Source organism: Methylobacterium carpenticola (assembly GCF_042748905.1).
Classification (GTDB): domain Bacteria; phylum Pseudomonadota; class Alphaproteobacteria; order Rhizobiales; family Beijerinckiaceae; genus Methylobacterium; species Methylobacterium carpenticola.
Genome location: NZ_JBHZEO010000001.1, coordinates 6,509,137 through 6,564,887 on the forward strand (window position 1 = coordinate 6,509,137; position 55,751 = coordinate 6,564,887).

The window sequence follows — 55,751 nt, forward strand, 5'->3', positions numbered from 1 at the left end:
CGCGGCTCAGCACGAGGTGGCCCGCCACCCCGAGCGTGCCGACGAGCACGAAGGGCAGCCAGTCCGGCCCGGTGACCGGCACCCAGGTATAGGCGGCGGGCGCCGCCAGCATCGCGGCGGGCCCGAGATTCTGGATCGCCACGATGGTGACGACGGGATCGTGCCGGGCGCGGGCCCGCAGCAGCACCATCGACAGCGCGTAGGTCAGGGCCGAGACCAGCACCGCGGCGATGCCCCACAGCCGCTCCGCCTCGCCGGAGATCTCCTCTCCCGAGATGCCTGTGCCGATCTGGCCGCCGACCACGACCAGCACCCCGGCGAGGCCGAGCAGCAGCGCCGCCCAGACCTGCGGCCTCACACTCTCGCGCAGCAGCAGGGCGGCGAAGAGGGCGATGAAGATCGGGCTGAGGAAGGAGAGCGCCAGCGCCTCGGCGAGCGGCAGCCGCCCGAGCCCGGTGAAGAAGGTGAGCGCCGTCGCGACCACCAGGAGCGCGCGCAGGCCGTTCGTCCGCCACGTCTCCCAGGACGGCCAGCCCGGCCGCTGCACGGCGATGAGCGCGACCATCAGCACCGAACCCACGAGGTAGCGGACGAAGGCGATCTCCGGCACGGAATAGCGGGCGGCGAGCCCCTTGATCGTCGCATCCATCAGCGACAGGAGGCCGATGCCGAGGGCGGCCTGGAGCATCGCGCGGCCGGGCGACGCGGCGGCACTTAAGGACATCTTCGCGGCTGGCACCTACTATCCCTCCCGTCCCGGTCCGCATTCCGAAAGCCCGACATGGCGGTCATCGCAGCCTTCGTGATCAACGCCGCGCTCAACTTCGCGCTCGGCCTGCTGATCGCGCAGTTCCTCGGGCCGGCGGATTTCGGCCGCTTCGCCCTCGGCACGGCGGGCGCCGTGCTGCTCAACACGCTCCTGTTCGAGTGGCTGCGTCTCTCGGCGACGCGCTTCTACTCCGACCGGGTGCGTCAGCACGAGCCCTGGATCCGCGCGATGCTCAACCGCGCCTACGCGGCGGTGGCCGTGGGGCTCGCGGGCGCCGCCCTGCTCTGCCTCGGCGGGGCCGAGGCGGCGGCCGGCTGGCATGAGGAAGGCCGCCTCGCCGCCGCCGCGGCGGGGACGGCGGTGGGCATCGGCCTGTTCGACGGCTACGCGGCGCTCGCCCGGGCCCGGTTCGCGGGCGGCCTCTACTTCCGGTTGGTGCTCGCCAAGAACCTGATCGCGGCGGTTCTGATGACCGCCACCGCCTGGCTCCTGCCCTCGCCGGCCGTGGTGATGGCGGCGGGGGGCCTCAGCCAGCTCCTCGCGGTGCTGGCGGTGCGCCGCGCCCTGGCCGATCCGATCCCGGCCGGCGCGCGGGCGCGCGGGCCCGAGACGCTGCGGCTCTTCCTCGGCTACGGCCTGCCGCTCATCGCCGCCAACGCGATCTATCACCTGATGCCCTTCGCGAACCGGGCGGCGGTCGCCGCGGCGGCGGGCTTCGCGGAATCGGGCTACTTCTCCCTCGCGGCCGATATCGGCGGGCGCATCTTCAGCACGCTCGGGGCCGCCCTCGATCTCCTGCTGTTCCAGCTCGCCGTGCAGGCGGAGGAGCATCACGGCGCCGCCGCGGGCGAGGCGCAGGTGGCGCGCAACGCCGCGACGGTGGTGGCGCTGATCCTGCCCTGCGCGGCGGGGTTCTGGCTCGTGGCGCCGTCCGTCGAGGCGATCGTGGTGCCGGAGGCGTTCCGCGGCCACTTCACCCGCTACACGCTGATCCTGCTGCCCGGCCTGTTCGCCGGGGCGCTGATGAATTTCGCCCTCAATCCCATCTTCCAGATCCGCCGCCGCACGCGGCCGGTGATCACCGCCGCGCTCATCGGCGCCTGCACGAACGCGCTCGGCGTCCTCGCCCTCGCCGGGCCCCTCGGCGCCCATGGCATCGCGGCCGCGCAATCCCTCGGCCTCGTCGCCGCCTGCGGCTTCCTGGCTCTGCGCGGCCTGACCGGGCCGCAGCGCCTGCGCCTGCCCCTGCGCGACATCGCGGGCGCGCTCGCGGCAACGGGCGTGATGGTCGCCGCGGTGCTGCCGCTGCGGGGGCTCGGGCCCTGGGCGTCGCTCGGCGCGAGCGTCGCCGTCGGCGCGGGCGTTTACGGCGCCCTCGTCTGGAGCTTCGACATCGCCGGCCTGCGGGCCGCGGTGGCGCCGCGCCTGCGGCGGGCGGTCCCGGCGGAGTAGCGGCTCCGCCGCTTGCGCCGCCAGCACCTTCGCCGCATTGCTGCGGGCAACGGTCGATGTCAGGCCGGCAGGGAGTGGCGGCCATGAGCGTGTACGAGCCCCGGACCGAGGCGGAGGCGGCGGAGCTGGTAGCGGCCGCGGCGGCGCGGCGGGAGCGGCTGCGGGTCGTGGGCGGCGGCACCAAGGCCGCGATCGGCCGGCCGGCCCAGGACGAGGCGACCCTCTCCGCCCGCGGGCTCAGCGGCATTACCCTGCACGAGCCGGCGGAGCTGGTGATCGGAGCGCTCGCCGGCACGCCGCTCGCCGAGGTGGAAGCGCGCCTCGCCGAGGGGCGCCAGATGCTGCCCTTCGAGCCGATGGATCACCGTGCGCTGCTCGGCTCCTCCGGCGAGCCGACGATCGGCGCGGTCGCGGCCGGCAACATCTCGGGACCGCGGCGGATCTCCGCGGGCGCGGCCCGCGACAGCCTGATCGGCGTGCGCTTCGTCAACGGCCGCGGCGAGGTGGTGAAGTCGGGCGGGCGGGTGATGAAGAACGTCACCGGCCTCGATCTGGTGAAGCTGATGGCGGGCTCCTGGGGCACCCTCGGCCTCCTCACCGAGGTCACCTTCAAGGTGCTGCCGATTCCGGAGCGCACCGCGACCCTGGTGCTGCTGGAGCTCGACGATGCCCGCGCGGTCGAGGCGCTGAGCCTCGGCCTCGGCTCCCCCTTCGAGATCACCGGGGCGGCGCATTGGCCCGCCGGGATCGGCGGGGACCGGGCGCGGACCATGCTGCGCATCGAGGGCTTCTCCGCCTCGATCGACTATCGCCTGGGCGAATTGCGCCGGCTGCTGCGGCGCTTCGGCACGCCGGAGATCCTGGAGGGCGAGCCCGCGGCGGATCTCTGGACCGCCGTGCGGGATGTCGGTCCCTTCGCGGCGGCGCAGGGCGCGGGCGCCGTCTGGCGGATCTCCACGGCCCCGACGCGCGGTCCCCGGATCACCGCGGCGATCGCGGAGGAGCGGGCCGCGGCGTGGTTCTACGATTGGGGGGGCGGGCTGATCTGGCTGCGCACCGACGCGGCGGGCGATGCGGGCGCGGCCGTGGTGCGGGCCTCCGTCGCCCAGGCCGGCGGCCATGCGACGCTGATGCGCGCGCCGGAAGCGGTGCGCGCGGCCGTGCCGGTATTCGAGCCCCTGTCGGAGCCGCTGATGCGGCTCACCGCCGGCATCAAGGCGGCGCACGATCCGGCCGGGTTGTTCAACCCGGGGCGGATGTATGCGGGGGTGTGATACGGTTTGCGGAAGATCACTTTCGGAAACCGTATCACGAGCCCGCGCGGCGCCTGAGCGAGGCCGGTTTCCGCATCGCGAAGCGATCATCCGGAAACCGTATGAGGCGATCGCAGCCCGGCGGCGACACATGCCGCATCCACGCGCTTTGAAATTGGTCTAGAACACGCTCGGCCCACGAGAAGCCGACCCGACAAAGCGTGACCGAGGATCCGCCGTGCAGACCAATTTCGCCCCCGCGCAGCTCGCCGATCCGGCCATGGCGGCCTCGGAGAAGATCCTGCGCACCTGCGTGCATTGCGGCTTCTGCACCGCCACCTGCCCGACCTACCTGCTGCTCGGCGACGAACTCGATTCCCCGCGCGGACGCATCTACCTGATCAAGGACATGCTGGAGGGCGGCAAGCCCGCCACCCCGGAGGTGGTCAAGCACGTCGACCGCTGCCTCTCCTGCCTCTCCTGCATGACCACCTGCCCGTCCGGCGTGCATTACATGCACCTCGTCGACCACGCCCGCTCCTACATCGAGGAGACCTACGCGCGACCGGCCGCCGACCGCTGGCTGCGCGCGCTCCTCGCCCGGGTTCTGCCCTATCCGAACCGCTTCCGCCTCGCGCTCCTCGCCGCGACGGTGGGCCGGCCGTTCCGGGGCCTCGTCGCCGGCCTGCCGCGGGTCGGCAGCCGGCTCGCCGCCATGCTCGACCTCGCGCCCGGCACCCTGCCGAACCGCTCCGCCATCGACCGGCCGGGTCGCTTCCCGCCCGCGGGCGCCGCGCGGGGCCGGGTCGCCCTGCTGCGCGGCTGCGCCCAATCGGTCCTTCGGCCCGATTTCAACGAGGCCGCGATCCGGCTCCTCAACCGCCACGGTATCGAGGTGGTGCAGGCGAAGGGCGAGGGCTGCTGCGGCGCGCTCACCCACCACATGGGCCGCGAGGAATCCTCGCACGCGCTCGCCAAGCGCACGATCGATGCCTGGATCGCCGAGATGGACGGGACGGGCCTCGACGCCATCCTGGTCACGGCCTCGGGCTGCGGCACCACAATCAAGGATTACGGCTTCATGTTCCGGGACGACCCGGCCTATGCGGAGAAGGCGCGCCGCGTCTCCGCCATCGCCAAGGACGTCACCGAATACGTCACGCAGATCGGGCTCATGGAGCCGGTGGTCGAGACCGACCTCGTGGTGGCCTACCACTCGGCCTGCTCGATGCAGCACGGGCAGGGCATCCGCACCGAGCCCAAGGCGCTCCTCAAGCGGGCGGGCTTCACGGTGAAGGACGTGCCGGAGGGCCACATCTGCTGCGGCTCGGCGGGCACCTACAACATCCTGCAACCCGAACTGGCGGCGGCGTTGCGCGCCCGCAAGGTCGCCAATATCGAGCGGGTGCGCCCGGATCTCATCGCCACCGGCAACATCGGCTGCGCGACGCAGATCGGGAAGGGCACCGAGATCCCGATCGTGCACACGGTCGAACTGCTCGACTGGGCGACCGGGGGTCCGCGCCCGGCCGCCCTCGACGGCCTGCCCGACCGGGCGCCGCTGCCCGTCGCGGCGGAGTAGCGCTCAGCCGCGCGGCTGGCCGATCGCGTCGAGCAACTCCGTGAACCAGGGGGTGGCCGGATCGAAGGCCTTGCCGCCCCGGATGCGCGGGAACGCGATGGCGCTGAGGCGCCCCTCCCGCTCCTCGTCGTGGCCGATCACCCCGGACACCCCCTTGAGCGCGCACTCGACCGCGAGGTCGACCATGCCCTGGATCAGGTGGAGGTCGTCGGCGTTCGGGGCGGCGGAGCGCGCGAAGTGGCCGGATTTCTGGACGAGCGTCTTCTCGACGCCGAGGCGGGGCCCGAAGCGGTCGGCGAACCATTGGCCGACGTTGACGGTATCGATCTTCACGTGGCCGAAGGGATCGCGCCCGAGCACCTCTCCGCGTCCCTCGATCTCGGCGACGATGGTGTCGAGCCCCGCGCCCTCGCTGAGGAAGATCGTCACGCAATCCTTCTCGGCGAGCCGCGCGCGCAGGCGCTCGGCCTCGCGGTCGAAATCGATCTCGACTTCCGGCACGTAGACCGCGTCGATGTCCTTGTGGGCGAGGTCGAGGTTGAGGGCCGGCAGGAAGGTCTGGCGGGCGAGGCGCTGGCGATAGGCGCGCGCCGTCGCCGCGGTGAGCCAGCCGCAATTGCGGCCCATCACCTCGTGGACGAGGAGCATGCGCGGGTTGGCACTCTGCTCGTTGACGATGTTCTCGAAGAACACGGCGCCCTGCTCCGCCGCACTCCAGGCGCCGAGCGACTGGCGGATCGGCACCACGTCGTTGTCGATGGTCTTGGGCAGGCCGACCACGGTCAGCCGGTAGCCGTTCCGCTCGAGATAGGCCGCGAGCTCGGCCGCCGTGGTGTTGGTGTCGTCGCCGCCGATCGTGTGCAGGATGGTGACGCCGTCCTGGGCGAGCCGCTCGGCCGCGACCTTCAGCGGATCCTCGCCCTCGCGCACGAGGCCGCGCTTCACGCAATCCTTCACGTTGGTGAGCTTCACGCGGCTGTTGCCGAGCGGCGAGCCGCCGTGCCGCAGCAGCGTGCCGGCCTGCGCCCGCACCTCCGGGGTGACGGCGAGCGCCTCGCCCTTGAGGAGCCCCCAATAGCCGCTGCGGTAGCCGATGATCTCGATCTCGGGGGCGAGATCGGTGTAGCGGCCGATCAGCCCGCCGACCGCCGCCGAGAGGCAGGGCGCGAGGCCCCCGGCGGTCAGCATGGCGACTTTGGGCGTGGTCATGGTGCGACTCCGCGACAGCTCTGGGCCGGGAGCCGGATACTGGCCTCACGGGAGGGCGGATGCCACCCCTCGCGCGCGAACGGAATGGAGCGGATGCGCCCCGCTCACTCCTTGCTCATGTCCGGCGCTTCCGGATTCTTCATGCCGACCACGTGATAGCCCGCATCGACGTGCAGGATCTCGCCGGTCATGCCCCGGGACATGTCGGAGACGAGGTAGGTGGCGGTCTCGCCGACCTCCTCGATGGTCACGGTCCGCCGCAGCGGCGCGTTGTACTCGTTCCACTTCAGGATGTAGCGGAAATCGCCGATGCCGGAGGCGGCCAGCGTCTTGATCGGGCCGGCCGAGATGGCGTTGACGCGAATCTTCGAGGGGCCGAGATCGGCGGCGAGGTAGCGCACGGAGGCTTCCAACGCGGCCTTGGCGACGCCCATCACGTTGTAGTGGGGCATCCACTTCTCGGCACCGTAATAGGTCAGCGTGAGCAGCGAGCCGCCGTCCTTCATCAGCTTCTCGGCCCGCTGCGCGACCGCCGTGAACGAGTAGCAGGAGATGAGGAGCGACTTGGCGAAGTTCGCCTCGCTCGTATCGATGTAGCGGCCGGTGAGCTCGTCCTTGTCCGAGAAGGCGATGCAGTGGACGACGAAGTCGAGCCCGCCGCCGAAATGGCGGCCCGCCTCCTCGAAGGCCGCGTCGATCGAGGCCGGATCGGTGACGTCGCAATGCCCGACGACCGCCGCGTCGAGTTCCTTGGCGAGCGGCTCGACCCGCTTCTTCAGGGCCTCGCCCTGATAGGTGAAGGCGAGTTCGGCCCCGTGCTGCCGGGCGCTCTTGGCGATCCCCCAGGCGATCGACCGGTTGTTGGCGACCCCAAGGACGAGGCCGCGCTTGCCGGCCAGCAGGCCGGTCCGCGGGCCAGCGGCCTGCTCGAAATCCTCGACCTGAGCCCGGTTCGTATCCGCCATGGTTCACCAACGCATGCTGCCGCGGGACGGCCTGCCGGGCCGTGGAGCGCGGAGGAACTGTTCTCCGCCCGGCATCCTTAGCCGACGGTCGCGGGCGACGGAAGTCCACGCGGCACTCTCGCGTTCGGCGAAGACGGGCGAGATCCGCCCGCCGCCCCGGGCCATGCCCCCTCCGGAGGGCTGATTGCCCTCCCGGGACCGGCGCGATATGTCATCGTTAACAAGACGATACGATCCGCGGAGCCGAGCCGGCCCCCGCGAGAACGGCGGACGACGAGGAGGATGGCGCCCCATGAGCGGATACTGGTTCTGCGAGACCGCGCAGGGCGAATTCCGGATCGCGATGACCCGGTGGGCCGGTCGGGACCGGGTGGTCCTGTTCTTCGAGCGCGAGCCGCTCGGCTGCTACGACACCGCCGAGGTTGCCCTCGACCGGCTGATCCACGGGGAAACCTACACGCCCTCCTGCGGGCTGGACCTGCGCCACCTCGCCCTGCCGACGACGCTGTCCGACTGGGTGTTCGCGGCCGACGCGCACGCCTGAAGCCTCCAGGCCCGAAGTCTGCGCGCCCGGAAGCCTCGGCGCATCGCGGACGGCCGCGGGCGCAGCCGTCCGGCGGGAGCCGGGCGATCAGGTGGCGGAACGTACCACCTTGGTGATGGCGAGCGGCGGGCGGCCGGATTTCTCCGCGATCTCGCGATCCTGCTCCTCGATGATGTCCCGGGCCGGCGCATCGCCGTCGAGCCCGGTGAGGGCGGAGCGGGGCACGCGGCGGTTCGAGCGCCGGGAGCCGTCCTCGTAATAGACATCGAACAGGATGAAGCCGGTCTCCTGCGGTTTCGGCTTCTGCTTCGAACGCAACATCGGGGTCGTCTCTCATTCGGGGCCGGGCGCAGCGGGACGGGCCGCGCGCAGGGCGAGCTTGGGGTCGGGAACGGAACGAAGGATCGCTCGACGGGCATGCCGGTCGAGGCCCGGCGATCGGTCGGGCCTGTGAGAGGCGCCGCCGCGCGGATCGCCTCCTCCTACATGGCGCGCCGGGGCAACGATTTCCAGCGCTCGTCCGCAGGGACCGGACCGCACGGCCGCCGGGGCTGTCACGCCGCTGCAACACCTGTGACGCACCTGCCGCGATGCGCGGCTTTGCGCCGCGCGCGTTAACCTCTTCGCAATTCCTCGCTGGCCCGGACCGCGGCCCGATCCTATGAATCGGGTGTTCACCCGCACCGGACGCCCGAATCACCTCAGCCGATGTCGGATTTTGACTCCTTCCCTCCCCCGGACCTCTCGGATCAGGACGCCAAGCGCGCGGCCCTGACCTATGTGTCGGAAGCCTTCGCCGAGGGCTGCCTTGACGGCCTCGACGGGGACTGCATGGCCCAGGCTGCGCTCTTCGCCGCGTTCCAGGAGCTGGTGCAGACCTACGGCGAGGAAGCGACCGCGCGCTATGCGGAAGGCTTCCCCGACCGCATCCGCAACGGCGCCTACACGACCCATCCGGAGCCCCGGCACTGAGCCTTGCCCCGATGAGTCCCGCTTCAATGAGCCTTGCCCGATGAGCCTCGCTTCCGTGCGCGCGTTCCTGGCCGAGCGCGCGCCCGACCTGCCCGTGATCGAGACCGCGGCGAGTTCCGCCACGGTCGCGCTCGCGGCCGCGGCCCACGGCGTCGAGCCGGGCCGCATCGCCAAGACGCTCGCCCTGCGGGTCGGGGAGCGCGTGCTCCTCGTCGTGACGCGCGGGGATGCGCGGCTCGACAATCGCAAGCTGAAGACGGTCTTCGGCGGGCGGGCGCGGATGCTCGATGCCGCGGAGACCGAGCAGGTGACCAGCCACCCGGTGGGCGGCGTCTGCCCCTTCGGGCTGCCGGCGCCTCTGCCGGTCTATTGCGACCTGTCCCTGCGCGCCTTCGCGGAGGTCGTCCCCGCGGCCGGATCGACGCACAGCGCCGTGCGGCTCCCGCCCGAGCGGATGGCGAATCTGGTCGGGGCGGAATGGGTGGATGTCTGCCAGCCGGTGGAGAACCGGGCCGAGAGCGGCGGCACCGGCCTGGATCAGGCCGCCGAGTAATCGGTGGACACGCGCGATTCGGCGGGCCTTCCACAGCGCGAACCGATGGTTGCAGGATCGCTGAACGGCTGAACCGGAAGTCCACCGGATCAGAGGCCAGAGCATTTTCCGACCAAGCGGATCCCGGTTCGTCGCAGGAAATGCGGCAAAATCAGAGACCGAGAGCGGCGTCCGATTGCACCGTGATCGAGCGCTGGTCCGACCGTGCCCTCCCGCCCCTCATGCTGAGTGCCGGGCGATCGACAATCGCGCGGCCCTCAGCATGAGGAAGGGATGGGCTCCAGGAATGCTCGGCAGAACGGCGCTCTCCCGTCCTGCCGAGGCTCTTGCTCGTCACCGCCGCCGCACCGATGGTCCTGCGGCGAGGCTGCCTATACGCGCGCCTCCTCGAAGGCCCTCACCCACTCGGCGCAGATCCCCGAGCGGACGATGTCCTCCAGGCCGAATTCCACGATCGGGATCGGCATCATCCGGCTCTTCACGAGATGGATCACGGTCCGGAGACCGGAAGTCTCGCGCAGGTCGGTCTGCGACACGTCGCCGTTGATGATGACCTGGCAATCGTCGCCGATGCGGGTCAAGAACATCTTGATCTCGGCCGGGGTGGTGTTCTGGGCCTCGTCGAGGATCACGAGGCAGTTCTTGAAGGTGCGGCCGCGCATCACCTCGAAGGGGACGATCTCGATGTCGCCGGCTTTCAGCGCGATGTCGAAGGCGCCGGCGCCCATGCGCTCCTTCATGGTCTCCGTGAGCGGAGCCACCCAGGGAGCGATCTTCTCTTCAAGGGAACCGGGGAAGTAGCCGAGGGAGCGTCCGGAGGGGACGTTGGGCCGGGTGATCACCACTTTGGCGATGCGGCGCTGCCTCAGAAGATCCGCAGCACGTGTGCCGGCAATGTAAGTCTTGCCGGTGCCGGCGGGGCCGAGAACGATGACTTGGGAATGGGAACCGAGGGCTTCGAGGTATTCGGCCTGACGGGCCGTCATGGGTTGGATCGGCGGCGGATTGCGCTCCTCCTCGAACCGGGTGCGGTGCATCCTGATCGGGCGATCTTCGACCAGTTCAAGTCGTGCGCGTCGTCTCTTCATAGATCAACACTCCCACTGGACTTGCGGTGCCGCTGTATCGTGTGCCCTCGTGTGTCCCAAACCTCCTTCTGTGCCGCTCAGCGACTTAATTCCCGCGGGTTCGAACGGGTTCCACATTCGATCGACGTTGGCGGTGGACAAGTCCGCTTCGGTCTCCCCAACGGTATGCCGACAATCCTTGCCCAGCAATTCCCGTACCGCGGCGCAAAAGGCGCTTTTCGCAGTTGCCAAGATTAGCTGAAGGGCTGTGTCTCAAACCACACAGGACAGGCGGCCGGGATGCGGTCCGGAGGCGAGCCGGAGAGGCCTGCACGGTCCCCGGCCCGGATGACGGCATCCGCAAGATCGCGACCTCCGCTCTCCTGACGCAGCGGCAGGCTGCTCAGACCGGTTGGACGAAACTGTCGAGAACCATCTTCTGGCCGGCCTTGTCGAAGTCAACGGTGAGCTTGTTGCCGTCGACCGCCGCCACCGAGCCAGGCCCGAATTTGGTGTGGAAGACGCGCGCTCCGGTTGCGTAATGCGACGCCGTCCCGGTGGATTTGGCCACCAGGGTGCCCTCGATCTGGGCCGGCCCGGAGCGGCCGCCGCGGGGCGATCCGCCGAATCGGTCGCGGCCGGCGGTGTTGGCCTGGGCCCGCTGCCAGCCCGGCGTCGCGTAGGAGGAGCCGAACGGCGTCGGCTGCCGGTCGAAGCGCGAGGGGCCCTGCGAGAAGTTCGCCGGCGCCTCGATCACCGCGACGCTGCCCTCCGGCAACTCGTCGATGAAGCGGCTCGGCAGGGTCGAGGACCACAGGCCGTGGATGCGCCGGTTCACCGCGAAGGAGATCTTGGCGCGTTTGCGGGCACGGGTGAGGCCCACATGGGCAAGGCGCCGCTCCTCCTCCAGCCCCGCCCGGCCGCTCTCGTCGAGGGCGCGCTGATTCGGAAACAGCCCGTCCTCCCAGCCCGGCAGGAAGACCGTATCGAATTCGAGCCCCTTGGCGGCGTGCAGGGTCATCAGGCTGACGCGCTCGCCGCCCTCGGCCTCGTTGGCGTCCATCACCAGCGCGATGTGCTCGAGGAAGGAGGGCAGGTCCGGGAACTCCTCGAGGGAGCGCACCAGTTCCTTCAGGTTCTCCAGGCGGCCCGCCGCATCGGCGGTCCGCTCCTTCTGCCACATCTCCGTGTAGCCGGATTCCTCCAGGATCGTCTGCGCCACCTCCGCGTGCGGCTGGGTCTCCAAGAGCTTCGCCCAGCGGGCGAAGCTCTGCACCAGGGCGCGCAGGGTCGAGCGGGGCTTGGGCTTCAGCTCCTCCGTCTCGACGATCAGGCGGGCGGCGTGGAAGAGCGGCACCGCCTGCCGCCGGGCCAGCGCGTGGAGCGATTGCAGGGTCGCGTCACCGAGGCCGCGCTTGGGCGTGTTGATGATCCGCTCGAAGGCGAGGTCGTCGACCGGATTGGCGGTGAGGCGCAGGTAGCCGAGCGCGTCGCGCACCTCCGCCCGCTCGTAGAAGCGCGGGCCGCCGATCACCCGGTAGGCGAGGCCGAGCTGGACGAAGCGGTCCTCGACCTCGCGCATCTGGGCGGAGGTCCGCACCAGCACGGCGATCTGCGACAGGGGATGGCCCTTGGTCTGAAGACCCTCGATGGTCTCGCCGATGAGGCGCGCCTCCTCCTCCGAATCCCAGGCGCCCGTGACGGTGACGGGCTCGCCCGCGCCGGCCTCCGTGCGCAGGGTTTTGCCGAGCCGGCCTTCGTTGCGGGCGATCAGGGTCGAGGCCGCCGCCAGGATGTGGCCCGTGGAGCGGTAGTTGCGCTCGAGCCGCACCACCACGGCGCCCGGGAAGTCGTGCTCGAAGCGCAGGATGTTGTCGACCTCGGCGCCGCGCCAGCCGTAGATCGACTGGTCGTCGTCGCCCACGCAGCAGACGTTGCGGCGCCCCTGGGCGAGCAGCCGCAGCCAGAGATACTGCGCGACGTTGGTGTCCTGGTACTCGTCGACGAGGATGTAGCGGAAGCGGTCCTGATAGCCGGTGAGGATGTCCGGGTTCTCGCGCCACAGCTTCAGGCAGAGCAGCAGCAGGTCGCCGAAATCCACCGCGTTGAGGGTGGCGAGCCGCGCCTGATAGGCGGCGTAGAGCTGGCCGCCCTTGCCGAAGCCGAAAGCCCCTGCTTCCCCGGCCGGCACCTGATCGGGGAGCAGGCCGCGGTTCTTCCAGCCGTCGATGGCCTGGGCGAGGCCGCGGGCGGGCCAGCGTTTCTCGTCGATATTGGCCGCCTCGATCACCTGCTTGAGCAGGCGGAGCTGGTCGTCCGTGCCGAGGATCGTGAAGTCGGACCTGAGGCCGACGAGTTCGGCGTGGCGGCGCAGGATCTTGGTGCCGATGGCGTGGAAGGTGCCGAGCCACGGCATGCCCTCGCCCGCCGCACCGATCAGCGTGCCGATGCGCTCCTTCATCTCCCGGGCGGCCTTGTTGGTGAAGGTCACGGCCAGGATGTCGAAGGGCCGGGCGCGGCCGATGGCGATGAGGTGGGCGATGCGGGTGGTGAGCACGCGCGTCTTGCCGGTGCCCGCGCCGGCGAGCACGAGAACCGGGCCCTCCGTTGCCTCGACGGCGCGGCGCTGCTCCGGGTTCAGACCCTCCAGATAACCGGCGCTCGGAGGCGCCACGGCGGCGCGGGCACGGGCGGCGATCGAGGTGGGAGCGGGGGCGTCGGCCCCGGCGGCTTCACGAGTCATGGCGCCATCACTGGACCAAAACGCGAACGGCGTCGAGGGCACGGGGCGCAAGCGAGGGTCGCGGCGACGCGAGCGTCGTGGAGGCGATTGGCGGCGCCCGAGGCCGGGCAGGAGGAGGCCGAGCAGGAAACCGGGCCACGCGCTTCGGAGCGCGTGCCCCGGGCCGGTGACCGAGCGCCGCAGGGTCGTGCGCGCGGGAACCTGGCGCTGGTGCGCCGCTTCCCCATTTCAAGAGCAGTCTCTGCCCCTTGGAGTTCCCATGCGCATCCATGCCCTTCTGATCCTCGCCGCCGCGGTCGCGGCGACGCCGGTTCTCGCTCAGAGCCAGCGCTCGATCAGCCGCTCGGAGCGGACGGTCGACGGCCTCAACGATTCGATGAACACGCGCAGCCAGCTGCGCGAGATCCAGCAGCAGAACCGGTTCGAGCAGAACCAGCTTCAGGGCCAGATCCGGCGCAGCGAGACGATGCCCGTGGCCCCGCCGCCGGTCATCGGCCGCCCGTACTGACGCCGGCGCGGAGCCGGTGGCGGCTCACGCCGTCCCGGGCACCGCGAAGGTCGCGAAAGCGGGCCTGCCCACCGCGACGGGGATCCCGCCGGCCTCGATGGTCTCCCCGGCCGCGACCGCGTCGCCCAGCCGGTCGAGGCGCAGGAGCCCGAGGCCGCGGTCTCCCGCGGCGCTGCCGGTCTGGCCGAGCGCCTTCGCCCCGGCCGTGACCGGGGTTCCGGCGGCCGGGGCCGTGCCGCCCGGATAATGCAGCGGAACCACGCGGGTGCGCGCCGTGCCGCGGTGCTGCATCCGCGACACAACCTCCTGGCCCACGTAGCAGCCCTTGCGGAAGTCGAGGCCGCCGAGTTGGTCCATCAGGGCCTCGTGCGGGAAGGCGTCGCCGAGGGCGAAATCCGCTCCGCTCTCCGGCACGCCGAGGGCGATGCGGTGCACGGCGAAATCCTCCGCCGCCGCGTCCGGCGCCGGTCCCTCCCCTGCCGGCGCGTTGAGCCGCCAGCCGAGGCCCGGCGCCCGCCCGTCGCGCAGCCACGCGCCCGCGGGCTCCGGTCCCCGAGGATCCGTTCCCCAGGCGGCGAAGACCCGCAGCGGCGTCTCGGCGAGCGTGACCTTGGCGCGCAGGCGATAGAGCGTGAGCCGCCGGATCAGGTCCGGCAGGACCGCGCGCGGCGCGTCGAGGTGGAACCCTTCCGCCGTGCGGCTGAGAAGGAAGTCGAACAGGATCTTGCCCTGCGGCGTGAGCAGCGCGCCGAGCCGCGCCTCGCCCGCGGGCAGGCTCTCGACGTTGCAGGTGACGAGGCCCTGGAGGAAGCCGGCCGCGTCGTCTCCGGCGATGGCCAGCACGGCGCGGTCCGGCAGGGAAGCGATGGGCATGGACACGTCCTTCTCGGCCGGCGGCCCGGCTTGAACCTCCGGCGGGCCTGACATAAGCCGCCGGTCGGCCGCCCTCAATCGGCCCTGCGACGGGAGAATGCCGCGATGAGCCAGAGCTTCGACCTCCTCCTGCGCGGCGGCACCGTCGTCAACCACGACGGGATCGGCCCGGCCGATATCGGCGTGCGCGGCGGGCGCATCGCGGCGATCGGCGACCTCGCGCAGGCCTCCGCCGGCCGGGTGCAGGATTGCCGCGGGCTCCACCTGCTGCCGGGCGTGATCGACAGCCAGGTCCATTTCCGCGAGCCGGGGCTCGACCACAAGGAGGATCTGGAGACCGGCTCGCGCGCCGCCGTGATGGGCGGGGTGACCACGGTGTTCGAGATGCCGAACACCAATCCGCAGACCACCGGCCCCGAGGCGCTCGCCGACAAGATCCGCCGCGGCCATCACCGCATGCATTGCGACTTCGCCTTCTGGGTCGGGGGCACGCACGAGAACGCGGCCGAGGTCGCGGAGCTGGAGCGCCTGCCCGGGGCGGCGGGCATCAAGGTGTTCATCGGCTCCTCGACCGGCTCGCTCCTCGTGGAGGACGATGCGGGGATCACCGAGATCCTGAAGCGCATCCGCCGCCGGGCCGCCTTCCACGCGGAGGACGAGGCGATGCTGCGCGAGCGCAAGGGCCTGCGCGTGCCGGGCGATCCCTCCTCGCACCCGGTCTGGCGCCCCCCCGAGGCCGCGCTCAAGGCGACGCAGCGGCTGGTGCGGATCGCGCAGGAGACGGGCGCGCGCATCCACATCCTGCACATCTCCACCGCCGAGGAGATGCGCTTCCTCGCCGAGCACAAGGACGTGGCGACCGTCGAGGTGACCCCCCACCATCTGACCCTCGACGGGGCGGAGGCCTATCCGCGCCTCGGCACGCTGGTGCAGATGAACCCGCCGGTGCGCGACGCCGCGCACCGGGACGGGATCTGGTGGGGGCTGTCGCAGGGCGTCGCGGACGTGCTCGGCTCCGACCACGCGCCGCACACGCTGGAGGAGAAGGCGAAGCCCTATCCGGATTCGCCCTCCGGCATGACCGGCGTGCAGACGCTGGTGCCGATCATGCTCGACCACGTGGCGGCCGGCCGCCTGAGCCTCCAGCGTTTCGTCGACCTGACGAGCGCCGGCCCCAAGCGCGCCTTCGGGTTGTCCCGCAAGGGCCGCCTCGCGGTGGGCTACGATGCGGACGTGACGGTGGTGGACCTGAAGCGCCGCGAGACCATCACCAATGCCTGGATCGCGAGCCGCTGCGGCTGGACGCCCTACGACGGCACCCCGGTGACCGGCTGGCCGGTCGGCACCCTGGTGCGCGGCAACGTGGTGATGTGGGAGGGGAGCCTCGATGCGCCCTCCCTCGGCGAGGCGGCGCGATTCGAGGAGGCGTTCCCGGCGCGGGGCTGATTCCGCCTCATGCGGTTTCCGGATGATCGCTTCGCGATGCGGAAACCGGCCTCGCTCAGGCGCCGCGCGGGCTCGTGATACGGTTTCCGAAAGTGATCGTCCGGAAACCGTATCACCCTCCTTCCCGGACCGGGGAAGCGGCAGCGGTTCCGGGAAAGGGCGCGGGTGCCGTCAAGCGCCTTCTCGGGACGGGCCTTGCGGCGCCGCCCCGATTTCCCGGAGCACGTAGACGCGGATCGCGGACGAGAGATTCTGCCCCGACCGCCCCGCATCGATCCGGCCGATCAGGGCCTGCACCGAGAGCCCGCGCGCGCCGGCGAGCCGCTGGAGGGCCTCCCAGAAGGCATCCTCCAGCGACACGCTGGTGCGGTGCCCGGCGATCATCACCGAGCGCTTGCGCAGGCCGGCCGCGCCCTCGCTCATTCGGAGCGGTCGGGCCCGTCGAGGCGGTGGCCCTCGTGGCGGGCGACCTCGATCGCCCGCTTGGCCTCCGCCAGGGTCTTGGCCTTCTTCGGCCGGCCGAAGGCGACGCGGTTCTCGGCCGCCTTCGCCTCCTCGGCCTGCTTGGCCTTCGCCTTGCGGGCCTGGCGCAGGTTGACGACCTCGCCCATGGCCTAGTCCGCGCTCGGGGCGAGCATCGTCTCGGGCCGCACCACCGCGTCGAACTGCTCGGCGGTGACGTAGCCGAGCCGCAGCGCCTCGTCCTTCAGGGTGGTGCCGTTCTTGTGCGCGGTCTTGGCGATCTCGGCGGCCTTGTCGTAGCCGATGGTCGGGGCGAGCGCGGTGACCAGCATGAGCGAGCGGCTCATCAGGTCGGCGATGCGGTCGTGGTTCGGCTTGATGCCGACGACGCAATTGTCCGCGAAGCTCACCGCCGCGTCGGCCAAGAGCCGCACCGATTGCAGCACCGCGTTGGCGATGACCGGCTTGAACACGTTGAGTTCGAAATGGCCCTGGCTGCCCGCCACCGACACGGTGGTGCCGTTGCCGATCACCTGCGCGCAGACCATGGTCAGGGCCTCGGCCTGGGTCGGGTTGACCTTGCCGGGCATGATCGAGGAGCCGGGCTCGTTCTCGGGCAGGGAGATCTCGCCGAGGCCCGAGCGCGGGCCGGAGCCCATCAGGCGGATGTCGTTGGCGATCTTGAACAGGCCGCTCGCGAGGCTGGTGAGCGCCCCCTGCGTGAAGACCAGCGCGTCGTGGCTGGCGAGCGCCTCGAACTTGTTCTCCGCCGAGGTGAAGGGCAGGCCGGTGAGTTCGGCGACCTTGGCGGCGAAGCGCTCGGCGAATTCCGGATGGGCGTTGAGGCCGGTGCCGACCGCGGTGCCGCCCTGGGCCAGGGCCAGCACGCCCGGCAGCGACGCGGCGACGCGCGCTCCGCCGAGGGCGACCTGGGTCGCGTAGCCGGAGAATTCCTGGCCGAGCGTCACCGGGGTGGCGTCCTGCAGGTGGGTGCGGCCGATCTTGACGATCTCGGCGAACTCCTTCGCCTTGGCGTCGAGGGCGGCGTGCAGGTGCTGGAGGGCCGGCATCAGCCGGTCGTTGATCTCGCGGGCCACCGCGATGTGCATCGCGGTCGGGAAGGTGTCGTTGGAGGACTGGCCGCGGTTGACGTGGTCGTTCGGGTGCACCGGCGACTTGCCGCCGCGCTGGCCGCCCAGCCGCTCGTTGGCGAGGCTCCCGATCACCTCGTTGGCGTTCATGTTCGACTGGGTGCCCGAGCCGGTCTGCCAGACCACCAGCGGGAACTCGCCGTCGTGGCGGCCCTCGACCACCTCGGCGGCGGCGGCCGCGATGGCGTCGGCGAGGCGCGGCTCCAGCACGCCGAGGTCGCGGTTCACGAGGGCGGCCGCCTGCTTGACGAGGCCGAGCGCGTGCACGAGCGGGGCGGGCATCCGCTCCGTGCCGATGCGGAAGTTCTGGATCGAGCGCTGGGTCTGCGCGCCCCAGTAGCGGTCGGCCGGGACTTCGATCGGCCCGAACGTGTCGGATTCCGTGCGGGTGGCTTTCTCGGTCGGCGACATCATGGCCCTCTTTGGCGGGTCGAAACGGCGCCTACTTAAGCCAAAGCCGGGCGATGCGCGATGCCGGATCGGTGCCAGCGCGCCCGGTGCATGACAGGAGGCAGGATCTGTCAGACGCCGCGCTCGAGCTGCGCCCCCCGCGCGCTCCCTTCCGCCCGGCCGTGCCGCGCCCGCGCACGGAGCCGATGGATCTGTTCGCCTTCCTGCGCGCCGCGCGGGCCAATCCGCTGACGACGTGGTTCCGGGAGCATTTCGAGCACCCGATCGTGGCGGGCGACGGGGCGCTCGGGCGCGTCACGGTGGTGAGCGACCCCGCCGCCATCCGTCGCATCCTGGTCGACAACGCCGCGAACTACCGCAAGGACGACCTCCAGCGCCGGGTGCTCGCGCCGGGGCTCGGCAACGGGCTCCTCACCGCCGAGGGCGAGGAATGGCGCCTGCAGCGCCGCACCCTCGCGCCGATCTTCTCGCCGCGCCACGTGGCGGGCTTCCAGGCGCCGATGTCGCAGGCCGCCGCTCGCCTCGCGCACCGCGTCGCCCGGCGCGACGGGCAGAGCATCGACGTGGCGGTCGAGATGACGCGCGTCACCCTCGACGTGCTGGAGCGGACCATCTTCAGCCACGGCCTGCCGCGGGATCCCGACGCGCTCGGCCGCGCCATCACCCGCTACTTCGAGGCCCTCGGCCCCATCGACCCGCTCGACGTGTTCGGCCTGCCGGACTGGGTGCCGCGGATCGGCCGCATCCGGGCGCGGCCGGCCCTGCGCTTCTTCGCCGAGGTGGTGGACGAGCTGATCGCGCGGCGCCGCGCGCTGATGGCGGCGGGCGACGTCCCGCACGACCTGATGACGCTCCTCCTGCGCGCGCAGGACCCGGAGACGGGGCGCGGTCTCACCGACCTGGAGGTGAAGGCCAACATCGTCACCTTCATCGGGGCGGGCCACGAGACCACCGCCAACGCGCTCACCTGGACGCTCTACTGCCTGTCGCAGGATGCGGGCGCGCGCGACCGCGCGGAGGCCGAGATCGACGCGGCCTTCGCGGCCGATCCCGCGCCCCGGGCCGAGGCCCTGCCCTTCACGCGGGCCTGCCTGGAGGAGGCGATCCGGCTCTTCCCGCCCGTGCCGTTCATGAGCCGGCAGGCGATCGCCGAGGATCGGCTCGGGCGCATCAAGATCCCGCGGGGCTCGCTGGTGACGGTGGCGCCCTACGTGCTGCACCGGCACCGGCTGCTGTGGGAGGAGCCGGACGCCTATCTGCCCGAGCGCTTCCTGCCGGCGAATCGCGGCCGCATCGACCGCTACGCCTACCTGCCCTTCGGGGCCGGGCCGCGGGTCTGCATCGGGATGAGCTTCTCGCTGATGGAAGCGACGCTGGTGCTGGCCCACCTGCTGCGGGCCGTGCGTCTCGACCGCTCGCCGGAGGCCGGACCGGTGGTGCCGCTGCACCGTGTCACGCTGCGGCCGAAGGACGGCCTGCGGATGCGCGTCACGCGGCGCGCAGCCTCCCTTCCCCGAGAGGGCGAACGGATTCATGCAGGGGCGTGAGCAGCCCCTCTCCCGGCCAGCGGGCGAGGGGCTGCCCGCGCCTCGTGCGCGTCAGCTCTTCTTGCGGAAAGCGTCGAGGCTCACCACCGAGGCGCTGCTCTCGGGCGCCGTGGGCTCCTCGTCGTCGGGCCTGCCCGCATTCTTGGTCGCGTCCTTGGCCGCGTCCTTGGCGGCGGGCTTCGCCTCCGTCTTGTCGGCGCTCAGCCCGAGCTTCGGCACACCGGCCAGCGCCGGCACCTTCGGGGCCGCCTCGCTCGGCTCCGAGCCCGCGCCGCGGATCGCCCGCAGGCCCGTCCCGGCCGGAGGAGCGGCGGTCTCGTCGCTCGCCTGACCGTCGCCGAGTTCGAACTTCAGGCCGAACTGAACCGAGGGGTCGAAGAAGCCCGTCACCGCCTCGAAAGGCACCAGCAGCCGCTCGGGCACGCCGGAGAAGGACAGGCCGACCTCGAAGGAATGCTCGGTGACCCCGAGGTCCCAGAACTGGTGCTGCAGGACGATCGTCATGTCCTGCGGGTATTTCTCGCGCAGGCGCTGCGAGATCCGCACGCCCGGATAATCGGTGCGGAACGACACGTAGAAGTGATGCTCGCCCGCCAGCCCCTCGCGGGCCGCATCGCCGAGAACCTTGCGCACAACACTGCGCAGGGCGTCCTGCACCAGGAGATCGTAGCGAATCAGATCGTCTGCCATCGGCGGTCGCTTGCCTGGTGCCGCATCCATCGGCGTATCGAGAGAGGGAAGAAGTGGAGGCTTCTGTTGCCAGGTGCCTCCGAACCCCGCCTATGCGATGCTAACCGCTAGGACTTTATTTGGTTTTGGGCACCGCTTACGCGGCGACCGCCACCGGAGCAAAGTTGTCGTTGGCAACTATTGCATTGGCCCGATAACGGCGGAACCATGCCGAGCGAAAGTCCAACCTTTACGCCCTCGTCGATCCTATTTCGCCCCCGCCGAAGCCCAGCCGGTGCGGCTTGGCTGGGCTTGGGTGGAGGCGCCGGGTACCGCCCCCGGGTCCGATAGGTTTATTGCGAAGAACGTTTATCGCCATAGCCGACCTCGCGGCCGGCTCAGCGAATATAGAGGCACGCGCGCCGGTTTTGAAGCCCGTCGATCATCCTTCAGCGCTTCCTGTGGCCGATCCGCCGCCAACCGGCTCCTGGCCGCGCGGAATCCGCATCGCGGCGCTCGCCCTGCGGCCGCCGCTCTTCCTCGCCGCGGCGGGCCTTCTCGCCTTCGCGCTGGTGGTGGGCGCCGCGCATGCGCTGCGGGCCCGGGGCCTGTCGGTCTGGGGATTTCCGTATGCGGGCTTCGACGAGACGGAGCGCTACGCGCTCACCTTGGCGGTGGTGCCGCTGCCGATCCTCGCCGGTCTCGTGGTCTGGCGGGCGCGGGCCCGCTACGGCCGGGCCTGGGCGGGCGCCCTCGGCCTCGTGCGGCCCGCCGCGCCCGCGCGCCTGATCGCGGCCATGGCGGTCTGGCCCGTGCTCCAGATCGCCTGGGTCTCGGCGCTCACCGCCCTCTCGGGCCAAGCCCCCGCGGAGGCCTTCCGGCTGCCGCCGCTCGCGGGCGCCGGCTTCGCGGTCTGGGCGACGTGGCTCGTCCTCCTCGCGCCGGCCGCCGAGGAGCTGCTGTTCCGCGGCGACCTCTTCGCCCGCGCCCGGGGCCTCCTGGCGCCCGGCGCGGTGATCCTGCTGAGCGCCGGCCTCTTCGCCCTCAGCCACGGCTTCGGCGCAGTCACCCGGCCGCTCAGCGTGCTCCCGCTCGGCCTCGCCCTCGGGCTCGTCCGCCTGTGGACCGGCAGCCTGTGGGCCTGCATCGCCTTCCACGCCGGCAACAACGCCGCGGTGGTGCTGGTGATGCTCGCGCTCGCCCGGGCCTGAAATCCGGGCGGGGCGGAAATCCGGGCGGGGCTGAAATCCGGGGAGGACGGGCCCGGACGCGCTGACCGCGAGCCGCCGCATGCGTTATCGTCCGTACCCCTCGGAGAACGAACGCCATGCGCGCCTATCACGACCTGCTCCGGCGCATCCTCGACGAGGGTGTCGCCAAGCACGACCGCACCGGCACCGGAACGCTGTCGGTCTTCGGCCACCAGATGCGGTTCGACCTCGCCGAGGGGTTCCCGCTCGTCACGACCAAGCGGCTGCACCTGAAATCGATCATCCACGAGCTGCTGTGGTTCCTCGCGGGCGACACCAACGTGGCCTACCTGCAATCGAACGGGGTGACGATCTGGGACGAGTGGGCCGACGAGCACGGCGACCTCGGACCGGTCTACGGCAGGCAGTGGCGCTCCTGGGCCAAGCCCGACGGCGGCAGCGTCGACCAGATCGCCTGGGTGCTCGACGAGATCCGCCGCAACCCGGATTCGCGCCGCCTCGTCGTCTCGGCCTGGAACCCGGCCGATCTCGACCGCATGGCGCTCGCCCCCTGCCACTGCCTGTTCCAGTTCTACGTCGCCGAGGGACGCCTCTCCTGCCAGCTCTACCAGCGCTCGGCGGACGTCTTTCTCGGCGTGCCCTTCAACATCGCCTCCTACGCGCTGCTCACCGCGATGATGGCGCACGTGCTCGACCTGAAGCCGGGTGATTTCGTGCACACGCTCGGCGACGCGCATCTCTATTCCAACCACGTGACGCAGGCGCGCGAGCAGCTCGCCCGCGCGGCGCGCCCGCTGCCGCGCCTGCGGCTCAGCCCGGAGGTGCGCTCGCTGTTCGAGTTCCGCTACGACGACGTGGCGATCGAGGGCTACGATCCGCATCCGGCGATCCGCGCCCCCGTGGCGGTGTAGCCCGTCCGTTCCAGCCCCGAGATGGCCATGCCCACCATCACCCTGATCGCCGCCGTGGCGCGCAACCGCGTCATCGGCCGCGACAACGACCTCGCATGGCGCCTGCGCAGCGACCTGCGGCGCTTCCGCGCCCTCACCATGGGCAAGCCCGTGGTGATGGGCCGCAAGACCTGGGACTCGATCGGCCGCCCTCTGCCGGGCCGGCGGGTGATCGTGATGACCCGCGATGCCGGCTGGTCGGCGCCCGGCGTCGAGACGGCAGCGGACTGGCCGGCGGTGCTGCGGCTGACGGAGGGAGCCGACGAGGCGATGATCGCGGGCGGCGCCCAGATCTACGCCCTCGCGCTTCCCCATGCCGACCGCCTCCAGCTCACCGAGGTCGACGCGGCGCCCGCGGGCGACGCCTTCTTTCCCGAGATTCCGCCGGGCACCTTCAGGGAGGTCGCGAGCGAGGCGCATCCGGCCGGCCCCGACGACGAGCACGCCGTCCGGTTCGTCACGCTCGACCGGTACGTTTGAGGCTGCACGGCCATCCGCGCGTGCAGGTGCGGCGATGAACCCTCGGCGTTACACCGGAAAGCCTGAGGGTTGCCGGGTCGCGGGAGGTTGCTTTCAGGCCAAGCCCAGACGATATCGCAGCAGTGAAGGCTTCCGAAACCAACTCAGATGCCGCGCGGGTCGCGACAGCGAGAGGCGTGCCGGCCGGGAAAGGAATTGCGCAAGCATGCCTTGGAGTAATCAGAGCGGCGGCGGCGGAAGCGGCGGCGGGAGCGGCAACGGGGGAGGTCCCTGGGGCCGGCCCGGCGGCAACGGCGGCGGGCCGTGGGGTGGCGGGGGCGGCAGCAACCAGCCGCCGGATCTGGAGGATCTCCTGCGCCGCGGCCAGGACCGCCTGCGCACCCTGATGCCGAGCGGCGGCTCGGTCGGCGGCCGAGGCGCGATCCTCGCGGTGCTGATCGTCGCGGCGCTCTGGCTGCTCACCGGCTTCTACACCGTGGCGCCGAACCAAGTCGGCATCAACACCGTGTTCGGGCGCTATACCGGGCAGGTCGGCGAGGGGCTGCGCTACAACTTCCCCTACCCGGTCGGCGCGGTGGTCAAGCCGAATGTCGGCCAAGTGAACAGCATCCAGGTGGGCTACCGCTCCGGCGCCGGCCCGCAGCGCATGCGCGACGTGCCGGAGGAGAGCCTGATGCTCACCGGCGACGACAACATCGTCGACATCGACTTCGACGTGCAGTGGCGCGTGAACCCGGCCAAGGCCGACGAATTCGTGTTCAACCTCCAGAACCCGGAGGGCACCATCAAGTCCGTCTCCGAGAGCGCGATGCGCGAGGTGGTGGGCCGCCGCAAGATCCAGGCGATCCTGACCACCGAGCAGACCAGCGTCGCCCAGGAGGTGCAGGAGATCATTCAGCGCGCCCTCGATTCCTACGGGGCCGGCGTGCTGATCAACGTGGTGCAGCTCCAGGGCGTGAGCCCGCCGCAGGAGGTGCGCCAAGCCTTCATCGACGTGAACGCCGCCCAGCAGGATGCCGAGCGCGCCCGCAACGAGGCCCGCACCTACGCGAGCCGCGTGGTGCCCCAGGCCGAGGGCCGCGCCGCGCAGATGATCCAGCAGGCCGAGGGCTACAAGGCCCAGGCCACCGCCGAGGCGACCGGTCAGGCCGGGCGGTTCCGCGAGGTCTACGAATCCTACAAGCTCGCCCCCGCGGTCAGCCGGGAGCGGATGTTCCTCGACACGATGGAGAAGGTGCTGGGCAGCGTGAACAAGGTGATCGTGGACCAGCCTGCGACCGGCGGCGCGGCCGGGACCACGGCGTCGGGCGTGATCCCGGTGCTGCCGCTCAACGAGTTCGGCGCGGCCCGTCCCGCCCAGAGCCAGGGAGCGGCCCGGTGAACGGCAACGCGCTTCGCACGGCCGCCGTCGGCCTCGCGGCGGTCGCCGCGCTCCTCCTCTACGCCTCGGCCTTCACGGTCAGCCAGACGCAGCAGGCGCTCGTCCTGCAGTTCGGCCGGGTGCGGACCGTCCTCAACCAGGCCGGGACCGACCGTCCGGGCCTCTACTTCAAGATCCCGTTCTTCGAGACGGTGGTGCTGTTCGAGAAGCGGCTCCTCGACCTCGACCTGCCGGTGCAGACCGTGCTCTCGGCGGACCGGCAGAACCTCGAGGTGGACGCCTTCGCCCGCTACAAGATCAGCGACCCGCTGCGCTTCTATCAGGCGGTGAACAACATCCCGGTCGCCAACCAGCGTCTGTCGAGCTTCACCAACGCGGCGATGCGCAACGTGCTCGCCAGCGCCTCGCGGGACGCCATCGTGCGCACCCAGCGCGAGGGGCTGATGAACCGCATCCAGGAGGACGTGAACCGGCAGGCGAAGAACCTCGGCATCGAGATCATCGACCTGCGCCTGACCCGCGTCGACCTGCCCGCGGCCAACAGCCAAGCGGTCTACGGCCGGATGCAGACGGAGCGCCAGCGCGAGGCGGCCGACCTGCGGGCGAACGGCGAGCGCGACGCCGCCACCATCAAGGCGCGGGCCGACCGCGACGTGACAGTGCTGGTCGCCGAGGCGAACCAGAAGGCCGACCAGCTGCGCGGCGAGGGCGACGCCCAGCGCAACCGCATCCTCGCCGAGGCGTTCGGCCAGGATCCGGACTTCTTCGCCTTCTACCGGTCGATGCAGGCCTACGAGAAGGGGCTGACGGGGACCGAGACGCGGCTGGTGATCGGCCCCGGCTCGGACTTCTTCCGCTACTTCAACGACCCGCAGGGGCGGCCCCGCGCCGCCGCCGCGGCGCCCGGCGCCCCGGCGAGCGGACAATAGGACGCGGCGCCGTGCCCCGTCCGAAGACTGGGCGGGCCTGATCCCGTGCGCGACCTCGTCGCCGCGCTCGGGCTGGCGCTCGCCATCGAGGGGCTGCTCTGCGCGGCCTTTCCGCGCGCCATGCGGCGGGCGATGCTGGAGGCCGCCCACACGCCGACGGAGCGCATGCGCCTCGTCGGCGTCGTCTCGGCCTTCGCGGGCGTGATCGTGGTCGGGCTGATCCGCCTGTTCCTCCCTTGAGCGACGTCGCTCTTGATCCGGCGGCCGGGACCACGATCTAAGGGGCCGCCAGGCGGCTGCGTTCGCGCGTTCGCGGGATCGGCCGATCTGGCGGAGATGCTCCGATCCGAACGAGGTTCCTGATGCCTGCTGCCGAGTCCGCGCCCGCGCGCCGTTCCCCAGCGTTCGCGAAACGGCGGCTGCCGGCCCTCGCGGGCGCGCTCCTCGCGCTCTCGGTCGGGACCACCGCCCTGCCGGCCATCGCGCATGCCAAGGGTCCGGAATCCCTCGCCGACCTCGCCGAGAAGGTCACCGACGCGGTGGTGAACATCTCCGCCTCGACCACGGTGGAGACCCGCGGGCGCACCCTGCCCCAGCTGCCGCCGGGCACGCCCTTCGAGGATCTGTTCGAGGACTTCTTCAACCGGCGGGGCGACCAGCCGCGCACGCCGCGCCGCTCGAACTCCCTCGGTTCCGGCTTCATCATCGACGCGTCCGGGATCGTGGTCACGAACAACCACGTGATCGGCGACGCCAACGACATCCAGGTCATCCTGCATGACGGCCGCAAGCTGAAGGCGGAGATCGTCGGCAAGGATTCCAAGACCGACATCGCCGTGCTGAAGGTGAAGCCGGAGGCCGACCGGCCGCTCAAGGCGGTGCCGTTCGGCGATTCGGAGAAGATGCGGCCGGGCGATTGGGTGATCGCGATCGGCAACCCGTTCGGCCTCGGCGGCTCGGTCTCGGCCGGCATCGTCTCGGCGCGGGGCCGCAACATCGAATCCGGACCCTACGACAACTACATCCAGACCGACGCGGCCATCAACAAGGGCAATTCGGGCGGTCCGCTGTTCAACATGGACGGCGAGGTGATCGGCATCAACACGGCGATCCTGTCGCCCACCGGCGGCTCGGTCGGCATCGGCTTCGCGGTTCCGACCGCGACGGCGGCGCCCGTCGTGGAGCAGCTGCGCCAATTCGGCGAGACCCGGCGCGGCTGGCTCGGGGTGCGCATCCAGAACGTGGACGACACCACCGCGGAGGCCCTCGGCCTCAAGGGCGGCGCGCGCGGCGCGCTGATCGCGGGCGTGGACGACAAGGGCCCGGCCAAGGCCGCGGGCTTCGAGGTCGGCGACGTCATCACCAAGTTCAACGGGGTCGACGTGAAATCGTCGAGCGACCTGCCGCGCATCGTCGCCTCGACGCCGGTGGGCCGGACGGTGGACGTGATCACCGTCCGCAAGGGCCAGGAGCAGACCCGCCAGGTGACCCTCGGCCGCCTGGAGGACAACGACAAGGCCCAGCCGGCGGCCCTCAACCGGCCGCAGCAGCCGGAGGCCGACGTCACCCGTCAGGCGCTCGGCCTCAACCTGTCGGGGCTGACCGACGAGCTGCGCCGCCGCTTCAACATGAAGGACGGCCTGAAAGGGGTGGTGGTCACCCGGGTCGATCCGAACTCCAATGCCGCCGACAAGCGCATCCAGGCCGGCGACGTGATCGTCGAGGTGGGCCAGGAGCCGGTGAGCACGCCCACCGACGTCACCCGGCGCATCGACCAGATCAAGAAGGAGGGCCGCAAGTCGGCTTTGCTCCTGGTCTCGAACGCCCAGGGCGAGGTCCGCTTCGTGGCGCTGAGCCTGGAATAGGGCTGGGGGCGCCCTGAGGGATCGGGATCGAGGGCCGCATCCGGCGACGGGTGCGGCCCTCGGCGTTTCACAGGCCGTCCGCCCGATGGAAGCCGCAACGCCCCTCGTGCCGAGGTGCTTGCGACGGCAAGCCTCGAATCACCCCGGAACAATCCTCCAACGCTCCGGTGCCGGGGATCGCCGCTCAGGGGTGCTTCGAGGCCGCGCGATCATCGACCGCCCGGCGCCTCAGCCAGAGGAGCGGGCGGGGTTGCCCTGGAGGCGGAACTCATACGGTTTCCGGATGATCGCTTCGCGATGCGGAAACCGGCCTCGCTCAGGCGCCGCGCGGGCTCGTGATACGGTTTCCGGAAGGTCACTTCTGGAAACCGCATCAATCGGCCGGCTGGCTGGTCTGGGCCGGATGCGTCTCGCGCGCCCTGGCCGCATCCTCCTCCGCCTTGCGCAACGCCTCCTCGGCGCGGCGCCGGGCCGTCTCCTCCTCGGTGCGTCGGCGCGCCTCCTCCGCGGCCCGGGCGGCCTCGGCACGGGCGGCCGCCTCGGCCCTGACCTTCTCCTCGGCCTGACGCCGGGCCCATTCGGCCTCGGCCCCGGCCCGGAAGCGGTCCATCTCCAGGCGGCTGCGGCGCCGGGACAGCTCGTTGCGGTCGGCCTCGATCAGCTCGATCTTGTCGAGTTCGCGCTGGAGCACCACCGCGGCGAGCGCGGTCGTCAGCGGAGTCACGTCGGTCTCGCGGACGGGATTCGCGACGGGACCGACCAGGGCGAGGGCGAGCGTCGGCGCAGGGGCGGTCCAGCCGCGCGGGGTCCGCCCGGCGGTGAGGATGCCGCGGGCATCGAGGCGCAGCGCCCGCAGATCGACCTGGATCAGCCCGCTCCACGACGAGGGCCCGAGATCGAGCGCGAGGGTGCTCGTGCGCAGCACGCCGCCGACCACGGCCGCGGGGACCGCGAGCGGCCCGGGGATCCGCAGCATCCCGCGCCCGAATTCCTCCGACACGACCTGCTCGACCCGGCCCGTGCGCAGCGGATCCTCCTCGGCGAGGAGCCGGCCGAGAGCGCGCTCGACTCCCGCCGGGTCGATCTCGCGCAAGGCGAGATCGGCGAGGCGGATCTCGCCGCTGCCGGCGAGGTTGCCGACGAGCGCCGCCGTGCTGTCGCCGGCCGCGCCGACCCGCAGGCGGCCCGAGAGCCGGCCGCGCACCGCTTCGCCCCCGGTCAGCGCCGGAATCGCCAGATCGGTGAGCAGAACCTCGCCCGAGAGGGTGGCCTGCCCGCCCTGGCGCGCCAGGGTGGCGCTCCCGGCGAGCCGCCCGCCCGCCAGCGCCCCGTCGAACTGCCGCAGGGAGAGCCCCTCGGGACCGAGGCCGAGATCGAACCGCGCCCCCTCGGCCACGAGTCCGCGCCCGAGATCGAGGCGCCGGACCGTCGTGGCGAGGCTGCCGCGCAGGCCCGTCGCCGGGGCCGGGCCGAACCGGGAGGCCGGCCAGGTGGCCGCCGAGGCGGCCGGGGCGTCGAGCATCAGGGCCGCGGCGAGCCAGGGCAGCGAGAGCTGATCGAGCCGGGCGCTGCCGGACACGACGCCGTCCTCTCCCCGCACCAGCGTCGCCGCGACGGGGCTGCCGAGCACGCTGCCGTCGAGGGCGACGCGCGGCCGCTCGCCCTCGCGGCCGAGGGCCAGGGTCAGCCGGGCCGGGACCGCAGCGGGCGGGATCGCGCTGCGGCCGAGGAACCCCGCGAGCGGGCGCAGATCCGGGCTGTCGATCCCGATCTCGCCCTCCCGCGGCAGCGCGGCGGCATCGTCGAGCAGGAGCGGGCGCGCGGTGGTGATCCGGGCGCCCGCGAGGTCGCCCATCAGGGTCATGGCGAGAGGGGCGCCGGCATCCGCCCGGCGGCCGGCGAGGCTCAGGGCGGCGGGCATCGCCAGGGCCGGATCCTGCGGCCGCCCCAGCCAGAGCCCGGACGGGATGCGGTCGAGGCGGGCATCCAGGCTGTCGAGGCGGCCGCCCAGGGTCACCAGGGAGAGGCCGAGCCGCCCGCCCGCCGCCTCGCCGCGTGCATGGCTGCGCAGGCGCCCGGTCTCCACGGCGCCCGGGTCGCGCTCCAGGGTCACGTCGAGGACGAGGGAGCCGTCGCGCAGGAAGCGCGGCACGGCGCTCGCCTCCGCCACCAGGGTGCGCTCCAGGAGGTCGACCAGCGGCGCCGCCTTCGGGGCCGTGACCCGGCCGGCGATGCGGCCGGAGCCGTCCGCGGCGATGCGGCCCGACAGGCTCGCCTGCGCCCCCGCGAGCCCCTTCACCTCCAGGCTGTCGACCCGCAGGGCCGGGCCCTCGGATTGCAGGCTCGCGGCGATCTCGCCCGTGCGCGGGCCGCCCGCCCCGTAGCGCAGGTCGCGCGCCTGGAGGGTCAGGCCGAGATCGTGGTCGCGCAAGGTCTCGAACAGGCCGCGCAGCGGCGGCAGCTCGGCGAGGTCGAGCCCGTCCGCCACGAGCTGCGCGTCGAGGCGCGGGCGGCCCGCATCGCCGGTGGCCGGGCTGTAGCGGGCGCTGCCGGTGAGGCGCGCCTCGCCCAGGGTCACCCGGGCGTTGCGCAGGGAGAGGACCGGCAGGGCGGCGGTGACGTCGGCCGCCGCCTCGAAGGCGCGCCCGTCGAGGAGCCGCAGCAGCGGGCTGCCGAAGCCGAACCGGTCGAGGAGCCGGGCGAGGCGGTCGGAGGCCGCGGCCTTGACCGCGAGCCGCCCCGCGAAGCTGCCCGGCCCGGCGAGATCGCCGTCGAGGGCGAGCTGCACGCCCCCCGGGGCGGTCGCGGCGAGCCGGCGCAGCGCCAGGGCGCCGGAGGGCCGCAGGATCGCCGCCGCCGAGAGACCGGTCCATTCCCCGAGCCCGATCGTCGCGCTCTCCACCGCGAGATCGATGGCGACCGTTCCCGGCAGCGGCGGGCCGAAGGCCGAGAAGCCGCGGGCGAGGAGCGCCTGCCCCGAGGGTCCGGCCAGGAAGGCGTCGAGATCGAGCCGGCGCGCGTCGAGGCTGAGCGCCGCCTTCAGGCCCGGCAGGTCGAGGGTGCCGCGGCCGGTGAGGCGCAAGGGCGCCCCGCCGCCGTCGATCTCCAGGGCGAGGCCGTCGAAGGTCGCGACCCGCCCGCGGGCCTTGAAGGCGCCCTGGAGGGAGAAGGGCAGCATCGGCCCCGCCGCCTGGGCGGGCGGGCCGACCACCAGCCGGGCGGTGCCGGTCGCCTCCGGCACCAGGCCGCGCGAGGGATCGCCCGCGAGACCGAGGCGCGCGTCGATCTCGATGCGCGGCGCCGTGTCGCCGCCCGCCGTCACCTTCACCGGCACCACGCCGTCCGCCGAGGGGGCACCGGTGGCGAGGCGGAACGGCAGCGGGCCCGCCTGCCCCTCGATCCGCCACGGCCCCGCGAGGCGCGGCGCGGCGAGGCGCACGGATTCGGCGTAGAACTGGTCGGTGCGCCCGGTCGCCGGCACCAGGGTGGTGAAGAGGAGCTGCGCGACCTGCAGATCCTCGACCGCGAGGTCGCGCCCGCCGAGCGCGGTGCTGAGTTCCGGCGGCACGACCGGCGCGCCGCCCTCGGTCACCGGCACCGTCACCTCGGCGCGGCCGATCCTCGTCTCGGTGAACCGGATCTCCCCGGAGAGGAGCGGCGTCAGGGCGATCTCGGCCTTGACGAAGCGGGCATCGAGGGCCGGGCGCCCGCCGCCCCCGAGCACGAAATGATCGACGCGCAGGCGCGGCGAGGGCAGCAGCCGGATCTCCAGGCGGCCGTCGCTGCGCACCGGGACGCCGAGCGAGCGGGCGAGCGCCGCATCGACCGCCGCCCGCTGCCCCTCCCAGTTGACGAAGGGGGGCACGACGAGGGCGGCCGCCAGGACGAGGATGACGAGGCCCGCCAGGGCGGTCAGGATGTCGCGCACCGAAAGACCTTCCCCTCCCGCACCCGCCCGGGGCGCCGTCCACGGCCGGGACATCCGCCGGGCGGAACGGCCGCTCCCGGCCATACCCGCCTGATGGAGCTAACATATCGGCTCGGTTGCCGTGGCCCAATCCGCAACTGTCCGGGGTTCCGGCACACGGGTTGCGCGAGGGCGATGCAGCGATGCCACGGCCTGACAGCGGGCCGCGCGCCTGTTATCGCCCTCCCCTTCCTCCATGCGGCAGCCCCCGATGCGCTATTATCTCGGCCTCGCCACCACCTTCCACGACCCGGCGCTCGCGCTGATCGGTCCGGACGGCGAGATCCTGTTCGCCGAGGCCACCGAGCGTTTCCTGCAATACAAGCGGGCTCCGAACTGCGAGCCGGATTCGGCGCCGCGGATGGCGTCCCTGCTCGCCCACTACCTTCCGGCGGGCGCCGAGCTCGTGGTGGCGACGAGCTGGGGGCCGGACTTCAGCGGCTTCCTGGCGCAATCCGCGGCCGCGGGCGCCTTCGGCCTGGAGGCGCTGGCGGCCCATCCGCCCGGGCTCAACCGCTCCCTGGTGCCGGAGCGGGCCGAGCGCACCTTCATCGCGGAACTCGGGGTGGCGCAGGCGCGGGCGGGCTACGGCACGCTCTTGGGCCTCGACCGCGCGCATGGGGGCGCGAGCCGCATCGCGGGCCTGCGGCGCTTTCCCCACCACCTCACCCACGCCGCCTTCGGCCTGTGGGGCAGCCCGTTCCGGGACGCGACCTGCCTCGTCGTCGACGGCATGGGCGAGACCGGGGCCTCGGCGATCTACCGGATGGCGGAGGGGCGCATCGCCGAGGTGAAGCGCCACCGGGGCCGCGAATCGCTCGGCTTCTTCTTCGGCCTCGTCACCGACCTCGCCGGCTTCGACCAGACCAAGGGCGAGGAGTGGAAGATCATGGGGCTCGCCCCCTACGGGCGGCCCGATCCGGCGCTGATGGCGCTGCTGCGCCGGCTCTACCGGATCGAGGGCGACCGGCTGCGCTTCGCCGATGCGGCGACCGTGCAGGCGGTCGTGGCCGAGATCCTGGCGCGGCGCCCGGCCGACGCCCTCGATCTCGGCTGGGCGGATCTCGCCCGCTGCGGGCAGGACGCCTTCGCCGAGATGATGGACGCCCTGGTGGCGCAGGCGGAGGCCCTCGCGCCGGGCGAGAATCTGGTGGTGACCGGCGGCTGCGCCCTCAACTCCTCCTACAATGGCCGGCTCCTCGGCCGCAGCGGCTTTCGCGCGCTGCACGTGCCCTCGGCCCCGGCGGATGACGGCAACGCGGTCGGCGCGGCGTGGCTCGCCTTCGCGGAGGATCGTCCCGACTGGCGCGGCCCCGCGACGGGCACGGCGGTCACCCCCTATCTCGGCTCCACGGTCTCGACGGAGCCGCTGGAGCGCATGGTGGGCGCGGAGCCGCGCCTGCGGCGACTGGGCCATGACGGCGTGACGCAGGCCGCGGCGGAGATCCTGGCGGCCGGGGGCCTCGTCGGCTGGGTGCAGGGCCGGGCGGAGTTCGGCCCCCGCGCCCTCGGCAACCGCTCGATCCTGGCCGATCCGCGCCCGGCCGACGCCAAGGCGGTCCTCAACGCCAAGGTGAAGTACCGGGAGGCGTTCCGGCCCTTCGCGCCCTCGATCCTGGCGCAGGCGGGCCCCGGGTGGTTCGAGGATTACCAGGACAGCCCCTACATGGAGCGCACCCTCGTCTGGCGCGAGGCGGTGCGCGGGCGCGTCCCGGCAGTGGTGCACGAGGACGGGACCGGACGTCTCCAGAGCGTGACGCGGGAGCGCAACCCGGCCTATGCGGCGCTGATCGAGGCCTTCGCGGCACGCACGGGCGTGCCGATCCTGCTCAACACGAGCTTCAACGTGATGGGCAAGCCGATCCTCCACACGGCGGAGGATGCGATCCTGATGTTCTACACCACCGGCCTCGACGCCATCGTGGTGGAGGACTGGCTTCTCGTGAAGGATCCGGCGGCGCTGCTACGGGACTGACCGCGCACAGAAAAAGGGCACCGCTGTGCGGTGCCCCGATCATCCATCCCGGAGAGGTCGCGGTTACTCGCAGACCTCGACGCGGCGGTAGGTGAAGGATTCGTCGTCGAGCCAGACCTTGCGGCGCTCGAAATGGCAGACCGGGCCGCGGCGGCGGACGATCACGGTCTCGGTCGGCTCCTCGACATAGACCCGGCGCGGCGGCGGGGGAACGTAGGCCGGCGGGGGCGGAGCCGCCTGGGCACCGTTGAGGATCGCACCGGCCGCGACACCGCCGAGCACGCCGGCCGCCGCACCACCGATGATCGCGGCATTCACGCCGTCGCGCGCCGAAGCGGCTTGCGGCGCTGCCGCAGCCAGGGTTGCGGCGAGCGCCGCGCACGCGCCGAGACGCGAGAGGCCGAAAGAGGACAGAGCGCGCACGCTGGATCTCCCGAGGATGTCTGCGCAGGGTGGCGGCGATTGCTTAAGGAAACGCCAAGGGTCGAGGGGCCGCGCGGGCGCGCGGATCGCCGCGTCCTGCGGGATGCGGGGCCGTGACGATGGGCCGGACCGTGGCGGTGGTTTGCGGCAAATTCCGGGACACGCGGACGGGGTTCCGCACGGGACGGGAGGGTGTGGTGCCGCTGCATCAGGGCGGGGCGCGCTCCGGGTCCGGTTGGCGAACCGGCCCTGGCAGCCCGCAATCGCCGTCGCTCGAAATCGAGTGTTGAGGGCTTGGTTGCGCCTATTCACCCTTCTCCTTCCGCTGACGCGTCAATCGTGCGGGAAGGAGGGAGAGGACGAACGGACCATTGTCGTCCCGGCAGAGGCCGAAAAGAAGAAGCCCGGCGGCTTGCGCCACCGGGCTCCTCTCATCCGGAACCGGCCGGCTCACGCCTCGGCGGCGTAGCGCCCGTGGCAGTGCTTGTACTTCTTGCCCGAGCCGCAGGGGCAGGGCTCGTTGCGGCCGACGCGGCCCCAGGTGGAGGTGTCCGTGGGATCGCGCTCCAGCACCGCCCCGTCCGCCGCGAGTTCCTGCGCCGCGTAGTCGTAGGCGCCGCCCGCAGCCCCGAAGCTGCCGCTGCCCTGGGGCAGCGCGAACTCGTTCTCGCCCGTGGCCGGATCGAGGTGCTGAGCGAACATCGGCGGCAGGCTCGGCGCTTCCGGCTCCTGCATCATGATCTCGATGCGCATGAGCTGGCCCGTCACCTGCTCGCGCAGCGAGCCGATCAGGCCGTTGAAGAGCTCGAAGGCCTCCGACTTGTACTCGTTGAGCGGGTCGCGCTGGGCGATGCCGCGCCAGCCGATCACCTGCCGCAGGTGGTCGAGGGTGACCAAGTGCTCGCGCCAGAGATGATCGAGGCTCTGGAGAAGCACCTGCTTCTCCACATAGGCCATCAGCTCGGGCCCGTTGCGGGAGACGCGCTCGGCGTAGGCCTCGTCGGCCGCCTTGCGCAGGCGCTCGCGGATCTCCTCGTCGGCGATGCCCTCCTCCTTCGCCCAATCCTCCACCGGCAGGTCGAGGTTGAGCTGGGTCGCGATCACCTCGCGCAGGCCCGCGATGTCCCATTGCTCCGGATAGGCGTTCTCCGGGATGGCCTGCGCCACCACGTCGTCCACCACCCCGTGGCGCATCTCGTCGACGGTCTCGCGCACGCTCTCCTGGGCCATGAACTCCCGGCGCTGCTCGAACACGACCTTGCGCTGGTCGTTCATGACGTTGTCGTACTTGAGCACGTTCTTGCGCATGTCGAAGTTGCGGGCTTCGACCTTCTGCTGCGCCTTGGCGATGGCCTTGTTGATCCAGGGATGGATGATCGCCTCGCCCTGCTCCAGGCCGAGCTTCTGGAGCATGCCGTCCATGCGGTCGGAGCCGAAGATCCGCATCAGGTCGTCCTGAAGCGACAGGTAGAACTTCGAGCGGCCGGGATCGCCCTGGCGGCCGGAGCGGCCGCGCAGCTGGTTGTCGATGCGCCGGCTCTCGTTGCGCTCGGTGCCGATGATGTAGAGGCCGCCGGGCAGGTCGGACTTGCGGCCGGCCGCCGGATCCGCCGGCTCGCCGGAGGCCAGCACCTTGGCCCGGTTCTCCTCGATCTCGCGCTTGATCTCGGCGATGCGGGCCTCGCGCTCGGGGCCGTCCGGCACCTCGGCGAGTTCCTGCGCCACGCGCATCTCGACGTTGCCGCCGAGTTTGATGTCGGTGCCGCGGCCGGCCATGTTGGTGGCGATGGTGATCGCCCCCGGCACGCCGGCCTGCGCCACGATGTAGGCTTCCTGCTCGTGGAAGCGGGCGTTCAGCACCGCGAACTTCCTGGTCACCCGGCCCTCGCGGGCGGCGGCGTAGACCTCGTTCATCGCCGAGGCGTTGCTGTAATCGAGGGGCTTGTAGCCGTGCTGCACGAGGAGCGCGGCGATGTGCTCCGAGCGCTCGATCGAGCCGGTGCCGACCAGCACCGGCTGGTGGCGGCCGTGGGCCTTGTCGATCTCCGCGATGATCGCGGCGTATTTCTCCTCGACCGTCCGGTAGACCTCGTCGTCCTCGTCCACGCGCTCGACCGGCTTGTTGGTCGGGATCTCGACCACGTCGAGGCTGTAGATCTCCTGGAACTCGTCGGCCTCGGTCGAGGCCGTGCCGGTCATGCCGGCGAGCTTCTTGTAGAGGCGGAAGTAGTTCTGGAAGGTGATGGAGGCGAGCGTCTGGTTCTCGGGCTGGATCGTGACCCGCTCCTTGGCTTCCAGCGCCTGGTGCAGCCCCTCCGAGTAGCGCCGGCCGGGCATCATGCGGCCGGTGAACTCGTCGATGATCACCACCTCGTCGTTGCGGACGATGTAGTCCTTGTCCCGCGTGAACAGGGTGTGGGCGCGCAGGGCTTGGTTCACGTGGTGCACCAGCGTGATGTTGTGCGCGTCGTAGAGGTCGCCCTCCTTGAGCACGCCCGCCTCGCGCAGCAGCTCCTCGATGTGCTCGTTGCCGTTCTCGGTGAGCGAGACCGTGCGCTGCTTCTCGTCGAGGTCGTAATCCTCGCGCGCGAGGTGCGGCATCAGCGCGTCGATCGCCACGTAGAGGTCGGAGCGGTCGTCGATCGGGCCCGAGATGATGAGGGGCGTGCGGGCCTCGTCGACGAGGATCGAATCGACCTCGTCCACGATGGCGAAGGCGTGGCCGCGCTGGACCATCTGGCCCAGCTCGTACTTCATGTTGTCGCGCAGGTAGTCGAAGCCGTACTCGTTGTTGGTGCCGTACGTGATGTCGCAGGCATAGGCCGCCTTGCGCTCGGCATCGTCGAGCCCGTGCACGATGATGCCGGTCGAGAGGCCGAGGAAGCCGTAGACCTGCCCCATCCACTCGGCGTCGCGCCGGGCGAGGTAGTCGTTCACCGTCACCACGTGGACGCCGTTGCCGGCGAGCGCGTTGAGGTAGGTGGCGAGCGTGGCCACGAGGGTCTTGCCCTCGCCCGTGCGCATCTCGGCGATGCCGCCCTCGTGCAGCACCATGCCGCCGATGAGCTGCACGTCGAAGTGGCGCTGGCCGAGCACGCGCTTGGCCGCCTCGCGCACGGTGGCGAAGGCCGGCACCAGGATGTCGTCGAGGGACTTGCCGGCGGCCAGCTCAGCCTTGAGCGCGTCGGTGCGGGCGCGCAGGGCCTCATCGCTCAGGGCCTCCATCTCGGGTTCGAGGGCGTTGATGGCCGCGACCCGGGGCCGGTAGCCCTTCACCCGACGGTCGTTGGACGACCCGAAAATCTTCTTGGCGATGGCACCGAGCATCGTGGACCTGCAATCGATCGAAACGTCAGACGCGAGCGTGATGCCGCGCGTTATAGAGCCATATAGGCATCCGCGCACCAGAAAGGGACCGGCCCTCTCGGGCATACCCGCGCCTGCTGCGAAAGGCTGAGCGGACAAGCGCGGCCGGCCGCTTGATTCCCCACGGAACCACCCCTTTAGTGCGGAGCAATCAACAAGGCGGCCGGCGCGTGCCGCCATCGGGAGAGGAACCCCCCATGAGGACACGCATCCGGGCGCTGACCCGTTCGACCGCGCTCGCCGCCGCCCTGCTGGCACCGGCCGCGTCCTATGCCCAAGGTGGTCCCGCCCAAGGTGCGTCCCCCCTGGCGCCTCGGACGGCGTCGTCAGGATCGGCATCCTCAACGACCAGTCGGGCGTCTACGCCGATTTCGGCGGGCGCGGCTCGGTCGAGGCGGCCCGGATGGCGGTCGAGGATTTCGGCGGCAAGGTGCTGGGCGTGCCGGTCCAGATCGTGGATGCCGACCACCAGAACAAGCCGGACATCGCCTCCAACATCGCGCGCCAGTGGTACGACACCGACAAGGTCGACGCGATCATGGAGCTGACGACCTCCTCGGTGGCGCTCGCCGTGCAGGGCCTCTCCCGGGAGAAGAAGAAGATCACCATCGTGGACGGGGCCGCCACCACGGACCTCACCGGCAAGCAATGCACGCCCTACGGCTTCCACTGGGCCTACGACACGCACGCGCTCGCGGTCGGCACCGGCGGCTCGCTGGTCGAGACCGGCGGCGACACGTGGTTCTTCCTCACCGCCGACTACGCCTTTGGCACCGCGCTCCAGGCGGACACGACCAAGTACGTGCAGGCCAAGGGCGGCAAGGTGGTGGGGAGCGTGCGCCACCCCCTGAGCGCGCAGGACTTCTCCTCCTTCCTGCTCCAGGCGCAGGGTTCGGGCGCCAAGATCGTCGGCCTCGCCAATGCGGGGCTCGACACCTCGAACTCGATCAAGCAGGCGGCGGAGTTCGGCATCGTCCAGGGCGGCCAGCGCCTCGCCGCCCTGCTCTTCACCCTGGCGGAGGTGCACGGCATCGGGCTCAAGGCCGCCCAGGGCATCGTGCTGACGGAAGGCTATTACTGGGACCTCGACGACCAGAGCCGCGCCTTCGCCAAGCGCTACATGGCCCGCTTCGGCCGGATGCCGAGCATGATCCAGGCCGGCACCTACTCGTCGGTGGCGCACTACCTCAAGGCGGTCCAGGCCGCCGGCACCGACGAGACCGAGGCCGTCGTGAGGACGATGCGCGAGCTGCCCGTCGACGACTTCTTCGGCCGCGGCGGCAAGGTGCAGGCCAACGGCCGCATGGTCCACGACATGTACCTGTTCCAGGTGAAGACGCCCGACGAGTCGAAGGCCCCCTGGGACTACTACAAGCTCCTCGCCACCATCCCGGGCGACAAGGCGTTCCTCTCCGCCAAGGACAGCGGCTGCCCGCTGACGCCGTGAGCGCGACCGCTCGCGCGGGGCGCCACGGCGCGCCCCGCGCCTCACGGGCCGCCCCGTGAGCGATCACGAAATCTGTTTCTCAAATGGGCATGTTGCCGAGAAATTCAGCGATTAGCTTGATTGCCTCGAACCCAGTATAGCGTATTTTTATGGTTTGCCGTCGCCGAGCCAAGTAAGATTCCGTTGAGACCGCGCTGCTATGGCTGACCTGGGCGGCGGGCTTCGCCATCGGGAGATCCCGTCGGCACCGCCCGGCGAGGAGACGGCCTTGCTCGCAAACGACTTCATGGCCTTTCACGAGGCGTCGAAACGCAACGGCATCATCCTGTCCTTCGGCGGGGACCTGTCGGAGAACGTGATGTTCTCCCTCGGCGAGGTGCTGAAGCTGCGCATGCAGCAGCAGGAGACCGAGGCCTCGATCGCCAAGCGCGTGTTCTCGGTCTTCGTGGAGCAGGCTCAGAACATCATCCGCTACTCGGCCCAGAAGGTGGCCGGGGGCGTGCCGCCTACCCCGCGCGTGAGCGCCGGCATGATCGCGGTCGGCGCGGAGGCGGGGCGCTTCTTCGTGGTCTGCGCCAACGAGGTGCAGAGCCGCGACGTGCCCGCCCTGCGCGCGCGCCTCGACCATCTTGCCGGCCTCTCGGCGGAGGAGCTGAAGCGGTTCTACCGCGAGAAGCTGCGCCAGCCGCCGGACGAGGGCAGCCTCGGCGGCAGCATCGGTCTCATCGAGATCGCCCGGCGGTCGAGCGCGCCGGTCGAGTACGGCTTCCAGAACATCAACGACGATCTCAGCCTGTTCTGCCTCAAGGCGTACATCTGAGAGACGAGGTTATCTCGATGGATCGCATCCAGATCCCGGCGACCGAGCGCTCGCCTCAGATCGATTTCGACTTTCCGGCCGGCCGCTTGGTCATGCGCGGCGAGTCCTATCCGGAGGACGCGGCCGCGTTCTTCGGCCCGCTGCTCCAGGCCCTGCGCGGCCACCTGGCCGGGGGCGGCGCAGCGCCCCTGACCTTCGAGCTCGCCCTCGCCTACTTCAACTCGTCGAGCGCCAAGGCGCTGATGAACCTGTTCATGCCGCTGGAGGATGCGGCGGCGGAGGGCCGCCCGATCACGATCCGCTGGCTCTACGCGCCGGGCGACGACACCATCGCCGAGGCGGGCGAGGATTTCGCCGCCGATTTCGAGCATGCCCGATTCGAACTCGCCGAGGAGGCCCAGGGATGAGCGTGCGCAAGCCCGTGGTGGCCGAGGTGCCGCGCGACGCCACGGGCGACGCGTTCAGCCTGTTCGACACCGAGGAGGCGGTCCTCGGCCGCACCGAGGTGATGCTCGCGGGCCTCGCCGAGGTCGCGGACGGCGTGCGCGACCTCGCCGGCGCCTATCGCCGGGGCTACCGCGAGCAGCGCCGCCTCGTCCGCCTGAGCGACCGCATGCAGGGCGACCTGCAGCGCGCCAATCTCCGCCTCGCCGAGCAGCAGCGCGAGCTCCAGGCGCTCAACGAGGCCCTGTCGAGCGAGATCGAGCAGCGGATCCGGCTCGAGGCGGAGCTGCGCCGCCTCGCCGATACCGACCATCTCACCGGAGCCCTCGCCCGCCGCCGCTTCCTGGAGATCGCCGAGCGCGAGACCGCCCGCAGCCAGCGCAGCCACAATCCGGCCTGCCTGCTGATGCTGGACCTCGACCGCTTCAAGATGATCAACGACGGGTTCGGCCACGGGGCGGGCGACGCGGCCCTCATCGCCTTCGTGGGCGTCTGCCGGGGGCACCTGCGCTCGCTCGATGCCATCGGCCGCATGGGCGGGGAGGAATTCGCCGTCCTGCTCGCCGACACGGACGGGCCGGCCGGGATGGCGCTGGCCGACCGTCTGCGCCTCGCGGTCGCCGCCGCTCCGATCGCCACGAGCCAGGGCCCGCTCTCGGTCACCGTGAGCATCGGGCTCGCCGTGCTGCGGGCGGAGGACGGCCTGCCGGACATGCTGCGGCGGGCCGACGCCGCCCTCTACGCCGCCAAGGCCGCGGGCCGGAACTGCGTCTGCGCCGAGGCCGTCCCGGTCGAGGCCAGGCCATGAGCGACCAGGCCATGAGCGGCCAGGCCACGAACTGCCAAGCCATGAGCGAGGCCGGGGCCCCGGCCCGCCGCAGCGGCGCGCTGCGCGGCGCCGGACCCCTCCGCCGCGGCGAGGCGCTGACGCAGCTCGGCTTCCACGAGGTCGAGGAGGGAGCCGTCGCGGGCATCATGCGGCCGGGCGCCCTGCGCGGCGCCGCCCGTGGCCGTGACCTCGACAGCCTCGCCCACACCCTGTTCCTGCGCATCTATCCGGTGATCGCGGTGGTGGTGCTGCTCACCCAGGCCGGCATAGCCTGCGTGAACTACACTGACCAGTTGCGGCTCTACGGCGAGCGGGCGAACCTGCTCGCCGGCGTCACCGCCGCCGCCCTCGCTCGCGCCGACGGGATCCGGGCACCGGACTCCGCGAGCGCCCCCCTCCAGGCGCTCTCCCTCGATCCGGCCTTCCGCTACGCGGCCCTGCGCGACGCGGAGGGGCACCTCGTCGCCAGCGCGGGCGAGATGCCGCGCAAGCGCTCCTTCGACCTCATCCAGGCGAGCGCCGACCTCGCCGGCCCCGGCGAGGGCCGCCCGTCCGGCACGCTCACGATCGCCCTTTCGGCGGAGGACCTCCGGGTCAATGCCGAGAAGCAGGCCCTGCTGGCGCTCGGCACCAGCCTCGTGCTGATGCTCGCCTTCGTGCTGACCCTGCACGCCAACGTGCGCCGGCACGTGCTCGGCCCGCTCAACCGGCTGCTCGCCGCCATGCGCGAGGTCGAGCACAAGCGCTGGACCGCGGTCGATCTGGGCGGCGCCTACCGGCCGAGCAACGAGATCGACGCGATCTCCTCGGCCTTCAACCGCATGGTCGAGGGCCTGCGCTCGGGCGACGAGGCTCGCCAGCTCCTGCAGCAGCTGGAGCGGGCCCATGCGGAGCTGGCCCAGGCCAACCGGCAGGTGATCGAGAGCATCGCCTATGCGCGCCGCATCCAGACCTCGGTCCTGCCCGACAGGGCGGCGCTCGCGGGCTCCGGGCTCGACGTGGCGGTGCTGTGGGAGCCCCTGCACCTCGTCGGCGGCGACTATTTCTGGCTGGAGGAGATCGACGGCCTCAGCGTGATCGTGGCGGCGGATTGCACCGGCCACGGCGTGCCCGGCGCCTTCCTGACCCTGATCGTGGCCACGGCCCTCGACCGGCTGCTGCACGAGCGCGGCCTGCGCTCGCCCGCCGCCCTGCTGGCCGGTCTCGACGCGATCGTCCGCACCCAGCTGCGCCAGGACGGCCGCGGCGCGGAATCCGACGACGGCCTCGATTGCGGCATCTGCATCTGGGATCCGGCGGAGCGCACCCTGCGCTTCGCGGGGGCGGGCCTGTCGCTGACGTGCATCCGCGACGGGGTCGCGACCCGGGAGCGCGGCGGGCGGCGCGGCCTCGGCTATCCCCACACCGGGCGGGAGGCGTTGCCGGAGCGCGACGCGGTGATGGCGGTGACGCCCGGGGCGACCTTCTACCTGATGACGGACGGAATCACCGACCAGATGGGCTCCCCCGCCCCCGGTGCTCCGGCCCGGCTGCTCGGCCATCGCGGCGTCGCCGACCGCCTCGTCCCCCGGGCCGGCCGGCCGCTGCCCGAGCAGATCGCGGCCCTGGAGGCGGATCTCGCGGCCTATCGGGGCGAGCAGGCGAGACGCGACGACATGACCCTGATCGCCTTCCGGATGGCGGAGGATGCTCCGCAGGAGCGGGCGGCCGCGGCCTGATCCAGCCGCCGCCTCGCGGCCCGGGCACCTCCAACACCGGAGCGGTTTTCGGAACGGCCGTGGAATCGGCCACGAGCCTCATGCAGAAGGGGCCGGCGCAAGGCTGGCCCCTCGAAGCACCCCGGACCAGTCGTCCGACACTTGCCCAGGTCCGACACTTGCCCCGGTCCGGGATCTCCCCGTCACACCGCGCGCCGCAGGAAGTCGCGGAACGAGCGCCGCACCGGCGGGTCCTCGGGGGCGGGCGGCTCCGGCTCGGGGGGCGGCTCGGGCGGCGTGAGCACCTCGGGTCGGACGATCCGCGGGGGCGAGAACACGTTGCCCTGCGCGAATGGCAGGTCGAGGTCGATGAGGTCGGGAACGTCGCTCTCGCGCTCGACGCCCTCGGCGACGAGGCGCAGGCCCACCCGCCCCAGCACCGAGGCGAGATCCTCCGGCGCGAGATCCCCGCCGGGAGCAGTGCGGCCGAGCAGCAGGTCGGCCGGCACCTTCACGTAGGCGACCCCTTGCGCGGCCAAAGCCGGCCCGTCGAAGCGCAGGTCCACCGCGCGGTCCAGGGCGAACAGGATGCGCTCGCGCAGGGCCGCGAGGGCCGCGACCTGCTCGGCATCGAGGCTGCGCAGGCTGCGTTGCGGCAGGCCGAGGATCAGCCGGCCGGCGAGTTCCGCATGTACCTCGACGAGGCGGCCGAGCGCCCGCAGGAAGCCCGGCTCGAACAGGGAACTCGGCGTGAGGGCGTAGATCACCGCCGCCGCACTCCCTCGCGCGGCGAGCTGGCGGCAGATCGCCGTGACCCGGGCCAGCATCAGCCGGTCGAGTTCGGTGGTGCGGCCGTGCCGCTCCAGCGTCGGCATGAATTCCGCGGGCGTGAGGCGCGCGCCGCCGACGCTCAGCCGCGCCAGCGCCTCGTAGAAGGCCACCTTGCGCTGGGGCAGGCTGACGATGGGCTGGAGATGGACTTCGAGCCCGCCGCTGGTGAGCGTCGCCAGGATCTCGTCCTGGCGCTGCCGCAGGGCGGCATCCGATGCGGGAGCGGGGCGGGGCAGCGCCGCCTCGGGCACGAAGGGGCGCACGGGCGTCGAGCGCGGCAGCACCTTCGGCTCGGGCAGTGGCGCGGGGGCCGGGGGCGGCACGGGGGCCGGGGGCGGGGCGGCGGCGACGGGGGGCGGCGCGGTGGCGAGGTCCTTCAGCCGGCCGATCTCCCCGTCCTGCGCCGCGACCGTGACGGCGAGTTCCCGCACGATGCCGCCGAGAAGGCCGATCTCCGCCGTCACCTCGGCCACCGCATCGCCGAGACGGTCGGTCTGGCCCCCGTCCGGTGGCGGGGCGGCCCCCCCGGGGCGCTGCTCCAGGGCGAGGAGCCGCCGGGACAGGAGATCGACCTCGCCCGAGAGCTTGTCCGCCTGCGCGGCGGCGCGGCGGGCGCGCCGCCAGCCGAAACCCGCAGCCACGCTCGCGCCGATGGCCCAGACGAGCCCGAGCCCCGCCACCACGCCGAGGGCGGGCGCGGACAGGAAGGCGACGGTGAGGCACAGACCGCCGCCCAGCAGGGAGGCGAGGCAGAGAGAGATCAATCCCGCGGATGGCCCTTCGGCACGATGGCCGCTCGTCGGGGCCATGGCGGTGTGTCTCCTTCACGGTGCGGTGCGGGGCCGGACGCCTCCACCGACGTTGTCGCCGAGGCCCGGCGCGCCCGCAAGACGCCGGGAGGCCACTGTCCCACGCTTCTCGCCCACGCTTCTCGCCCGCTCCCTCCCCTCTTGCCGTGCGCCCGGTCGAAGCCGACATCGCGCGGGCGGCATCCGCCGCGGATCGAGGCCGAGGAGACCCGACGATGGCGCATCAGGGACAGCGTCCCGCCGAGGGAGAACGGGTGGAGTTGCTGATGCAGGTCGAGGGCATGACCTGCGCGGGCTGCGTCAACGCGGTCACCCGGGCGATCCAGCGTCTCGACCCGGAGGCGGCGGTCAGCGTCGACCTGGAGCACGGCCGCGTCGCGGTCACCACGGACACGCAGGCGCTCGACGTGGCGCAGGCGCTCCAGCGCGCGGGTTACGGCGCGCGCGCCATGACCGGCTGACGCGCCCGGGCGGAGCCGCGTGCGCCGCCGCACCCGCCGCGGCCGGGCCGTCTAACGATCGCTTAAGCCGGCTCTGCGAGGGTCGGGGCGTTCGAGTCGAGGGAGCGCGGGAGACCCCTAGGGTCGCCAGCGCCGGCGTGGCGGTGTGCGTATCAACGAAGCCTTGGCGACCCTGATCGACGCCCGCCTCGCGGGCCTCGTGCACGACTCGGTCTCGGAGGAATCCGGGGAGCGGGGCCGGCACGAGCGGTTCCTGATCTCGCGCCTCGCCACGGGCGCCGTCACCATGGCGATGCTGCCGCCCTACCTGCTGTGGCGCGGGGTGCCGTCGCTGATCGAGACGGCCCTGGTGGTCTGCCTGCTGCTGCCGGTGGTGGCCGCCATCGCCCTCGCGCGGACGGGGCGTCTCACGACGGCGCACATCCTCTCCTCCGCGGCCCATGCGGGCCTGGTGGTCTGCCTCGCCCATCTCTCGGGCGGCTCGGCCTCGCCCGCCTGCATGTGGCTCGTGATGGTTCCGATCGAGGCGCTGATGGCCGGGACGCACCGGGCCGCCATCCTGGCGGCCGGGTTCTCGGCGGCCGGGGCGGTCGCGATCGCCCTGATGGGACCGGCGAGCGAGCCCCTGCTCGGCTGGCCCCCGGCGCTCGCGATGCCGATCTTCGCGATCCTGGCGATCTGCCACGTGCTCTCGCTCGCGATCGAGTACCGGCGGCGCGAGGGCAGCTGGAGCGACCGCCTGCGCGCGGCCTCCGCCCGCAACGCCCTGCTCCTCGACGTCGTCGACGATCTGGTGACCTGGCACGACCGCAACGGCAGCGTCCTTCAGGCGAGCCGCGGCGCGGTCCGCCTCGCCGGGGCGGCGCCGCAGACGCTCCTCGGCCGCGGCATGCTGGCCCGCGTCCACGTCTCGGACCGGCCCGCCTTCCTGAAGGCCATCAGCGATGCGGCGCTCCTCGACGGGCCGGTGACGGTGCAGTTCCGGCTGCACGCCGACGTGCCCGCCTCGAGCGAGCCGAGCCGGGTGATCTGGGCCGAGATGCGCGCCCACCGGGTGCCCCTCGGCGCGGACGCCGCATCGGCCCCCGGTCAAGCCGCCGTGGTGGCTGTGACCCGCGACGTGTCCGAGCACTACCGCCACGCCGCCGAGCTCGACCGGGCCCGCGCGGAGGCCGAGCGCGCCGACGCGGTGAAGAGCCGCTTCCTCGCGGTGGTGAGCCACGAGCTGCGTACGCCGCTCAACGCGATCATCGGCTTCTCGGAGATGCTCTCGGCGGGGACCGACATCACCCTGCCGCCGGAGCGGCAGCGCGAATACGCGACCATCATCCAGAATTCCGGCCGTCACCTCCTGGAGGTGGTGAACGCCCTCCTCGATCTGACCAAGATCCAGAGCGGCAGCTTCGATTTCGCCCCGGAGCCCTTCGACCTGCGCGCCCTGGTGAACGGTTGCTGCGACCTGATGCAGCTGCGGGCCGATCAGGGCGGGGTCGAACTCCTGCGCGACGTGCCCCGGGATCTGCCGGAACTGACGGCGGATCCGCGCGCCTGCCGCCAGATGCTGATCAACCTCCTGTCGAACGCCGTGAAGTTCACCCCGCGCGGCGGGCGCATCACGGTCTCGGTGCGGGAGGCCTTCGACCGCGTCGAGTTCTCCGTGACCGATACCGGCATCGGCATCGCCGAAGCGGACCTGCCGCGGCTCGGCGACCCCTTCTTCCAGGCGGGCGACCCGGCGGCCTATGCGCGGATGCACGAGGGCACCGGGCTCGGCCTCTCGGTGGTGCGCGGCCTCGTCGGTCTGCACGACGGCGAGATGATGCTGGAGAGTTCGGTCGCCCGCGGCACCCGGGTGGTGGTCGCCCTGCCCCTCGATTGCCGGGGCGGTCCGCGGGCGGGCCAGCCGGTGGCGATCCGCACGGCACCGCTTCCGGAGGCCGCCGCCGTGCCGCTGCTGCGCGCCAGCTAAGCACCATCGCACGAGGCATTTCTGCCGACCTCAGGTCCAGCCCGACACGCAGGAGACCCGATGCCCGAGGCGCCCGCCCGGCCCCGTGAGACGGACCTGACGCTCACGCCCGAGGCGCGGCCGGTGCCGCGCGCCCGGAGCGGACGGGCGCCGGTCCGGCGCGGCCCCGTGCCCCGGCCGGCCCCGCCGCCCACCGTCGCGCGCCTGCGCGAGGGCCTCGACGCGGTGCTGCGCCACCCGGCCGCCATCGTCGGCGGCGTCCTCGTTCTCGCCGCCACGGCGGCGGTGGCGGTCAACGCGCTGAGCTTCCAGAACGGCCGCCACCCCGCCCCCCTCTTCGCCAAGCCCGCAGCCCCCGAAGCCCGTCCGGTCAAGGCGGCGAGGGCGTCGCCGCCCCGCGACGGCATCGGCGAGCTGATCCGCGGCGACGCGCAGGCCACCGCCTCGGTGGCGCCCCGGGAGGGCGCTCCGCCCCGCGAGGCCGTCACGCCCCGTGAGGCGACGCCGCGCCCGGCCTCCCCCAGCCAGAAATCCCTGGCCTCCCTCCCCCCGCCGCGCCCGCGTGCGGAGGTGCCGCCCACACGGCCCGAACCGGCCGTGGCACCGGGTCCCAAGCCCCCGGTCTCGGTGAAGAAGGTCGATGCTCCCCGCGATGCGGCGGGTGAGCGCAAGGGCGATCCCCAGGTGATGTTCGCCCAGAAGGCGCTGGTGAAGCTCGGCTACGGCCCTCTCGCCGTCGACGGGGTGGCAGGCCCGGCCACCCGGGCGGCGATCGCCCGCTTCGAGCGCGAGCGGCACCTGCCCGGCACACCTGACGTCGCCAACCGGACCCTCAAGGAGCTGGCCAGCCGGTCGGGCCTCGCGCCGCATTGAGGCCGCGGCGAGGGTGAGAGCGGGCGGGAGATCCCGCTCCCTCGGACCATGCGCCCGGCCGGACGGTCAGCCTCATTCCGGGAGGGGCGCTCCCCGCACCGTCACCGTTGAGCGATCCCGCTCGATCGGACTAAGCAGGGACCCGCCGGCCGCGCGCCCCGAGGGCCGGCCCGATCTGTCCGCCCGAAGGGAACCACGATGGCCCGCCTTCGCTCCGATTTCTGGGTCGCCGCGCATCTGCGCCGCTGCGCGGTCGAGGGCGTGAGCGCCGTCCAGCGGCGGCGGGGGGCGCCGGAGGCCGGGGCGATCTTCGTCAAGGTCGACCGGCTCGACGGCCGCGCCGACCTCTACGGCCCGGCCCCGCAGGCCCTGTTCGATGCCGACGACGACGGCACGCGGCGCTTCGAGGCGCTGATGCAGGAGGCCCTGCCGCCGGACGTGGAGGCCCGGATCGTCAAGGAGATGCGCTTCGATCCCGATCTCTGGATCGTCGAGATCGACGACCGCGAGGGGCGCCACTTCCTCGACCTCGCGACGGAGCGCTGAGGCGGCCCCCCATCGCGGGGGCCGATCACTGGGTCTTGCGCGTGCGCTCCGGCAGGACCGGGCGCAGGGACACCGTGGCCGGACGCAGCTTCGGCGAGGCCGGGCCATGCACGGGCCGGTGCTGCTCGGGGGTGGCGACGCGCTCGGCCGGCTCCTCGCCGAGGATGGCAGCGAGCAGGTCACGGGCGGTGGTGGGCTCGGTCGTCCGAAACAGGCTGGCGAGCGCGAACACCGCCTCCACCGAACGGCCGATCGCCGGGTCGAGGCGCAGGAACAGGTACACCGCCTCCTCCTCGAGCAGCCCGGCCGCCCGGATGGCGAGAGCGAGCAGATCCTGGCGCCGCGGCTCGGAGAAATTCCAGGCCACCGCCCCGAAGCCGAGGGCCGCGGACAGCTCCGCCTCGATCTTGGCCCGCTCGCCGCGCAGCGCGAAGGTCTTGAGGGATTCGCCGAGGCCGCGCACCAGCGGGCGCGATCGGGGGCGCAGGGCGGCACGGGCGGCGATGCCCTGGCGGATGGCGGCGCGCCGCTCGGGCGCCGCCTCCAGGTAGAGCGGCGCCAGATCGACCGCGGCCACGTCGTCGCGGGCGACGAGCCGGGCAGCGAGATCGGGGCGGCGGCGGGCGCGCGACACGAGACGCTCCAGGGCCGGCCCGTCGAGGCGGGCCTGGGAGTTGCCCGCCAGGGCGAGGTCCACCGCCGGATCGTCGCGCAGGGTCAGATCGTCGATCACCGCGCGGCTGAGATCGCTCCGGCGGGCGATCACGGCGTCCCGGGCCGGGCCGTTCTCGGCCGCGTCGAGGAGTTCGGTGGTCAGCACCGGACTCAGCGCCAGCACGGCGTCGCGGGCCTCGCCGCCATGAGCCGCGAGCAGGACCAGCACGCTCTGCGGCGTGTCGGCGAGCGGCGCGAGCTTCTCGGCCACGATGGCAGCGGTGGCCGCGTCCACGGTGGGGATGAGCCCGCAGGCCAGGGACTCGAAAGCCCGGATCGTGCCGGGATCCCGGGCGGGCGCCGCACGGAACAGGTCCGTCTGCACCCGCAGGAGCACCGGCTTCATGTCGAGCCGGCGATCCTGCGCCAGTTCGAGGAGGCCGGAGAGATCCGGCAGGGCGTCGACGGCTGAGCGTGACATGGGCGATCTGGTACGCAGTACGAACGTCCGCGAGACTACGAAGCCGCGCGTAAAGCGTCGCTTAAGCCTGTCGGAAAGGCTGCCGGGGCGGCCTGGGGACAACGGGGATAGCGGTGTGGCGCAGTCACGGAGGGTTTACGGCCGCGCCCCGCCGGAGGACCGCCTGAAACCATCCGTTAACCACGCCGTGCTTTTTCAGGGGGCAGCCAACGTGTCGCCGTCAGGACGGCGGCTCCCGGAGGGTCCTCGGATTTGGGAGGCGGAGATGGGCGGCCAGAAGTTTCGCGGCACGGCAACGATCGTCCCCTTTCCGGCATCCGCACCGCGGACGCGCCGGCCGGAGACTGCTGAGCCGGAGCGCGGCGCCATCCTGCTGTTCACGGGAGTGCGTTATGAGCGGCCGTGCGAGCCTGCGCCGCGGCCCGCCGAGCCGTCGGGCACCGATCTGCGCAAGCGCGGCTGAGGCGCGGATGCCCCTGCGCGGCCTCTTCGCCCGCCCCATCCTGCTGCTGGCGCTGCCGGTCATCGCCTCCTGCGTGCAGCAGGGGGATTTCGGCCGTCCCGCCCCCACCGCCTGGAACAGCCTGATCGATGCGGCCGGCACGCTGGCCGCCCGCGAGCGCAGCGAGGCCGCCTCGCTCTTTCCCTTCACCGAGGACGAGCGGACCCTGCGGGACCGCGCGTGGCGCTACCTGATGCCCGCACGCGAGCGCTCACTGTTCGAGGCGACGCTGGCGAACCTCACCCGGGCCCGGGTGCTGCCGGCCGATTGGCGCAGCCCCGACCCGGCCGGCTATTTCGAGGCGATCATGGCGGAGGACGCGCGCTCGCCGGTCTCGCGCTACCGCCTGCTGTCCGAGGATGTCACGGCCGACGGGCGCCTGATCCCGGCTTTCGCCGACACCGCCGCCCGCGTGGTGCGGGCCGACCTGAACCGGCTGCGCAGCCTGCCCTTCATCCGCACCCTCGACGACGAGGACGTGCGCAGCGCCGCGATGCGCGTCGCCGAGAACCGCTGCCTGATCGCCTGGGTGCGCCGCGAGGCCTCCCTGCGCGAGCAGGCCTATCGCTACGCCCTGGAGCACCTGCTCGTCACGGTGCCGGGCGAGGAGGCGATCGGGGTCGAGCGCACGCTGGCCTTCCTCACCGCCCGGCGCCGGCTGCTCGATCCGCTGCTGCCGGTGGATGCCGAGGCGCGCTGCGGCCTCGCGCCGGTCCCGGGCGCCGGAGCGCAGGCCGCGATCGTCACCAAGGGCTGACGCGCGCACCAGACGGATCCGGAAGCCCCTACTCGTCCGGCCCGTCGATGGTGCAGGAGACCGAGCGGGCCGCCGCGTTGGCGAGCGTCTGCTGGCTCGGCAGGGCCGCCAGAACCCGCACCACGACGTAACCCTCGCGGCCCGGGGCGACGATGCGGACGTCGCGGTTGCGCTCGTCCTCGTCGGCGCTGGCGAGCGCCTCGTCGAACTGGCGGCGTGTCATGATGACGAGTTCGATGTTGCCCTTCACCGCGGCTTGGTCGGTCACCGCGTAGAAGGCGCCGCCGCGCCCGTGCACCGAGATCGATTCGAGGAGCGAACCCGTCTCCGCCGAGATCCGCACCGGCCCGTCGTCGAGGTCGTAGGCGCAGACGCCCACCGCCACCGCCGGGTCCTGCGGGGGCAGCCAGCCCTCCGCCGCCTCGGGCGGACCGCCGGTCTCGGCCGCGTGGATCAGCACGGACGTGTCGTTGCTGAGCGTCGCCCGGGTGCGCGAGAAGGCGTCGTTCGCCGACAGGTAGGGGATCGCCATCACCACCGTGATGTGGACGATGCCCGCGAGCACGAGGCCGCAGAGCGTGGCGAGGAGGAAGCGTCCGCCCTGGCTCATCCGTCGCACCCCACGCGCGTGATGGAGGGAACGCCCTCGCGCTCGAGCACGCCGGTGCTCGCCGCGACCGGCGTGTCGTAGAGGCGCAGCACGAGGCGCAAGCCCCCCTCTCCGTCCGGCATCGGCAGCCAATTGCCCGGCTGCACCGTGGGGCCGAGGGTGATGGCGAAGTGTCCGGCTTGGTCGCGCAGCACCTCCGTGGAGGTGAAGCCGCGCCGCGGCCCGTCGGCGGCGGGCGGCGCGGCGCGGCGGCGGCGCTCGGCGGTGAGCGTCCAGGCCCGCGAGGGCGGCGTCGCGCCCGAGATCCGGTAGGTGCAGGCCGGTGAGAGGCGCTGCCCGGCATCGTCGACGATGGCGGTGAGCAACAGGCCTTCGCCGAGCGCGATCGGGACCTCGCCGGTGCGGGCGTGGATCGCGCGCGTATAGGGATCGGCCTCCCGCGAGCCGACGCGCGGCCACGCCGTCCAGGCGTTGAGGGCGACGCCGCCGAACGGATAGCGCCCGCGCGTCGCCCAGTTGGCACTGGCAAGGCCGAGCACGAGGCCGAGGGCCAGCGCGTAGACGACGAGACCGACCACCCCGGTCCGGCGCGGGTTGAGGGGCGAGCGCCGCAGGACGATCCGCGCCCGCCGCAGGGCGGGGCCGAGGGGAGCGGTCCGGGCGGTCGGTTCCGCCGGGGCGCGGGCAAGTCTCTCGGTGAGCATCGCGGCCGTGTTTAGCAGGAGACGCGCCGGAGGGTGAGGTGCGCGGTCACGGCGTCGCGAAGCGGCCGGCCGGGCGCCCGCTCTCCGCGAAGCTGCCGGCGCTGCCGACCTCCCGCAGGGCGGAGCGGCCCGGCGCCGGCTCCACGGTGCGGAACAGGCTGCCGATGCCGCCGATCACCTCGAAGGAGCGCCGCGACAACGCGCCGGGCGGCGCGCCCGGCGGCGGCGTCGGGGCAGGCGCCTTGTTCGCCGCGACCGCGCCGGGCTTGTCGTTCTCGAAGCCCGGCATCGGCTTCAGCTCGATGCCCTGGTGGGCGGGGCCCATCACCTCGTGGAAGGTCATGGCGGGGAGCGAGCCGCCGGTCATGTTCTTGGTGGAGGTATGGTCGTCGTTGCCGTACCAGACCGCCGTGACGAGATTGCCCGTGTAGCCGACGAACCACGCGTCGCGGTAGGCGTTGGTGGTGCCGGACTTGCCCGCCGTCTTCACGCCCTCGACCTGGGCCTTGCGGCCGGTGCCCTCCTCCACGACCTTGTTCAGCATGTAGTTCATGTCGGCGACGACGCGGGTCGAGAGTACCTGCTCGGGCGGCGGCTCGTTGGTGTCGTGGCGGTAGATGACCTCGCCGGCGGAGGTGCGGATCTCGGACGCCGCATAGGGCTTGGCGCGCTTGCCGCCATTGGCGAAGACCGCGTAGCCCGCTGCCTGGTCGATCACCGTCACCTCCGCCGAGCCGATCGGCAGCGAGACCGAATCGACGAGGTTGGTGGTGAGGCCCATGCGGTGGGCGGTCTCGATGATCTTGGCCCGGCCGAGCTTGGCGGCGCGCGCCTCGTGCGTCTCGCCCATCGCCTTGCCCATGGCGATCGAGAACTTGACCGGGATGGTGTTGATCGACTTGGCGACGGCGATCCACAGGGGCATGGAGCCCGCGAAGGAGCGGCCGTAATTGGCCGGGCACCAATTGCCGATGCAGACCGGGGAATCCACCACCTTGCTGTCGGGCCGCCACTGCCCGGTGGCGAGGGCTGCGGCGTAGACGTAGGGCTTGAACGAGGAACCCGGCTGGCGCAGCGCGTCCGTGGCGCGGTTGAACTGGCTCTGGCCGTAATCGGAGCCGCCCACCATCGCCCGCACGCCGCCGTCCGGATCCATGGTGACGAGGGCGGCCTGCTCGACGTCGAAGGCGTCGCCGAACTGGCGCAGGATGTTCTCCACCGCCTGGTCGGCCCGGCGCTGAATGGCGAGGTCGAGGGGCGTCTTGACGACGAGCACCCGCTCCTTCTTCAGCTTGCCCTCGTCGGCGAGGCGCTTCACCTCGCCGAAGGCCCAGTCGAGGTAGTAATCCGCGCTGATGTCGCGCGAGCGCGTGACCGGCGTCGCCGGGTTGCGCAGGGCCGACTGGATCTGACCTTCCGTGAGGTAGCCGGCCTCCACCATGTTGCGCAGCACGTCCGCGGCGCGCGCCCGGGCGGCCGGCAGGTTCACGTGCGGCGCGTATTTCGTCGGCGCCTTGAACAGGCCCGCCAGCATGGCGGCCTCGGCCAGCGAGATGTCCTTGAGGTTCTTGCCGAAATAATAGTCGGCCGCCGCCGCCGCCCCGAAGGTGCCGCCGCCCATATAGGCGCGGTCGAGGTAGAGCTTGAGGATCTCGTTCTTGGTGAGGTGCCATTCCAGCCAGAGGGCCAGGAAGGCCTCGTTGATCTTGCGCTGGAGCGTGCGCTCGTTGGTGAGGAAGAGGTTCTTGGCGAGCTGCTGGGTGAGCGAGGAGCCGCCCTGCACGTGGCCGCCGCCGCGGGCGTTCACGGTCAGCGCCCGCAGGGTGCCGATCGGGTCGATGCCGAGGTGATCGTAGAAGCGCCGGTCCTCGGTCGAGATCAGCGCCTTGATCAGGATGTCGGGAAACTCGTCGATGCGCAGCGAATCGTCGTGCTTGATGCCGCGGCGCCCGACCTCGGTGCCGTAGCGGTCGAGGAAGGTCACGGCGAGGTCCTGCGCCTTGAGCCAGTTCTCGCTCGTCTGGTTGAAGGCGGGTTGCGCGAGCGTCAGCATGACCACGGCGCCGCCGAGCGTGAGGGTGACGGCCTCGCTCGCGAGGTCGAGCACCGCGCGCTTGGGCCCCCGCACCGTGAAGCGGCGGCGCATCGCCTCCGCATAGCGTTCGTAGGTCTCGCCGAGGCCGCGCCCGCCCTCGTAGAGGCTCGCGTTCAGCCACGCATCGAAGCCGAGGGCCGCGCGGCCGAGACGCGTCCAGAGCGAGGAGAGCCAGTTCAGCGGCACGGCGTCACTTTCATGGCGGCCCGGCCACTCGCGCGCCGGACGATCGATCAGGTTTACCCAATCTCGGCGCGAACCGCGAGACGGTGCGGCCACGGCCGCGCTTGAACGGGGAAAACGCGGCCGCCGCAGGAGGGATCCCCCCTCCCTCGCCCGAAGACGTGCGGCGCGCCCCGGGGCGTGAGGTCGCAGGCGGGCCGCAACATCGTCCGGCCGCGCTTGTGCGGGGCGCGCCGCTGCGGCAGAGGGAAGCGGACCTCCCCTCCCCCGAGATTTCGACCTGAAGGATTACCGTCTTGGCCGCGCATTCCAAGGCCGCCGCGCCCGCATCGCCGTTCTGGCGCGAGAAGAGCCTCGACGCCATGACCCCGCAGGAATGGGAGAGCCTGTGCGACGGCTGCGGACGCTGCTGCCTGCTCAAGCTCGAGGACGAGGATACGGGCGAGATCCATCATACCGACGTGGCCTGCACTCTCCTCGACAGCCATGCCTGCCGCTGCCGGGACTATCCGGGCCGCCAGCGCCGCGTGCCGGATTGCGTGCGCCTGACGCCGGAGGCGGTCCGTACGCTCCCCTGGCTGCCGCCGACCTGTGCCTACCGCCTCGTGCGCGAGGGGCGCGACCTGCCCTGGTGGCACCCGCTGGTCTCGGGCAACCGCGCGACCGTGCACGAGGCCGGCATCTCGGTGCGGGGCCGCGTCTCCGGAACGGAGGAGGAGTTCGAGACCGACGAGCTTCTCGACCAGATCGTGGCGTGGCCCGCCGAGGACCCGCAGGCGTGATGCGGTTCTCGCATCGCGAGGCGATTGCCCCGGCCATCGCCTCGCGATCCATCGGAACCCGGATGAGGCCCGCTGGCCCGGCCCTTGCTTGCCTCGTCACGTCTCCATGACGTTTCCTCCCCGATCCCAAGCCCCGCTCGCCCTCCCCCACAGGCGAGCGGGGCCTTTTTTCGTGCACCGCACACGGCCCCGTTGCCAGACGCGCCGGGCGGTCCGATAACGCCGCCACTCGGAGGCCTCCTTCCATGGCGTTGACCGTCGCGGTCCAGATGGACCCGATCCAGAGCATCCGCATCGCGGGCGACACCACCTTCGCGCTGCTGCTCGAAGCGCAGGCGCGCGGGCACACGCTCCTGCACTACACCCCCGACCGCCTGTCCATGCGCGACGGGCGGGTCACCGCCCGGGCCGAGCCCCTGCGCGTACAGGATGTCGAGGGCGCGCATGCGAGCCTCGGGTCGGCGGAGCCGATCGATCTCGCATCCGTGGACGTGGTGCTGATGCGCCAGGATCCGCCCTTCGACCTCGCCTACATCACGGCGACCCATCTCTTGGAGCGCATCCACCCGGCGACCTTGGTGGTGAACAACCCCTTCGAGGTGCGCAACGCCCCCGAGAAGCTGTTCGTCACGCATTTTCCGGAGTTGATGCCGCCGACGCTGATCTCCCGCGACCGCCAGGAGATCGAGGCGTTCCGCGCCGAGCACGGCAGCGTGGTGATGAAGCCGCTGCACGGGCATGGCGGCGCGGCGGTGCTGCGGGTGACGCCGGAGGATCCGAATTTCGGCTCGATCTTCGACCTGTTCTCCCAGACCTTCCGCGAGCCCTGGGTGATCCAGCGCTTCCTGCCGAAGATCTCGGAGGGCGACAAGCGCATCATCCTGGTCGACGGCGCGCCGCTCGGCGCCGTCAACCGGGTGCCGGCGCTGAACGACATCCGCTCGAACATGGTGCGGGGCGGGACCGGCGGCGCGACGGAACTCACGCCGCGCGAGCGCGAGATCTGCGCGGCGATCGGCCCGGAACTGCGGCGGCGCGGCCTGATCCTGGTCGGGATCGACGTCATCGACGGCAACCTGACGGAGATCAACGTCACCTCGCCCACGGGCATCCGGGCGATCAAGCGCCTCGGCGGCCCCGACCTCGCGGTGGCGGTGTGGGACGCGATCGAGGCGAAGGTGAGCAAGCCGCAGGCGGCGTGAGCCGCCGCGGGGCCTGCCCGAGCGGGACTCTGCTCGCGCACAGGACGGGAAAAAGAACGGCGCAGCAGCCACTTCTACGGAAGCGCGCCGCCCCCCTCTCCCGGTTGGGAGAGGGGATCCCGCGCTCCCCGGCGGCGGATCAATCGCAGACGCGCACGCGGCGGATGTAGACGTCGCCGAACTCGTCCACCACGCGGCGGCGGACCGTGTAGCATTCCCCGGCATCGTAGACCGGCGCATAGCCGTAGGCGGGCGCGTATCCATAAGCCGGCGCATAACCGTAGGCCGGGCGCGAGCCCGCCGCGATGGCGCTGCCGAGGGCGAGCCCGCCC

At 72.0% G+C, this 55,751-nt stretch carries 49 protein-coding genes, 1 other RNA gene and 1 pseudogene (2 of these 51 only partly in view); 30 read left to right on the plus strand and 21 right to left on the minus strand.

Features of this window, described 5'->3' with window-relative positions:
* Positions 1 to 739 carry the 5' portion of a DMT family transporter gene (locus ACE101_RS30125; protein ID WP_379137828.1) on the minus strand. Its footprint begins 164 nt before the window's first position, so 739 of the gene's 903 nt are visible here — the first part of the coding sequence; the start codon lies at positions 737 to 739; the stop codon falls past the left edge of the window.
* Positions 740 to 781: 42 nt separating this feature from the next.
* Between ACE101_RS30125 and ACE101_RS30130 the strand changes: the two genes are divergently transcribed.
* The 3 genes from ACE101_RS30130 (at position 782) to glcF (ending at position 5,056) form a co-directional block, all read left to right on the plus strand.
* Entirely contained in the window at positions 782 to 2,221 is a 1,440-nt protein-coding gene (locus ACE101_RS30130) for a lipopolysaccharide biosynthesis protein (protein ID WP_379137831.1), read from the plus strand.
* 83 nt (positions 2,222 to 2,304) lie between these two features.
* Complete coding sequence (gene glcE / locus ACE101_RS30135) at positions 2,305 to 3,495, plus strand: glycolate oxidase subunit GlcE (protein ID WP_379137834.1); 1,191 nt, start codon at positions 2,305 to 2,307, stop codon at positions 3,493 to 3,495.
* A gap of 217 nt (positions 3,496 to 3,712) precedes the next feature.
* Positions 3,713 to 5,056, plus strand: a complete 1,344-nt coding sequence (gene glcF, locus ACE101_RS30140) for a glycolate oxidase subunit GlcF (RefSeq protein WP_379137837.1) — start codon at positions 3,713 to 3,715, stop codon at positions 5,054 to 5,056.
* Between the two features lie 3 nt (positions 5,057 to 5,059).
* Here the strand turns inward: glcF and ACE101_RS30145 are convergent, their stop codons facing one another.
* A complete protein-coding gene (locus ACE101_RS30145; RefSeq protein WP_379137840.1) occupies positions 5,060 to 6,265 on the minus strand; it encodes a pyrophosphate--fructose-6-phosphate 1-phosphotransferase in 1,206 nt (401 codons plus the stop codon).
* A 104-nt stretch (positions 6,266 to 6,369) separates the two neighbouring features.
* A complete protein-coding gene (gene fabI / locus ACE101_RS30150) occupies positions 6,370 to 7,230 on the minus strand; it encodes an enoyl-ACP reductase FabI (RefSeq protein WP_379137843.1) in 861 nt (286 codons plus the stop codon).
* Between the two features lie 292 nt (positions 7,231 to 7,522).
* Here fabI and ACE101_RS30155 point away from each other — a divergent pair, with 292 nt between their 5' ends.
* Positions 7,523 to 7,774: a hypothetical protein gene (locus ACE101_RS30155; RefSeq protein ID WP_379137846.1), complete on the plus strand. Its 252-nt coding sequence runs from the start codon at positions 7,523 to 7,525 to the stop codon at positions 7,772 to 7,774.
* An 87-nt stretch (positions 7,775 to 7,861) separates the two neighbouring features.
* On the opposite strand, the gene ACE101_RS30160 is transcribed toward ACE101_RS30155, so the two are convergent.
* Positions 7,862 to 8,095: a hypothetical protein gene (locus ACE101_RS30160; protein WP_379137848.1), complete on the minus strand. Its 234-nt coding sequence runs from the start codon at positions 8,093 to 8,095 to the stop codon at positions 7,862 to 7,864.
* A gap of 387 nt (positions 8,096 to 8,482) precedes the next feature.
* Here ACE101_RS30160 and ACE101_RS30165 point away from each other — a divergent pair, with 387 nt between their 5' ends.
* Positions 8,483 to 8,746 carry a hypothetical protein gene (locus tag ACE101_RS30165; protein WP_379137851.1) on the plus strand — a complete coding sequence of 88 codons (264 nt, stop codon included), beginning with the start codon at positions 8,483 to 8,485 and terminating at the stop codon, positions 8,744 to 8,746.
* A 40-nt stretch (positions 8,747 to 8,786) separates the two neighbouring features.
* The gene (locus tag ACE101_RS30170) at positions 8,787 to 9,299 is read left to right on the plus strand and encodes a YbaK/EbsC family protein (RefSeq protein WP_379137854.1); all 513 of its coding nucleotides are present in this window, start codon (positions 8,787 to 8,789) and stop codon (positions 9,297 to 9,299) included.
* A gap of 371 nt (positions 9,300 to 9,670) precedes the next feature.
* Here ACE101_RS30170 and ACE101_RS30175 read toward each other — a convergent pair whose 3' ends face one another.
* Positions 9,671 to 10,387, minus strand: a complete 717-nt coding sequence (locus ACE101_RS30175) for a PhoH family protein (protein ID WP_379137857.1) — start codon at positions 10,385 to 10,387, stop codon at positions 9,671 to 9,673.
* A gap of 382 nt (positions 10,388 to 10,769) precedes the next feature.
* Complete coding sequence (locus tag ACE101_RS30180) at positions 10,770 to 13,109, minus strand: ATP-dependent helicase (RefSeq protein WP_379137860.1); 2,340 nt, start codon at positions 13,107 to 13,109, stop codon at positions 10,770 to 10,772.
* 259 nt (positions 13,110 to 13,368) lie between these two features.
* On the opposite strand from ACE101_RS30180, the gene ACE101_RS30185 reads away from it, so the two are divergent.
* Positions 13,369 to 13,617: a hypothetical protein gene (locus tag ACE101_RS30185; RefSeq protein ID WP_379137863.1), complete on the plus strand. Its 249-nt coding sequence runs from the start codon at positions 13,369 to 13,371 to the stop codon at positions 13,615 to 13,617.
* Between the two features lie 24 nt (positions 13,618 to 13,641).
* Here the strand turns inward: ACE101_RS30185 and ygfZ are convergent, their stop codons facing one another.
* A complete protein-coding gene (gene ygfZ, locus ACE101_RS30190; RefSeq protein ID WP_379137865.1) occupies positions 13,642 to 14,490 on the minus strand; it encodes a CAF17-like 4Fe-4S cluster assembly/insertion protein YgfZ in 849 nt (282 codons plus the stop codon).
* Between the two features lie 105 nt (positions 14,491 to 14,595).
* Here ygfZ and ACE101_RS30195 point away from each other — a divergent pair, with 105 nt between their 5' ends.
* The gene (locus ACE101_RS30195) at positions 14,596 to 15,936 is read left to right on the plus strand and encodes a dihydroorotase (RefSeq protein WP_379137867.1); all 1,341 of its coding nucleotides are present in this window, start codon (positions 14,596 to 14,598) and stop codon (positions 15,934 to 15,936) included.
* 171 nt (positions 15,937 to 16,107) lie between these two features.
* Here the strand turns inward: ACE101_RS30195 and ACE101_RS30200 are convergent, their stop codons facing one another.
* From ACE101_RS30200 to fumC, 3 genes are read right to left on the minus strand one after another with little or no spacing between them, the layout of a single operon-like run.
* Positions 16,108 to 16,359: a ribbon-helix-helix domain-containing protein gene (locus ACE101_RS30200; protein ID WP_379137870.1), complete on the minus strand. Its 252-nt coding sequence runs from the start codon at positions 16,357 to 16,359 to the stop codon at positions 16,108 to 16,110.
* Positions 16,356 to 16,547: a DUF4169 family protein gene (locus ACE101_RS30205; protein ID WP_379137873.1), complete on the minus strand. Its 192-nt coding sequence runs from the start codon at positions 16,545 to 16,547 to the stop codon at positions 16,356 to 16,358. Before ACE101_RS30205 ends, ACE101_RS30200 begins: the two co-directional genes overlap by 4 nt.
* A 3-nt stretch (positions 16,548 to 16,550) precedes the next feature.
* The gene (gene fumC / locus ACE101_RS30210) at positions 16,551 to 17,960 is read right to left on the minus strand and encodes a class II fumarate hydratase (RefSeq protein WP_379137875.1); all 1,410 of its coding nucleotides are present in this window, start codon (positions 17,958 to 17,960) and stop codon (positions 16,551 to 16,553) included.
* A gap of 185 nt (positions 17,961 to 18,145) precedes the next feature.
* On the opposite strand from fumC, the gene ACE101_RS30215 reads away from it, so the two are divergent.
* A complete protein-coding gene (locus ACE101_RS30215) occupies positions 18,146 to 19,507 on the plus strand; it encodes a cytochrome P450 (RefSeq protein ID WP_379137877.1) in 1,362 nt (453 codons plus the stop codon).
* A 51-nt stretch (positions 19,508 to 19,558) separates the two neighbouring features.
* Here the strand turns inward: ACE101_RS30215 and ACE101_RS30220 are convergent, their stop codons facing one another.
* On the minus strand, positions 19,559 to 20,197 hold the full coding sequence (locus ACE101_RS30220) for an SspB family protein (RefSeq protein ID WP_379137879.1): 639 nt from the start codon (positions 20,195 to 20,197) through the stop codon (positions 19,559 to 19,561).
* A 52-nt stretch (positions 20,198 to 20,249) separates the two neighbouring features.
* Positions 20,250 to 20,613, minus strand: a transfer-messenger RNA (tmRNA) gene (ssrA, locus tag ACE101_RS30225).
* 24 nt (positions 20,614 to 20,637) lie between these two features.
* Between ssrA and ACE101_RS30230 the strand changes: the two genes are divergently transcribed.
* From ACE101_RS30230 to ACE101_RS30260, 7 genes are all read left to right on the plus strand, one after another.
* Positions 20,638 to 21,387, plus strand: coding sequence for a CPBP family intramembrane glutamic endopeptidase (locus tag ACE101_RS30230; RefSeq protein ID WP_379137880.1), 750 nt, complete (start codon positions 20,638 to 20,640; stop codon positions 21,385 to 21,387).
* A gap of 116 nt (positions 21,388 to 21,503) precedes the next feature.
* Complete coding sequence (locus tag ACE101_RS30235; protein ID WP_379137883.1) at positions 21,504 to 22,298, plus strand: thymidylate synthase; 795 nt, start codon at positions 21,504 to 21,506, stop codon at positions 22,296 to 22,298.
* A gap of 21 nt (positions 22,299 to 22,319) precedes the next feature.
* Positions 22,320 to 22,817 carry a dihydrofolate reductase gene (locus tag ACE101_RS30240; RefSeq protein ID WP_379137886.1) on the plus strand — a complete coding sequence of 166 codons (498 nt, stop codon included), beginning with the start codon at positions 22,320 to 22,322 and terminating at the stop codon, positions 22,815 to 22,817.
* A gap of 205 nt (positions 22,818 to 23,022) precedes the next feature.
* On the plus strand, positions 23,023 to 24,198 hold the full coding sequence (gene hflK, locus ACE101_RS30245; RefSeq protein WP_379137888.1) for an FtsH protease activity modulator HflK: 1,176 nt from the start codon (positions 23,023 to 23,025) through the stop codon (positions 24,196 to 24,198).
* Entirely contained in the window at positions 24,195 to 25,127 is a 933-nt protein-coding gene (gene hflC, locus ACE101_RS30250; RefSeq protein ID WP_379137891.1) for a protease modulator HflC, read from the plus strand. Before hflK ends, hflC begins: the two co-directional genes overlap by 4 nt.
* 45 nt (positions 25,128 to 25,172) lie before the next feature.
* The gene (locus tag ACE101_RS30255; protein ID WP_379137894.1) at positions 25,173 to 25,367 is read left to right on the plus strand and encodes a DUF2065 domain-containing protein; all 195 of its coding nucleotides are present in this window, start codon (positions 25,173 to 25,175) and stop codon (positions 25,365 to 25,367) included.
* Between the two features lie 122 nt (positions 25,368 to 25,489).
* Positions 25,490 to 26,992: a DegQ family serine endoprotease gene (locus ACE101_RS30260; protein ID WP_379137897.1), complete on the plus strand. Its 1,503-nt coding sequence runs from the start codon at positions 25,490 to 25,492 to the stop codon at positions 26,990 to 26,992.
* A gap of 373 nt (positions 26,993 to 27,365) precedes the next feature.
* On the opposite strand, the gene ACE101_RS30265 is transcribed toward ACE101_RS30260, so the two are convergent.
* A complete protein-coding gene (locus ACE101_RS30265; protein ID WP_379137900.1) occupies positions 27,366 to 30,920 on the minus strand; it encodes an AsmA-like C-terminal region-containing protein in 3,555 nt (1,184 codons plus the stop codon).
* Positions 30,921 to 31,170: 250 nt separating this feature from the next.
* Between ACE101_RS30265 and ACE101_RS30270 the strand changes: the two genes are divergently transcribed.
* Positions 31,171 to 32,934: a carbamoyltransferase family protein gene (locus tag ACE101_RS30270; protein ID WP_379137902.1), complete on the plus strand. Its 1,764-nt coding sequence runs from the start codon at positions 31,171 to 31,173 to the stop codon at positions 32,932 to 32,934.
* A gap of 63 nt (positions 32,935 to 32,997) precedes the next feature.
* Here the strand turns inward: ACE101_RS30270 and ACE101_RS30275 are convergent, their stop codons facing one another.
* Positions 32,998 to 33,357 carry a hypothetical protein gene (locus ACE101_RS30275; RefSeq protein ID WP_379137905.1) on the minus strand — a complete coding sequence of 120 codons (360 nt, stop codon included), beginning with the start codon at positions 33,355 to 33,357 and terminating at the stop codon, positions 32,998 to 33,000.
* Positions 33,358 to 33,807: 450 nt separating this feature from the next.
* Positions 33,808 to 36,684 carry a preprotein translocase subunit SecA gene (gene secA / locus ACE101_RS30280; protein ID WP_379137907.1) on the minus strand — a complete coding sequence of 959 codons (2,877 nt, stop codon included), beginning with the start codon at positions 36,682 to 36,684 and terminating at the stop codon, positions 33,808 to 33,810.
* Positions 36,685 to 37,036: 352 nt separating this feature from the next.
* Here secA and ACE101_RS30285 point away from each other — a divergent pair.
* The 5 genes and pseudogenes from ACE101_RS30285 to ACE101_RS30305 all read left to right on the plus strand — a co-directional run.
* Positions 37,037 to 38,170 (plus strand): annotated as a pseudogene (locus tag ACE101_RS30285) (ABC transporter substrate-binding protein); the annotation flags it as partial.
* Between the two features lie 268 nt (positions 38,171 to 38,438).
* Entirely contained in the window at positions 38,439 to 38,990 is a 552-nt protein-coding gene (locus ACE101_RS30290; RefSeq protein WP_379137910.1) for a SiaB family protein kinase, read from the plus strand.
* A 17-nt stretch (positions 38,991 to 39,007) separates the two neighbouring features.
* Positions 39,008 to 39,397: a DUF1987 domain-containing protein gene (locus ACE101_RS30295; RefSeq protein WP_379137913.1), complete on the plus strand. Its 390-nt coding sequence runs from the start codon at positions 39,008 to 39,010 to the stop codon at positions 39,395 to 39,397.
* Positions 39,394 to 40,242: a GGDEF domain-containing protein gene (locus tag ACE101_RS30300; RefSeq protein WP_379137916.1), complete on the plus strand. Its 849-nt coding sequence runs from the start codon at positions 39,394 to 39,396 to the stop codon at positions 40,240 to 40,242. The genes ACE101_RS30295 and ACE101_RS30300 overlap by 4 nt, the downstream gene beginning before the upstream one ends.
* Positions 40,239 to 41,981, plus strand: a complete 1,743-nt coding sequence (locus ACE101_RS30305) for a SpoIIE family protein phosphatase (RefSeq protein WP_379137919.1) — start codon at positions 40,239 to 40,241, stop codon at positions 41,979 to 41,981. Before ACE101_RS30300 ends, ACE101_RS30305 begins: the two co-directional genes overlap by 4 nt.
* Positions 41,982 to 42,163: 182 nt before the next feature.
* Here ACE101_RS30305 and ACE101_RS30310 read toward each other — a convergent pair whose 3' ends face one another.
* On the minus strand, positions 42,164 to 43,600 hold the full coding sequence (locus tag ACE101_RS30310) for an EAL domain-containing protein (protein ID WP_379137921.1): 1,437 nt from the start codon (positions 43,598 to 43,600) through the stop codon (positions 42,164 to 42,166).
* 215 nt (positions 43,601 to 43,815) lie between these two features.
* On the opposite strand from ACE101_RS30310, the gene ACE101_RS30315 reads away from it, so the two are divergent.
* The 4 genes from ACE101_RS30315 (at position 43,816) to ACE101_RS30330 (ending at position 47,449) form a co-directional block, all read left to right on the plus strand.
* Positions 43,816 to 44,061 carry a heavy-metal-associated domain-containing protein gene (locus tag ACE101_RS30315; RefSeq protein ID WP_379137924.1) on the plus strand — a complete coding sequence of 82 codons (246 nt, stop codon included), beginning with the start codon at positions 43,816 to 43,818 and terminating at the stop codon, positions 44,059 to 44,061.
* Positions 44,062 to 44,206: 145 nt separating this feature from the next.
* Complete coding sequence (locus tag ACE101_RS30320) at positions 44,207 to 46,030, plus strand: sensor histidine kinase (protein ID WP_379137927.1); 1,824 nt, start codon at positions 44,207 to 44,209, stop codon at positions 46,028 to 46,030.
* A gap of 60 nt (positions 46,031 to 46,090) precedes the next feature.
* A complete protein-coding gene (locus tag ACE101_RS30325) occupies positions 46,091 to 46,903 on the plus strand; it encodes a peptidoglycan-binding domain-containing protein (RefSeq protein ID WP_379137929.1) in 813 nt (270 codons plus the stop codon).
* Between the two features lie 198 nt (positions 46,904 to 47,101).
* Positions 47,102 to 47,449 carry a DUF1491 family protein gene (locus tag ACE101_RS30330; RefSeq protein WP_379137932.1) on the plus strand — a complete coding sequence of 116 codons (348 nt, stop codon included), beginning with the start codon at positions 47,102 to 47,104 and terminating at the stop codon, positions 47,447 to 47,449.
* Positions 47,450 to 47,474: 25 nt separating this feature from the next.
* Here ACE101_RS30330 and ACE101_RS30335 read toward each other — a convergent pair whose 3' ends face one another.
* Positions 47,475 to 48,584 (minus strand): DUF2336 domain-containing protein, encoded by a 1,110-nt coding sequence (locus tag ACE101_RS30335; protein ID WP_379137935.1) that lies wholly within the window; start codon positions 48,582 to 48,584, stop codon positions 47,475 to 47,477.
* A 265-nt stretch (positions 48,585 to 48,849) separates the two neighbouring features.
* Here ACE101_RS30335 and ACE101_RS30340 point away from each other — a divergent pair, with 265 nt between their 5' ends.
* Positions 48,850 to 49,047 (plus strand): hypothetical protein, encoded by a 198-nt coding sequence (locus ACE101_RS30340; protein WP_379137937.1) that lies wholly within the window; start codon positions 48,850 to 48,852, stop codon positions 49,045 to 49,047.
* Positions 49,048 to 49,054: 7 nt separating this feature from the next.
* Entirely contained in the window at positions 49,055 to 49,843 is a 789-nt protein-coding gene (locus ACE101_RS30345) for a hypothetical protein (protein WP_379137939.1), read from the plus strand.
* Between the two features lie 28 nt (positions 49,844 to 49,871).
* On the opposite strand, the gene ACE101_RS30350 is transcribed toward ACE101_RS30345, so the two are convergent.
* From ACE101_RS30350 to ACE101_RS30360, 3 genes are read right to left on the minus strand one after another with little or no spacing between them, the layout of a single operon-like run.
* Entirely contained in the window at positions 49,872 to 50,453 is a 582-nt protein-coding gene (locus tag ACE101_RS30350) for a DUF1254 domain-containing protein (RefSeq protein ID WP_379137942.1), read from the minus strand.
* Positions 50,450 to 51,157 (minus strand): DUF1214 domain-containing protein, encoded by a 708-nt coding sequence (locus ACE101_RS30355; RefSeq protein WP_379137945.1) that lies wholly within the window; start codon positions 51,155 to 51,157, stop codon positions 50,450 to 50,452. The genes ACE101_RS30350 and ACE101_RS30355 overlap by 4 nt, the downstream gene beginning before the upstream one ends.
* A 46-nt stretch (positions 51,158 to 51,203) precedes the next feature.
* Positions 51,204 to 53,438, minus strand: coding sequence for a transglycosylase domain-containing protein (locus ACE101_RS30360; protein ID WP_379137947.1), 2,235 nt, complete (start codon positions 53,436 to 53,438; stop codon positions 51,204 to 51,206).
* Positions 53,439 to 53,731: 293 nt separating this feature from the next.
* Here ACE101_RS30360 and ACE101_RS30365 point away from each other — a divergent pair, with 293 nt between their 5' ends.
* Both ACE101_RS30365 and gshB read left to right on the plus strand, forming a co-directional pair.
* Positions 53,732 to 54,217 (plus strand): YcgN family cysteine cluster protein, encoded by a 486-nt coding sequence (locus ACE101_RS30365; protein ID WP_379137949.1) that lies wholly within the window; start codon positions 53,732 to 53,734, stop codon positions 54,215 to 54,217.
* A gap of 245 nt (positions 54,218 to 54,462) precedes the next feature.
* Positions 54,463 to 55,419 (plus strand): glutathione synthase, encoded by a 957-nt coding sequence (gene gshB / locus ACE101_RS30370; RefSeq protein WP_379137952.1) that lies wholly within the window; start codon positions 54,463 to 54,465, stop codon positions 55,417 to 55,419.
* Positions 55,420 to 55,558: 139 nt separating this feature from the next.
* Here gshB and ACE101_RS30375 read toward each other — a convergent pair whose 3' ends face one another.
* A protein-coding gene (locus ACE101_RS30375) for a hypothetical protein (protein ID WP_379137955.1) crosses the window boundary here: on the minus strand, positions 55,559 to 55,751 show its 3' portion. It continues 119 nt past the right edge of the window; only the last 193 of its 312 coding nucleotides appear in the window; its start codon lies beyond the right edge, outside the window; the stop codon is at positions 55,559 to 55,561.

What these genes read in the sequence shown, in the direction of transcription:
- ACE101_RS30130 (WP_379137831.1), top strand. Translation starts at nt 782, where the DNA reads ATGGCGGTCATCGCAGCCTTCGTGATCAACGCCGCGCTCAACTTCGCG.
- glcE (WP_379137834.1), top strand. Translation starts at nt 2,305, where the DNA reads ATGAGCGTGTACGAGCCCCGGACCGAGGCGGAGGCGGCGGAGCTGGTA.
- ACE101_RS30145 (WP_379137840.1), bottom strand. Translation starts at nt 6,265, where the DNA reads ATGACCACGCCCAAAGTCGCCATGCTGACCGCCGGGGGCCTCGCGCCC.
- fabI (WP_379137843.1), bottom strand. Translation starts at nt 7,230, where the DNA reads ATGGCGGATACGAACCGGGCTCAGGTCGAGGATTTCGAGCAGGCCGCT.
- ACE101_RS30155 (WP_379137846.1), top strand. Translation starts at nt 7,523, where the DNA reads ATGAGCGGATACTGGTTCTGCGAGACCGCGCAGGGCGAATTCCGGATC.
- ACE101_RS30160 (WP_379137848.1), bottom strand. Translation starts at nt 8,095, where the DNA reads ATGTTGCGTTCGAAGCAGAAGCCGAAACCGCAGGAGACCGGCTTCATC.
- ACE101_RS30165 (WP_379137851.1), top strand. Translation starts at nt 8,483, where the DNA reads ATGTCGGATTTTGACTCCTTCCCTCCCCCGGACCTCTCGGATCAGGAC.
- ACE101_RS30170 (WP_379137854.1), top strand. Translation starts at nt 8,787, where the DNA reads ATGAGCCTCGCTTCCGTGCGCGCGTTCCTGGCCGAGCGCGCGCCCGAC.
- ACE101_RS30175 (WP_379137857.1), bottom strand. Translation starts at nt 10,387, where the DNA reads ATGAAGAGACGACGCGCACGACTTGAACTGGTCGAAGATCGCCCGATC.
- ACE101_RS30180 (WP_379137860.1), bottom strand. Translation starts at nt 13,109, where the DNA reads ATGACTCGTGAAGCCGCCGGGGCCGACGCCCCCGCTCCCACCTCGATC.
- ACE101_RS30185 (WP_379137863.1), top strand. Translation starts at nt 13,369, where the DNA reads ATGCGCATCCATGCCCTTCTGATCCTCGCCGCCGCGGTCGCGGCGACG.
- ygfZ (WP_379137865.1), bottom strand. Translation starts at nt 14,490, where the DNA reads ATGCCCATCGCTTCCCTGCCGGACCGCGCCGTGCTGGCCATCGCCGGA.
- ACE101_RS30195 (WP_379137867.1), top strand. Translation starts at nt 14,596, where the DNA reads ATGAGCCAGAGCTTCGACCTCCTCCTGCGCGGCGGCACCGTCGTCAAC.
- ACE101_RS30200 (WP_379137870.1), bottom strand. Translation starts at nt 16,359, where the DNA reads ATGAGCGAGGGCGCGGCCGGCCTGCGCAAGCGCTCGGTGATGATCGCC.
- ACE101_RS30205 (WP_379137873.1), bottom strand. Translation starts at nt 16,547, where the DNA reads ATGGGCGAGGTCGTCAACCTGCGCCAGGCCCGCAAGGCGAAGGCCAAG.
- fumC (WP_379137875.1), bottom strand. Translation starts at nt 17,960, where the DNA reads ATGTCGCCGACCGAGAAAGCCACCCGCACGGAATCCGACACGTTCGGG.
- ACE101_RS30215 (WP_379137877.1), top strand. Translation starts at nt 18,146, where the DNA reads ATGGATCTGTTCGCCTTCCTGCGCGCCGCGCGGGCCAATCCGCTGACG.
- ACE101_RS30220 (WP_379137879.1), bottom strand. Translation starts at nt 20,197, where the DNA reads ATGGCAGACGATCTGATTCGCTACGATCTCCTGGTGCAGGACGCCCTG.
- ACE101_RS30235 (WP_379137883.1), top strand. Translation starts at nt 21,504, where the DNA reads ATGCGCGCCTATCACGACCTGCTCCGGCGCATCCTCGACGAGGGTGTC.
- ACE101_RS30240 (WP_379137886.1), top strand. Translation starts at nt 22,320, where the DNA reads ATGGCCATGCCCACCATCACCCTGATCGCCGCCGTGGCGCGCAACCGC.
- hflK (WP_379137888.1), top strand. Translation starts at nt 23,023, where the DNA reads ATGCCTTGGAGTAATCAGAGCGGCGGCGGCGGAAGCGGCGGCGGGAGC.
- ACE101_RS30260 (WP_379137897.1), top strand. Translation starts at nt 25,490, where the DNA reads ATGCCTGCTGCCGAGTCCGCGCCCGCGCGCCGTTCCCCAGCGTTCGCG.
- ACE101_RS30270 (WP_379137902.1), top strand. Translation starts at nt 31,171, where the DNA reads ATGCGCTATTATCTCGGCCTCGCCACCACCTTCCACGACCCGGCGCTC.
- secA (WP_379137907.1), bottom strand. Translation starts at nt 36,684, where the DNA reads ATGCTCGGTGCCATCGCCAAGAAGATTTTCGGGTCGTCCAACGACCGT.
- ACE101_RS30295 (WP_379137913.1), top strand. Translation starts at nt 39,008, where the DNA reads ATGGATCGCATCCAGATCCCGGCGACCGAGCGCTCGCCTCAGATCGAT.
- ACE101_RS30300 (WP_379137916.1), top strand. Translation starts at nt 39,394, where the DNA reads ATGAGCGTGCGCAAGCCCGTGGTGGCCGAGGTGCCGCGCGACGCCACG.
- ACE101_RS30305 (WP_379137919.1), top strand. Translation starts at nt 40,239, where the DNA reads ATGAGCGACCAGGCCATGAGCGGCCAGGCCACGAACTGCCAAGCCATG.
- ACE101_RS30310 (WP_379137921.1), bottom strand. Translation starts at nt 43,600, where the DNA reads ATGGCCCCGACGAGCGGCCATCGTGCCGAAGGGCCATCCGCGGGATTG.
- ACE101_RS30315 (WP_379137924.1), top strand. Translation starts at nt 43,816, where the DNA reads ATGGCGCATCAGGGACAGCGTCCCGCCGAGGGAGAACGGGTGGAGTTG.
- ACE101_RS30325 (WP_379137929.1), top strand. Translation starts at nt 46,091, where the DNA reads ATGCCCGAGGCGCCCGCCCGGCCCCGTGAGACGGACCTGACGCTCACG.
- ACE101_RS30330 (WP_379137932.1), top strand. Translation starts at nt 47,102, where the DNA reads ATGGCCCGCCTTCGCTCCGATTTCTGGGTCGCCGCGCATCTGCGCCGC.
- ACE101_RS30335 (WP_379137935.1), bottom strand. Translation starts at nt 48,584, where the DNA reads ATGTCACGCTCAGCCGTCGACGCCCTGCCGGATCTCTCCGGCCTCCTC.
- ACE101_RS30340 (WP_379137937.1), top strand. Translation starts at nt 48,850, where the DNA reads ATGGGCGGCCAGAAGTTTCGCGGCACGGCAACGATCGTCCCCTTTCCG.
- ACE101_RS30345 (WP_379137939.1), top strand. Translation starts at nt 49,055, where the DNA reads ATGCCCCTGCGCGGCCTCTTCGCCCGCCCCATCCTGCTGCTGGCGCTG.
- ACE101_RS30350 (WP_379137942.1), bottom strand. Translation starts at nt 50,453, where the DNA reads ATGAGCCAGGGCGGACGCTTCCTCCTCGCCACGCTCTGCGGCCTCGTG.
- ACE101_RS30355 (WP_379137945.1), bottom strand. Translation starts at nt 51,157, where the DNA reads ATGCTCACCGAGAGACTTGCCCGCGCCCCGGCGGAACCGACCGCCCGG.
- gshB (WP_379137952.1), top strand. Translation starts at nt 54,463, where the DNA reads ATGGCGTTGACCGTCGCGGTCCAGATGGACCCGATCCAGAGCATCCGC.